This window comes from Streptomyces sp. NPDC085460 (assembly GCF_044541975.1).
Taxonomy (GTDB): domain Bacteria; phylum Actinomycetota; class Actinomycetes; order Streptomycetales; family Streptomycetaceae; genus Streptomyces.
Genome location: NZ_JBITTO010000015.1, coordinates 57,672 through 115,147, shown reverse-complemented (window position 1 = coordinate 115,147; position 57,476 = coordinate 57,672). Strand labels below are relative to the sequence as shown.

The 57,476-nt window shown below is 73.3% G+C and carries 49 protein-coding genes and 2 pseudogenes (2 of these 51 cut by a window edge); 28 read left to right on the top strand and 23 right to left on the bottom strand.

Features of this window, described 5'->3' with window-relative positions; genetic code table 11:
- A protein-coding gene (locus ACIGHB_RS30840) for a DEAD/DEAH box helicase (protein WP_399917643.1) crosses the window boundary here: on the bottom strand, positions 1-2,974 show its 5' portion. 1,673 nt of this gene lie to the left of the window's left edge; 2,974 of the gene's 4,647 nt are visible here — the first part of the coding sequence; it begins with the start codon at positions 2,972-2,974; the stop codon falls past the left edge of the window.
- Between the two features lie 131 nt (positions 2,975-3,105).
- Between ACIGHB_RS30840 and ACIGHB_RS30835 the strand changes: the two genes are divergently transcribed.
- The 3 genes from ACIGHB_RS30835 (at position 3,106) to ACIGHB_RS30825 (ending at position 5,280) form a co-directional block, all read left to right on the top strand.
- A complete protein-coding gene (locus ACIGHB_RS30835; RefSeq protein WP_360319487.1) occupies positions 3,106-3,966 on the top strand; it encodes an AraC family transcriptional regulator in 861 nt (286 codons plus the stop codon).
- A 211-nt stretch (positions 3,967-4,177) separates the two neighbouring features.
- A complete protein-coding gene (locus ACIGHB_RS30830) occupies positions 4,178-4,957 on the top strand; it encodes an AzlC family ABC transporter permease (protein WP_399917641.1) in 780 nt (259 codons plus the stop codon).
- Positions 4,954-5,280, top strand: a complete 327-nt coding sequence (locus ACIGHB_RS30825; protein WP_360319483.1) for an AzlD domain-containing protein — start codon at positions 4,954-4,956, stop codon at positions 5,278-5,280. The genes ACIGHB_RS30830 and ACIGHB_RS30825 overlap by 4 nt, the downstream gene beginning before the upstream one ends.
- A gap of 54 nt (positions 5,281-5,334) precedes the next feature.
- Here the strand turns inward: ACIGHB_RS30825 and ACIGHB_RS30820 are convergent, their stop codons facing one another.
- The gene (locus tag ACIGHB_RS30820) at positions 5,335-6,285 is read right to left on the bottom strand and encodes a hypothetical protein (RefSeq protein WP_399917639.1); all 951 of its coding nucleotides are present in this window, start codon (positions 6,283-6,285) and stop codon (positions 5,335-5,337) included.
- A gap of 79 nt (positions 6,286-6,364) precedes the next feature.
- On the opposite strand from ACIGHB_RS30820, the gene ACIGHB_RS30815 reads away from it, so the two are divergent.
- The 6 genes and pseudogenes from ACIGHB_RS30815 to recX form a co-directional block, all read left to right on the top strand.
- Positions 6,365-6,559 carry a DUF3046 domain-containing protein gene (locus ACIGHB_RS30815; RefSeq protein ID WP_360319479.1) on the top strand — a complete coding sequence of 65 codons (195 nt, stop codon included), beginning with the start codon at positions 6,365-6,367 and terminating at the stop codon, positions 6,557-6,559.
- 255 nt (positions 6,560-6,814) lie between these two features.
- Complete coding sequence (locus ACIGHB_RS30810) at positions 6,815-7,951, top strand: AI-2E family transporter (RefSeq protein ID WP_399917658.1); 1,137 nt, start codon at positions 6,815-6,817, stop codon at positions 7,949-7,951.
- 104 nt (positions 7,952-8,055) lie between these two features.
- Positions 8,056-8,829, top strand: a complete 774-nt coding sequence (locus ACIGHB_RS30805) for an SGNH/GDSL hydrolase family protein (RefSeq protein WP_399917636.1) — start codon at positions 8,056-8,058, stop codon at positions 8,827-8,829.
- Between the two features lie 266 nt (positions 8,830-9,095).
- A complete protein-coding gene (locus ACIGHB_RS30800; RefSeq protein WP_360315189.1) occupies positions 9,096-9,692 on the top strand; it encodes a hypothetical protein in 597 nt (198 codons plus the stop codon).
- Positions 9,693-9,875: 183 nt separating this feature from the next.
- Positions 9,876-10,835, top strand: a pseudogene (gene recA / locus ACIGHB_RS30795) (recombinase RecA); the annotation flags it as partial.
- An 85-nt stretch (positions 10,836-10,920) separates the two neighbouring features.
- Positions 10,921-11,616 (top strand): annotated as a pseudogene (gene recX / locus ACIGHB_RS30790) (recombination regulator RecX); the annotation flags it as partial.
- 49 nt (positions 11,617-11,665) lie between these two features.
- On the opposite strand, the gene ACIGHB_RS30785 reads toward recX, so the two are convergent.
- The 8 genes from ACIGHB_RS30785 to ACIGHB_RS30750 form a co-directional block, all read right to left on the bottom strand.
- On the bottom strand, positions 11,666-12,079 hold the full coding sequence (locus tag ACIGHB_RS30785) for a rhodanese-like domain-containing protein (RefSeq protein ID WP_360315187.1): 414 nt from the start codon (positions 12,077-12,079) through the stop codon (positions 11,666-11,668).
- A complete protein-coding gene (locus ACIGHB_RS30780; protein WP_360315185.1) occupies positions 12,076-12,651 on the bottom strand; it encodes a cysteine dioxygenase in 576 nt (191 codons plus the stop codon). The genes ACIGHB_RS30785 and ACIGHB_RS30780 overlap by 4 nt, the downstream gene beginning before the upstream one ends.
- 175 nt (positions 12,652-12,826) lie before the next feature.
- Positions 12,827-12,898, bottom strand: coding sequence for a putative leader peptide (locus ACIGHB_RS30775; protein ID WP_360315197.1), 72 nt, complete (start codon positions 12,896-12,898; stop codon positions 12,827-12,829).
- 47 nt (positions 12,899-12,945) lie between these two features.
- Positions 12,946-14,724, bottom strand: coding sequence for an FAD-dependent monooxygenase (locus tag ACIGHB_RS30770; RefSeq protein WP_399917633.1), 1,779 nt, complete (start codon positions 14,722-14,724; stop codon positions 12,946-12,948).
- Positions 14,725-15,050: 326 nt separating this feature from the next.
- Positions 15,051-15,941 (bottom strand): amino acid ABC transporter permease, encoded by an 891-nt coding sequence (locus tag ACIGHB_RS30765; protein WP_399917631.1) that lies wholly within the window; start codon positions 15,939-15,941, stop codon positions 15,051-15,053.
- Positions 15,938-16,612 carry an amino acid ABC transporter permease gene (locus ACIGHB_RS30760; RefSeq protein WP_399917629.1) on the bottom strand — a complete coding sequence of 225 codons (675 nt, stop codon included), beginning with the start codon at positions 16,610-16,612 and terminating at the stop codon, positions 15,938-15,940. The genes ACIGHB_RS30765 and ACIGHB_RS30760 overlap by 4 nt, the downstream gene beginning before the upstream one ends.
- Before the next feature lie 119 nt (positions 16,613-16,731).
- Complete coding sequence (locus ACIGHB_RS30755) at positions 16,732-17,553, bottom strand: glutamate ABC transporter substrate-binding protein (RefSeq protein WP_399917627.1); 822 nt, start codon at positions 17,551-17,553, stop codon at positions 16,732-16,734.
- A 53-nt stretch (positions 17,554-17,606) separates the two neighbouring features.
- Positions 17,607-18,392, bottom strand: a complete 786-nt coding sequence (locus ACIGHB_RS30750) for an amino acid ABC transporter ATP-binding protein (protein WP_360315175.1) — start codon at positions 18,390-18,392, stop codon at positions 17,607-17,609.
- Between the two features lie 261 nt (positions 18,393-18,653).
- On the opposite strand from ACIGHB_RS30750, the gene ACIGHB_RS30745 reads away from it, so the two are divergent.
- On the top strand, positions 18,654-19,382 hold the full coding sequence (locus tag ACIGHB_RS30745) for a response regulator transcription factor (protein WP_360315173.1): 729 nt from the start codon (positions 18,654-18,656) through the stop codon (positions 19,380-19,382).
- A gap of 18 nt (positions 19,383-19,400) precedes the next feature.
- Entirely contained in the window at positions 19,401-20,795 is a 1,395-nt protein-coding gene (locus tag ACIGHB_RS30740; protein WP_360315171.1) for a HAMP domain-containing sensor histidine kinase, read from the top strand.
- Positions 20,796-20,992: 197 nt separating this feature from the next.
- Here the strand turns inward: ACIGHB_RS30740 and ACIGHB_RS30735 are convergent, their stop codons facing one another.
- Both ACIGHB_RS30735 and ACIGHB_RS30730 read right to left on the bottom strand, forming a co-directional pair.
- A complete protein-coding gene (locus tag ACIGHB_RS30735; protein WP_399917624.1) occupies positions 20,993-21,991 on the bottom strand; it encodes a TAXI family TRAP transporter solute-binding subunit in 999 nt (332 codons plus the stop codon).
- Between the two features lie 309 nt (positions 21,992-22,300).
- Entirely contained in the window at positions 22,301-22,432 is a 132-nt protein-coding gene (locus ACIGHB_RS30730) for a hypothetical protein (protein ID WP_399917622.1), read from the bottom strand.
- Between the two features lie 363 nt (positions 22,433-22,795).
- Here ACIGHB_RS30730 and ACIGHB_RS30725 point away from each other — a divergent pair, with 363 nt between their 5' ends.
- Both ACIGHB_RS30725 and ACIGHB_RS30720 read left to right on the top strand, forming a co-directional pair.
- A complete protein-coding gene (locus tag ACIGHB_RS30725) occupies positions 22,796-22,933 on the top strand; it encodes a hypothetical protein (RefSeq protein ID WP_360315165.1) in 138 nt (45 codons plus the stop codon).
- Positions 22,934-23,019: 86 nt separating this feature from the next.
- A complete protein-coding gene (locus ACIGHB_RS30720; RefSeq protein WP_399917620.1) occupies positions 23,020-24,306 on the top strand; it encodes a four-carbon acid sugar kinase family protein in 1,287 nt (428 codons plus the stop codon).
- 24 nt (positions 24,307-24,330) lie between these two features.
- Here the strand turns inward: ACIGHB_RS30720 and ACIGHB_RS30715 are convergent, their stop codons facing one another.
- The 5 genes from ACIGHB_RS30715 to ACIGHB_RS30695 all read right to left on the bottom strand — a co-directional run bounded on the left by ACIGHB_RS30715 (position 24,331) and on the right by ACIGHB_RS30695 (position 28,939).
- On the bottom strand, positions 24,331-24,975 hold the full coding sequence (locus ACIGHB_RS30715) for a response regulator (RefSeq protein WP_399917617.1): 645 nt from the start codon (positions 24,973-24,975) through the stop codon (positions 24,331-24,333).
- Positions 24,966-26,141 carry a sensor histidine kinase gene (locus tag ACIGHB_RS30710; RefSeq protein WP_399917615.1) on the bottom strand — a complete coding sequence of 392 codons (1,176 nt, stop codon included), beginning with the start codon at positions 26,139-26,141 and terminating at the stop codon, positions 24,966-24,968. The genes ACIGHB_RS30715 and ACIGHB_RS30710 overlap by 10 nt, the downstream gene beginning before the upstream one ends.
- A 175-nt stretch (positions 26,142-26,316) precedes the next feature.
- Positions 26,317-26,979, bottom strand: coding sequence for a DedA family protein (locus tag ACIGHB_RS30705; RefSeq protein ID WP_399917613.1), 663 nt, complete (start codon positions 26,977-26,979; stop codon positions 26,317-26,319).
- Between the two features lie 139 nt (positions 26,980-27,118).
- On the bottom strand, positions 27,119-27,739 hold the full coding sequence (locus ACIGHB_RS30700; RefSeq protein WP_399917611.1) for a cysteine hydrolase family protein: 621 nt from the start codon (positions 27,737-27,739) through the stop codon (positions 27,119-27,121).
- 156 nt (positions 27,740-27,895) lie between these two features.
- Positions 27,896-28,939, bottom strand: a complete 1,044-nt coding sequence (locus ACIGHB_RS30695) for a GlxA family transcriptional regulator (protein WP_399917609.1) — start codon at positions 28,937-28,939, stop codon at positions 27,896-27,898.
- A 145-nt stretch (positions 28,940-29,084) separates the two neighbouring features.
- On the opposite strand from ACIGHB_RS30695, the gene miaB reads away from it, so the two are divergent.
- Both miaB and ACIGHB_RS30685 read left to right on the top strand, forming a co-directional pair.
- Positions 29,085-30,614, top strand: a complete 1,530-nt coding sequence (gene miaB, locus ACIGHB_RS30690) for a tRNA (N6-isopentenyl adenosine(37)-C2)-methylthiotransferase MiaB (RefSeq protein WP_360315151.1) — start codon at positions 29,085-29,087, stop codon at positions 30,612-30,614.
- A 64-nt stretch (positions 30,615-30,678) separates the two neighbouring features.
- Positions 30,679-31,479 (top strand): class III extradiol dioxygenase subunit B-like domain-containing protein, encoded by an 801-nt coding sequence (locus ACIGHB_RS30685; protein ID WP_360315149.1) that lies wholly within the window; start codon positions 30,679-30,681, stop codon positions 31,477-31,479.
- Between the two features lie 76 nt (positions 31,480-31,555).
- Here ACIGHB_RS30685 and ACIGHB_RS30680 read toward each other — a convergent pair whose 3' ends face one another.
- Both ACIGHB_RS30680 and ACIGHB_RS30675 read right to left on the bottom strand, forming a co-directional pair.
- Entirely contained in the window at positions 31,556-31,870 is a 315-nt protein-coding gene (locus ACIGHB_RS30680) for an antitoxin (RefSeq protein WP_360315147.1), read from the bottom strand.
- A gap of 55 nt (positions 31,871-31,925) precedes the next feature.
- A complete protein-coding gene (locus tag ACIGHB_RS30675; protein WP_399917606.1) occupies positions 31,926-32,378 on the bottom strand; it encodes a hypothetical protein in 453 nt (150 codons plus the stop codon).
- A 170-nt stretch (positions 32,379-32,548) separates the two neighbouring features.
- Here ACIGHB_RS30675 and miaA point away from each other — a divergent pair, with 170 nt between their 5' ends.
- The 6 genes from miaA to hflX all read left to right on the top strand — a co-directional run bounded on the left by miaA (position 32,549) and on the right by hflX (position 40,921).
- Positions 32,549-33,487: a tRNA (adenosine(37)-N6)-dimethylallyltransferase MiaA gene (gene miaA, locus ACIGHB_RS30670; RefSeq protein WP_360315143.1), complete on the top strand. Its 939-nt coding sequence runs from the start codon at positions 32,549-32,551 to the stop codon at positions 33,485-33,487.
- A 108-nt stretch (positions 33,488-33,595) separates the two neighbouring features.
- On the top strand, positions 33,596-34,048 hold the full coding sequence (locus tag ACIGHB_RS30665; RefSeq protein WP_360315195.1) for a hypothetical protein: 453 nt from the start codon (positions 33,596-33,598) through the stop codon (positions 34,046-34,048).
- 203 nt (positions 34,049-34,251) lie between these two features.
- A complete protein-coding gene (gene dapF, locus ACIGHB_RS30660; protein ID WP_399917604.1) occupies positions 34,252-35,127 on the top strand; it encodes a diaminopimelate epimerase in 876 nt (291 codons plus the stop codon).
- A gap of 188 nt (positions 35,128-35,315) precedes the next feature.
- Positions 35,316-37,445 carry a RelA/SpoT family protein gene (locus ACIGHB_RS30655; protein ID WP_399917602.1) on the top strand — a complete coding sequence of 710 codons (2,130 nt, stop codon included), beginning with the start codon at positions 35,316-35,318 and terminating at the stop codon, positions 37,443-37,445.
- A 302-nt stretch (positions 37,446-37,747) separates the two neighbouring features.
- The gene (locus ACIGHB_RS30650) at positions 37,748-39,265 is read left to right on the top strand and encodes a M1 family metallopeptidase (RefSeq protein ID WP_399917600.1); all 1,518 of its coding nucleotides are present in this window, start codon (positions 37,748-37,750) and stop codon (positions 39,263-39,265) included.
- A gap of 144 nt (positions 39,266-39,409) precedes the next feature.
- Positions 39,410-40,921 (top strand): GTPase HflX, encoded by a 1,512-nt coding sequence (gene hflX / locus ACIGHB_RS30645; protein ID WP_360315135.1) that lies wholly within the window; start codon positions 39,410-39,412, stop codon positions 40,919-40,921.
- Positions 40,922-41,012: 91 nt separating this feature from the next.
- Here the strand turns inward: hflX and ACIGHB_RS30640 are convergent, their stop codons facing one another.
- Together ACIGHB_RS30640 and ACIGHB_RS30635 are read right to left on the bottom strand one after the other, a co-directional pair.
- Entirely contained in the window at positions 41,013-42,212 is a 1,200-nt protein-coding gene (locus ACIGHB_RS30640) for a hypothetical protein (protein WP_360315133.1), read from the bottom strand.
- Between the two features lie 96 nt (positions 42,213-42,308).
- Complete coding sequence (locus tag ACIGHB_RS30635) at positions 42,309-43,484, bottom strand: hypothetical protein (RefSeq protein WP_360315131.1); 1,176 nt, start codon at positions 43,482-43,484, stop codon at positions 42,309-42,311.
- A 686-nt stretch (positions 43,485-44,170) separates the two neighbouring features.
- Here ACIGHB_RS30635 and ACIGHB_RS30630 point away from each other — a divergent pair.
- The 5 genes from ACIGHB_RS30630 to ACIGHB_RS30610 all read left to right on the top strand — a co-directional run bounded on the left by ACIGHB_RS30630 (position 44,171) and on the right by ACIGHB_RS30610 (position 52,381).
- A complete protein-coding gene (locus ACIGHB_RS30630; RefSeq protein ID WP_399917597.1) occupies positions 44,171-45,538 on the top strand; it encodes a diaminobutyrate--2-oxoglutarate transaminase family protein in 1,368 nt (455 codons plus the stop codon).
- A gap of 38 nt (positions 45,539-45,576) precedes the next feature.
- A complete protein-coding gene (locus tag ACIGHB_RS30625; protein ID WP_399917595.1) occupies positions 45,577-47,454 on the top strand; it encodes an IucA/IucC family protein in 1,878 nt (625 codons plus the stop codon).
- Between the two features lie 110 nt (positions 47,455-47,564).
- Positions 47,565-48,461 (top strand): GNAT family N-acetyltransferase, encoded by an 897-nt coding sequence (locus tag ACIGHB_RS30620; RefSeq protein WP_399917593.1) that lies wholly within the window; start codon positions 47,565-47,567, stop codon positions 48,459-48,461.
- A 120-nt stretch (positions 48,462-48,581) separates the two neighbouring features.
- Positions 48,582-50,357, top strand: coding sequence for an IucA/IucC family protein (locus ACIGHB_RS30615; RefSeq protein WP_399917655.1), 1,776 nt, complete (start codon positions 48,582-48,584; stop codon positions 50,355-50,357).
- A 50-nt stretch (positions 50,358-50,407) separates the two neighbouring features.
- Positions 50,408-52,381 carry an ATP-dependent DNA helicase gene (locus tag ACIGHB_RS30610; RefSeq protein WP_388882389.1) on the top strand — a complete coding sequence of 658 codons (1,974 nt, stop codon included), beginning with the start codon at positions 50,408-50,410 and terminating at the stop codon, positions 52,379-52,381.
- 135 nt (positions 52,382-52,516) lie between these two features.
- Here ACIGHB_RS30610 and lexA read toward each other — a convergent pair whose 3' ends face one another.
- Positions 52,517-53,305 (bottom strand): transcriptional repressor LexA, encoded by a 789-nt coding sequence (lexA, locus tag ACIGHB_RS30605; RefSeq protein WP_031010805.1) that lies wholly within the window; start codon positions 53,303-53,305, stop codon positions 52,517-52,519.
- Between the two features lie 446 nt (positions 53,306-53,751).
- Here lexA and nrdR point away from each other — a divergent pair, with 446 nt between their 5' ends.
- A complete protein-coding gene (nrdR, locus tag ACIGHB_RS30600; RefSeq protein WP_319008780.1) occupies positions 53,752-54,258 on the top strand; it encodes a transcriptional regulator NrdR in 507 nt (168 codons plus the stop codon).
- Between the two features lie 173 nt (positions 54,259-54,431).
- Positions 54,432-57,329, top strand: coding sequence for a vitamin B12-dependent ribonucleotide reductase (locus ACIGHB_RS30595; protein ID WP_360315120.1), 2,898 nt, complete (start codon positions 54,432-54,434; stop codon positions 57,327-57,329).
- Positions 57,330-57,397: 68 nt separating this feature from the next.
- On the opposite strand, the gene ACIGHB_RS30590 is transcribed toward ACIGHB_RS30595, so the two are convergent.
- On the bottom strand, positions 57,398-57,476 hold the 3' portion of the coding sequence (locus ACIGHB_RS30590; RefSeq protein ID WP_399917590.1) for a TerD family protein. Its footprint extends 449 nt past the window's final position; only the last 79 of its 528 coding nucleotides appear in the window; its start codon lies beyond the right edge, outside the window — the gene reads right to left on this strand; it ends in the stop codon at positions 57,398-57,400.

Here is a 57,476-nt window from a genome sequence, read left to right as displayed (position 1 = left end):
TCGCCCGGCGGGATTGGGCCAGGTCGCGTACCCAGTCCTCCTCGGCGCCGCGCTCGGCCAGCTCGGCGTCGGTCAGCGGGCCGAGGACCCGCAGCAGGTCGGCGACGCCCTCGCGGTCCTTGATCCGCCGCTCCTCGGTGAGCCACTGGAGCTCCCGCTCCAGCTCCGTCAGCACCTCCGGGTCGAGCAGCTCGCGCAGCTCCGCCTGGCCCAGCAGCTCCGCGAGGAGCCGGGAGTCGAGCGACAGCGCGGCCGCCCGGCGCTCGGCGAGCGGGGAGTCGCCCTCGTACAGGAACTGGGCCACGTAGCCGAAGAGCAGGGAGCGGGCGAAGGGGGACGGCTCGGGGGTGGTGACCTCCACGAGACGGACCCGGCGGGCCTCGATGTCACCCATCAGCTCGGTCAGTCCGGGAACGTCGAAGACATCCTGGAGGCATTCGCGGACGGCCTCCAGGACGATCGGGAACGAGCCGAACTCGCTCGCCACCTGGAGCAGCTGCGCGGCCCTCTGACGCTGCTGCCACAGCGGGGTCCGCTTCCCCGGGTTCCGCTTCGGCAGCAGCAGGGCCCGGGCGGCGCACTCGCGGAACCGGGAGGCGAACAGCGCCGAGCCGCCCACCTGGTCGGTCACGATCTGCGCGACCTCGCCCTTGTCGAAGAGCGTGTCCGCCGCGCCGACCGGCGCCTGGTCGGCGTCGTACGCGGTGTCCTGGTGGCGGCCCGGGTCGACCGGTTCGTGGTCCAGCAGGTCGAGCCCCATGTCGAGGCCCATCAGGTCGGCGTCCGGCAGCCGCAGCACGATGCCGTCGTCCGCGTGCATCACCTGCGCGTCCATGCCGTACCGCTCGGTCAGCCGGGCGCCCAGCGCCAGCGCCCACGGCGCGTGGACCTGCGCACCGAACGGGGAGTGGACGACGACCCGCCAGTCGCCCAGCTCGTCACGGAACCGCTCCACCAGGATCGTCCGGTCGTCCGGCACGTGTCCGCACGCCTCGCGCTGCTCCCGCAGATACGCCAGGACGTTGTCGGCCGCCCAGGCGTCCAGGCCCGCCGCGATCAGCCGCAGCCGGGCGTCCTCCTCGCCGAGCGCCCCCAGCTCGCGCAGGAACGCGCCCACCGCGCGGCCCAGTTCGAGCGGCCGGCCCAGCTGGTCGCCCTTCCAGAACGGCAGCCGGCCCGGCACCCCGGGCGCCGGGGACACCAGGACCCGGTCGCGCGTGATGTCCTCGATCCGCCAGGACGTGGTGCCCAGCGTGAAGACGTCCCCGACCCGCGACTCGTACACCATCTCCTCGTCGAGCTCGCCGACCCGGCCGCCGCCCTTCTTCGGGTCCGACCCGGCCAGGAACACCCCGAACAGGCCCCGGTCAGGGATGGTGCCGCCCGAGGTGACCGCCAGCCGCTGCGCGCCGGGGCGGCCGGTGACCGTGCCCGCCACCCGGTCCCACACCACGCGCGGGCGCAGCTCGGCGAAGGCGTCCGAGGGGTAGCGGCCGGCGAGCATGTCCAGCACGCCCGTGAAGGCCGATTCCGGGAGGGAGGCGAAGGGGGCGGCCCGGCGGACCAGCGTCAGCAGGTCGTCGACCTGCCAGGTGTCGAGGGCGACCATCGCGACCAGCTGCTGCGCCAGCACGTCGAGCGGATTCGCCGGGATCCGCAGCGACTCGATCGAGCCCGACCGCATCCGCTCGGTGACCACGGCGGCCTGCACCAGGTCGCCGCGGTACTTCGGGAACACCACACCGGTGGAGACCGCGCCGACCTGGTGCCCCGCGCGGCCCACGCGCTGGAGCCCGGAGGCCACCGAGGGCGGCGACTCGACCTGGACGACCAGGTCCACCGCACCCATGTCGATGCCGAGCTCCAGGCTGGAGGTGGCGACCACGGCGGGCAGCCGGCCCGCCTTCAGGTCCTCCTCGACCTGGGCTCGCTGCTCCTTGGAGACCGAGCCGTGGTGGGCGCGGGCGAGCAGCGGCGGCGCGCCCTTGGCCGCGCCCGACTGGGCCATGATCTCGGCGGGCGGGGAGCCCTCCGGGGCGGGCTCCCCGGTGGCCCGCTCGTAGGCGATCTCGTTGAGCCGGTTGCAGAGGCGCTCGGCGAGGCGCCGGGAGTTGGCGAAGACGATGGTGGAGCGGTGGGCCTGGACGAGATCGGCGATGCGCTCCTCGACGTGCGGCCAGATGGACGGCTTGTCCCCGCCGTCCTTGCCCTCGGAGGCGGGGGAGCCCGCGAGCTCGCCCATGTCCTCCACGGGCACGACGACGGAGAGGTCGAACTCCTTGCCCGACGGCGGCTGCACGATCTCCACCTGGCGGCCGGGCGAGAGGAAGCGGGCCACCTCGTCGACCGGACGGACCGTGGCCGACAGGCCGATCCGGCGCGCCGGGCGGGGAAGCAGCTCGTCGAGCCGCTCCAGGGTGAGGGCCAGGTGCGCGCCGCGCTTGGTGCCGGCGACGGCGTGGACCTCGTCCAGGATGACCGTCTCCACCCCGGCCAGGGCCTCCCGCGTGGCGGAGGTCAGCATCAGGAAGAGCGACTCGGGGGTGGTGATCAGGATGTCCGGCGGTTTGGTGGCGAGCGCGCGGCGCTCGGCGGCCGGGGTGTCGCCAGAGCGGATGCCGACCCGCACGTCGGGCTCGGGCTGCCCGAGCCGGACGGACTCCTGGCGGATGCCGGTCAGCGGCGAGCGGAGATTCCGCTCGACGTCCACCGCGAGCGCCTTCAGCGGGGAGACGTAGAGCACCCGGCAGCGCTTCTTCGGGTCGGCCGGGGCGGGCGCGGACGCCAGCCGGTCCAGGGAGGCGAGGAAGGCGGCCAGGGTCTTGCCCGAGCCGGTCGGTGCCACGACGAGCACGTCGGAGCCCGCCCCGATGGCCCGCCAGGCGCCCTCCTGGGCGGCGGTGGGCGCGGTGAACGCCCCGGTGAACCACCCGCGGGTGGCCGGGGAGAAGTCTTCGAGTGCGGACGTGGCCATGCCCCCCATCGTGCACCCCGGCACCGACAACCGCCCGGACCTGTGGAAAACCCCGCCCCTCGCCGCCGATCCCGTCCTGACCTGTGGACACCCGCTCGGCGTCCCGGCCGGCGTCGGCGCAGAATGGAGGCATGGCGAGGGGCGAGCGGGCACGGTACTGGCAGTACGCCGAGCTGCCGGGGGTCGACCTGCTGCACGCCCACTACATCGAGAAGACGTTCTCCCGGCACACCCACGAGAGCTTCGTCTACGCCGCCATCACCGAGGGCGTCGAGTCGTTCCACTACAAGAACGACCTCGTCCACGCCGGGCCCGGACAGATCGCCCTGGTGAACCCGGACACCCCGCACACCGGCTTCGCGGGCATACCCGAGGGCTGGACCTACCGCACGATCTACCCCGACGCGGAGCTCATCCGCTCCATCGCCGCCGACGTCCTCGCCGTCCGGGGCCCGGTCGGCTTCACCCAGCCCGTCGTCGACGATCCGTACGCCGCCCAGCTCGTCATCGGCGTGCACCGGGCCGCCGAAGAGGGCAACGCGCTCGCCGCGGACAGCCTGCTGCGCCTGGTCACCGCACGGATGCTGCGCAGCCACGGCGGCCGGCTGCGCCCGCTCACGCCCCGCAGCGCGGGAGCCCGGGACGCGGCACGCGCGCGTGCCGTCCTGGAGGAGAGGATGGCCGAGCCGCCCACCCTGGAGCGGCTCGCCGCCGACCTCGGCACCAGCCCGTTCGCCCTGCTGCGCGCCTTCCGCGCCGAGTACGGGATGCCACCGCACACGTGGCTCACCGACGCGCGCGTGCGGCGGGCCCGGCGGCTCCTGGACGGCGGGACACCACCGGCCGAGGCGGCCGTCGCCGTCGGCTTCACGGACCAGCCCCACCTGAACCGGCACTTCACCCGCAGCGTCGGCGTCCCGCCCGGGGCGTACCAGCGGGCCAGGGGCCGGCTGCGCAAGAACGTACAAGACGGGCCGCCGGGCGCTCCGTAACGTCGGGGCCGTGGCAGAACAGACAGCACCCCCCGCCGCGAGGGATATACGTGAGGACCCGCCCACCGGTACGCCGGGGAGCGGCGGAGCCGCGGCTGACAGGGCCGGAGCCCACGGGGCCGGAGCCCACGGGGCCCGCGCCCACGGGGCCCGAGCCGACCGTGCCGCGGTCGACGGGGCCCGAGCCGACCGTGCCGGGGCCGACGGGTCCGTGGTCGGCGGGGCCCGGAAGCCCGACAAGGCCGTGGTCAGGGACGCGCTCGGCGTCGGCGTCGCCGTCGGACTCTCCGGCTTCGCCTTCGGCGTGACCTCGGCGGGCGCAGGACTCACCCTCCTCCAGACCTGCGTACTCAGCCTGCTCGTCTTCACGGGCGCCTCGCAGTTCGCCCTCGTCGGCGCGCTCGCCGGCGGCGGGAACCCGTTCACGGCCGCCGCGGGCGCCTTCTTCCTGGGCACCCGCAACGCCTTCTACGGGCTGCGCCTCTCCCAGCTCCTCGCCCTGCCGAGGGCGGTGAAGCCGGTCGCCGCGCAGTGGGTCATCGACGAGACCACGGCCGTCGCGCTCGCCCAGCCCGACCGCCGCTCCGCCCGGATCGGGTTCACGGTCACCGGGCTCACCCTGTACGTCCTGTGGAACCTCACCACCCTGCTCGGGGCGCTCGGCGCCGAGGCTCTCGGGGACACCGCCGCCTGGGGCCTCGACGCCGCCGGTCCCGCCGTCTTCCTCGCCCTGCTCGCCCCGATGCTGAGGACCACGACCGAGCGGGCCACCGCCGGGATCGCCGTCGTCCTCGGCCTGGGCCTGCTGCCCGTCCTCCCGGCCGGCGTCCCGGTCCTCGTCGCGGCGCTCGCCGCCCCCGCCGTCCTCTGGTTCCAGGGCCGCCGGGCACAGGAACGCGGCAAGGCCACGGACGACGCCCCTCACGACGACGCCCCTCACGACAAGGCCCCCCACGACAAGGCCGCCACGGACTCGGAGGCCGCCCGATGAACGCGCTGAACACCACCCAGGTCTGGATCGCGATCGGCCTCACCGTCGCCGGCTGCTACCTGGTCAAGCTGGCCGGGCTGCTCGTGCCGGCCCAGACGCTGGAGCGGCCGCTGGTGCAGCGGCTCGCCGCGCTCCTCCCGGTCGCCCTGCTCGCGGCGCTCACCGCCCAGCAGACCTTCGCCACGGGCACGGCCCTCGCCCTGGACGCGCGGGCCGCCGGCGTCGGCGCCGCCGCGCTCGCTCTCGTCCTGCGCGCGCCCTTCCTGGTCGTCGTGGGCGCCGCCGTCGCCGTGACCGCGGGGGTACGGGCCCTGGGCGGCTGAACCGCGCGGTCGAGCGCCCCGATCCCGGCCCACGCGCGCGTGGGCCGGCCGGGATCAGTCGTCCAGCGGACGCCCGTACGCCCGCAGGGTGCGGAGGGCCTGGATGGTGACGATCGGCCGCCACTCCAGCTCCGAGCCCGGCGCCCAGGCCCGCCACCGGATCGGCCAGCCGCCGTCCTCGGCCTGCTCGTCCGCGAGAAAGTCCAGCGAGCGGGTCAGCTCCTCGTCGGTGAACCAGCCGCGGGCCAGCGAGTCCGGCACGCGCGCGTAGTCGTGCGGGTAGTGGTGCTCGCCGGGCGCGTACCCGTCGGCCACCGGGTACTCCTCCGGCCGGTCCGGGTCCAGCACGGCGAGCCGCTGGTCGCGCACGAGCCGCCCGAGCCGGTCCGCCGCCGCCTCTGCCCGGGGCCGGTCCGGCGCCGAGTCGAGGAAGGCCACCGCCGCCTGCACCTCGTAGGGGTGGGACTTCTCCAGCGACTCCACCGCCGCCCAGCAGAACTCGGTGGCCCGGAACAGCCAGGCGTGCCAGACCTGGTTGCGGTGGAGCGTGCCGACCACCGGGCCGGTCGACAGCAACTCCCCGGCAGGGTCGTCCGAGACCGGCACGAAGGGTGCCGACGGATAGCCGCGCTGCGAGGGGTGGATCGCCGGCAGCGCGCCCTCGTGCGTGGAGACCGCCGTCAGATAGCGGCAGATCCGCTCCACCCGCAGCCCGCCGCAGCGGCCGATCGAGTCGAGGACCCGCAGCGCGTGGGCGGTGTGCAGCGGCTGGCTGACCGGGCCCCGCAGGTCCGGTTCGAGCCCGTGGCCGTAGCCGCCGTCCTCGTCGAGGTACGCGGTCAGGGCGGCTTCCACCGGGTCCGCGCCGCCGCGCAGGAAGTGGTAGGCGAATCGGCGCTGTTCGAGCACGCGGGCCGTCAGCCAGACGAACCGCTCCGCGCGGGCCAGGGGAGATCCGGGGGCCGCCGGTGGAGCGGGCGGCGAGGAGAGGGGTTTTTCGGCCATGTTCAGACCGTAGGGCGGAACCGCGCGGTGACAAGCCCCGGCGGGCGGGCTGCACTCTTGGGAGCGGGATACTGGGGTCATGCGGTTGACGATTTTCTGGGAGCGGATGGCCGATCACTTCGGCTCCGGGTACGCGGACTCCTTCGCGCGCGACCACGTCCTGTCCGAACTGGGCGGCCGGACCGTGCGCGAGGCGCTGGACGCCGGCTGGGAGGCGAAGGACGTGTGGCGGGTGGTCTGCGCCGCCATGGACGTACCCGCCGACAAGCGCTGAGCGACGTCCGGCGGCGATCCGCCAGGCCCCGGACGGAATGTCAGCCGGGTGCGCGAGACTGACGGGGTGGCCCCGACTGACGACACCGAGAAGACCACCCAGAAGACACCGGCGACGCCCGCCGCGCCGGACGCGGCGCCCGTCGCCGCCCCGAGCGCGGCGCCCGCCGCCGACGCGTCGCCCGGCGTGGCCGCCGCCCCCGGCGGGCAGCCCCCCTCCGGGGGCGCCGTGACCACTGCGGCGGCCGGGGCGCGGATGCCGCGCTGGCTGCCCCGCGCGATGGTCCTCGCGCTCGCCCTCTACGCCTGTTTCCTGCTCGGCGACTGGGCCTTCCACCAGCTCGTCGGCCTGCTCGTCAACATCCTCCTCGCGTTCTTCCTCGCGCTCGCCATCGAACCGGCCGTCGGGCGCATGGCGGCGCGCGGGATGCGCCGGGGGATCGCCACCTTCCTCGTCTTCTTCGGCGTCCTCGCCGTCGGCATCGGCTTCGTCGTGCTGCTCGGCTCGATGCTCGCCGGGCAGATCGTCGACATGGTCGAGAACTTCCCCAAGTACCTCGACTCGGTCATCAACTGGATCAACGAGACCTTCCACACCGAGCTCTCCCGGGTCGAGGTCCAGGACAGCGTGCTCAAGTCGGACTGGCTGCAGAAGTACGTGCAGAACAGCGCCTCCGGGGTCCTCGACGTCTCCGCGACCGTCCTCGGCGGGCTCTTCCGGCTGCTGACGATCTTCCTCTTCGCCTTCTACTTCGCCGCCGACGGGCCCCGCCTCCGCCGGTCGCTCTGCTCCGTCCTGCCGCCCGAGCGCCAGGCCGAGGTGCTGCGCGCCTGGGAAATCGCGGTCGACAAGACCGGCGGCTACCTCTACTCGCGCGGTCTGATGGCCCTCATCTCCGGCGTCGCGCACTTCGTGCTCCTGGAGATCCTGGACGTGCCCTACGCCCCCGCGCTCGCGGTCTGGGTCGGCCTGGTCTCGCAGTTCATCCCGACCATCGGCACCTACCTGGCCGGCGCGCTGCCGATGCTGATCGCCTTCACCGTGAACCCCTGGTACGCGCTGTGGGTGCTCGGCTTCGTCGTGGTCTACCAGCAGTTCGAGAACTACGTCCTCCAGCCGAAGCTCACGTCGAAGACGGTCGACATCCACCCGGCGGTGGCCTTCGGTTCGGTGATCGCGGGCACCGCGCTGCTGGGCGCGGTCGGCGCGCTGATCGCGATCCCGGCCGTGGCGACGCTCCAGGCGTTCCTGGGGGCGTACGTGAAGCGGTACGACGTGACGGACGACCCTCGGGTGCACGGTCACCGGCGGTGCGGCGAGGCCGTCGTGGCACGGCTCCAGAAGGCTCTCCACCACAAGAAGGAGAGCGCGGAGGAGTCCGGGGACGACTGAGCCGGCCGATCGCGCGCAGGCGACGGGCGTCCAGGCCGTCGCCATCCCTCTATACTAAAAAAATTGAATAAGTGGCGAGTGGAGTACGGGAGAGGCGGCCGAGCATGAGCGCGGCGGGATACCGGCGGTACGTGGCACTCGGCGACAGCCAGACCGAGGGCGTCGGGGACGGCGACGACCGGACCGGGCTGCGCGGGTGGGCCGACCGGCTCGCCGAACACCTCGCCCGGACGGAACCCGGCCTCCGGTACGCCAACCTCGCCGTACGCGGCCGCCTGGCCGGCGCGGTGCGCGAGGAGCAGCTCCCCGCGGCCCTCGCGCTCCGGCCCGACCTCGCCACCGTCGTCGCCGGCGTGAACGACCTGCTCCGACCGGGCTTCGACGCCGACGAGACCGCCGGTCACCTGGAAGCCGTCTTCGCGGCCCTGACCGCCCAGGGCGCCCGGGTGGCGACCGTCACCTTCCCCGACGTCGGCCGCATCACCCCGCTGGCGCGCCCCCTCGCGCCCCGCGTCCACGCCCTCAACGACCGGATCCGGGAGGCCGCCCGCCGACACGGTGTGACCGTCGCGGAGACCGCCCACCACGACGTGGTCACCGACCCCCGGCTGTGGAGCGCCGACCGGCTGCACGCCTCGCCGCTCGGGCACGCCCGCATCGCGGCCGCCGTCGCCGAGGCCCTGGCCCTGCCGGGCAGCGACGACGCCTGGACCCGGCCGCTGCCGCCCCGCCCGCTCCCGACGGGCCTGCGCGCCGCCGCGGGAGAGGTCGTCTGGGCGGGATCCTTCCTCGGACCCTGGATCGCGCGCCGCCTGCGCGGCCGCTCCTCCGGTGACGGGCGCGTCGCCAAGCGCCCGGACCTCCTGCCCATCGGGTGAGCGGCCCGGCCCGGGGGAGCGGCACCACGCCCCCGGGACGGTCCGGAGGCGCGACACCCCGCCCCCCGGGGACGGTCCGGGGGCGCGACCCCTGCCCGCTCCGCCGAGAACGCGCCGGCGTGGCCGGGGCCGTACCCCTCCGGTCAACGCGCCGCGTCGGGTTCAGTCGTCTGAAGGTCGTTTCCGGCGATCCGCCGGAAGCCGTCCGATCAGCCTCCTACCGTACGGACTGACCGCGCCGACGCGGTCCGACGAGGAGGAAGCCCGTGCCATCGCCCTGCGACCCCCGCTACGCCCCCGCCGGTGACGTGGACGGCGCGCTCATGGTGATCGACTCCCGGCTCAGGGCCGTCCAGGACGGCAGGACCGGGACCGACCCCGAACAGCAGAAGCTGCTGGACCAGCTCACCGCGTCCCTGGACCTGCAGGGCGTCCACGACCTGCTCGACGGCGCCTGCACGCTCGTCTTCATGTTCATGAAGTGGCTGCGCGGGGTCCACGAGGAGCACGACAAGGACGTCATCGAGTACGTGGTCCCCAGCCTCGTCGCCACACTGCGCATGATGCCCCGCAGCGTCAGCCCCGAGGCGATCCCCACCATGGCCGGCCTGGTGGTCGCGGCGGGCACGGGACTGAGCCCCAGCCTCTGGCGGCGCCAGTACGGGGACTGGACGAAGGAGGAGATGACCGCCCTGGAGGCCACCGCCCTGCTGCTGGCCGAGCACATCAACCGGATCGCCGGTGACCGCGACTTCGCCACCCGCATGATCGGCGAGACGCTCTCCCGCGCCGAGGGGGAGGCGGAGGCGGGGCCGGACGGGGGTCCGGGGCTCGACCCGGGGTGGGACGAGGACGACGAGTAGGGGGTCGCTCCCGTTGTCCGTTCCGGTTGTCCACAGGGAGCGCGTGGCGCGCTTGACACGGAAATCGAACATCCATTCTGATGAAGGTTCCGGCCCTTGGAATCGCGGGCATCTCGGCGAGTTGTCCACAGGTCGGAGAGACGCGGGGGCCCATTGTCAGTGGCAGGGGTTAGCGTCTTTCACATGAAGCGATCGACTCAAGCACCCCGGGTGGAACCCATGGCAGGAACCGACCGCGAGAAGGCGCTCGACGCCGCGCTCGCACAGATTGAACGCCAATTCGGCAAGGGCGCCGTGATGCGCATGGGCGACCGTACCCAGGAGCCGATCGAGGTGATCCCCACCGGCTCGACCGCCCTCGACGTCGCCCTCGGCGTCGGCGGTCTGCCGCGTGGCCGTGTCGTGGAGATCTACGGCCCGGAGTCCTCCGGCAAGACGACCCTGACCCTGCACGCCGTGGCCAACGCGCAGAAGGCCGGCGGACAGGTCGCCTTCGTCGACGCCGAGCACGCCCTCGACCCCGAGTACGCCCGCAAGCTGGGCGTCGACATCGACAACCTCATCCTGTCTCAGCCGGACAACGGCGAGCAGGCCCTTGAGATCGTCGACATGCTGGTCCGCTCCGGCGCCCTCGACCTCATCGTCATCGACTCCGTCGCCGCGCTCGTCCCGCGCGCGGAGATCGAGGGCGAGATGGGCGACTCCCACGTGGGTCTCCAGGCCCGACTGATGAGCCAGGCCCTCCGGAAGATCACCAGCGCCCTCAACCAGTCCAAGACCACCGCGATCTTCATCAACCAGCTCCGCGAGAAGATCGGTGTGATGTTCGGCTCGCCGGAGACCACGACCGGTGGCCGCGCGCTCAAGTTCTACGCCTCGGTGCGCATCGACATCCGCCGCATCGAGACCCTCAAGGACGGCACGGAGGCGGTCGGCAACCGCACCCGCTGCAAGGTCGTGAAGAACAAGGTCGCCCCGCCGTTCAAGCAGGCCGAGTTCGACATCCTCTACGGCCAGGGCATCAGCCGCGAAGGCGGTCTGATCGACATGGGCGTGGAGCACGGCTTCGTCCGCAAGGCCGGTGCCTGGTACACGTACGAGGGCGACCAGCTCGGCCAGGGCAAGGAGAACGCCCGCAACTTCCTGAAGGACAACCCCGACCTCGCCAACGAGATCGAGAGGAAGATCAAGGAGAAGCTCGGCGTCGGCGTCCGGCCCGAGGCGGCGAAGGCCGAGCCGGACACCGAGACGGCGGGCGCGGCGGACCCGGCCGCCACGGACGACGCCAAGGCCGCCCCGGCCACGGCGGTCAAGACCGCCAAGGCGACCAAGGCCACCGCGGCCAAGAGCTGAACCGGTGACCGGTCGCACCGAATGGCCGGGTGACAGCCCCGACTCGTCGAGGGCCGAGAAGGAGCTGTCACCCCAGGATCCGGCTGAGCGGGCGCGGGCGATCTGCCTGCGCCTGCTCACCGGAACCCCCCGCACGCGCAAGCAGCTGGCCGATGCCCTGCGCAAGCGGGGGATCCCCGACGACATCGCCGAGGAGGTCCTCGCCCGCTTCGAGGACGTCGGCCTCATCGACGACGCCGCCTTCGCGGACGCCTGGGTGGAGTCCCGCCACCACGGCAGGGGCCTCGCCCGCCGGGCCCTCGCCCGCGAGCTGCGCACCAAGGGCGTCGACCCCGGCCTCGTGCAGGAGGCCGTCGGTCAGCTGGACTCCGAGCAGGAGGAGGCCACCGCCCGGGAGCTGGTGGCGCGCAAGCTCCGCGCCACCCGCGGTCTCGACCGCGACCGCCGGCTCAGACGGCTCGCCGGCATGCTCGCCCGCAAGGGCTACCCGGAAGGCATGGCCCTGCGGGTGGTCCGCCAGGCACTGGAGGAAGAGGGCGAGTCCACGGACGGCCTGGAGGAGGGCTACTGACCGGCCCTCTGCCCGGAGACGTCGGCGGCTCCCCTGCTCGGGGGCGGTGTCAGGGGGCTGTTCGGCCGGCGGGGAGGAGGACCGGGAGGCCCGCCGCCTTCCATGCCTGGAAGCCGCCGATGAGATCCGTCGCCCGGTGCAGGCCCAGGCGGCGAAGGGACTCCGCGGCCAGCGAGGACGCGTAGCCCTCGTTGCAGAAGACGATCACCCGCAGGTCGTGGCCGGTCGCCCGGGGGGACCGGTGGCTGCCCAGCGGGTCGAGCCGCCACTCCAGTTCGTTGCGCTCCACGACCAGGGCGCCCGGGACCAGTCCGTCCCGTTCGCGCAGGGCCGCGTAGCGGGTGTCGACCAGGAGTGCCGCGCCCGTCTCGTACTCCTCGTGCGCGGTGCGGGCGTCGACCCGGTCGAGGCCGGACCGCACCCGTTCCAGGAGTGCGTCGATGCCGACGTGGTCCTCGCTCACTGCCAGTCCTCCGGACGCTCGACCTGCTCCAGACGGAGGACCGCGCCCGTCCGGCTGAAGCGCCGGATCAGCGGGAGCGGCGGGTAGTAGGCGTGCACCGAGATCGCGTGGGCGTCGGAGGACGAGTTCAGCACCTCGTGGAGGTGGTCGCGGCCGAAGGCGCGGCCGTCGCCCGCGTCCAGCCGGCGGGAGCGGTCGAGGCCCTCGGCCAGCTCCAGGGTCTTCCAGCCGCCCGCCGGGAGGCGGACGGCGAGCGCGTGCTCGGTGAGGCTGCCACGGGCCGTGGCGAAGGCGCCGAAGGACTCGGCGTGGTCGTGCCAGCCGGTGCCGGTGCCGGGCGGCCAGCCGATGAGCCACGCCTCACTGCCACCGGGGCCGTCCAGGCGTACCCAGGTGCGGCCCTCCGGATCGAGCGGCAGGGAGTCGACGAGGGCTTGGTCGGCGGCGGTGCGGCGGGCGAAGTCGAGCAGGTCGGCGGAGGTCGGGGGACCGGGGACCGCCCGGGTGGTGACGGGAGAGGAAACGACGGGAGGGGAAGTGACGGGAGGGGAAGTGACAGAAGTCGCGGGCACGGGTGACCGTCCTGGAGTCGCTGGGGTACGCGCCGCGCCGGGGGACCGGCGGAGAGCCCGCGAGGCACTTGAGGACGCCGAGGCGCCGAGGCCGCCGCTCCGGAAATAGGGATCCGGGGCGGGACGGAGGCGAGGCGGGTGCGGCCGGCGGGCGCGCGAGGGAAGGGAGGCGAGTTCAGAGGGACGGGCGACACACGCAGCCCGCGTAGCGGATCAGGTCCATATGGACCCTCCGCCACAGGCGCACATCGGTGTCGGTCACGTTCCGGAGTACACCACGTGCGCCCTCGTGAATCAATGGACGTCCGCGGTCCGGTCGTGTCCCAGGGACGCGTCCGCGGGTGCCGGGACCTCGGCGGAGACCGCGGCCGGGGGCCGGTTGCCGGTCGACCGACCGCCTTCCGGCGGGGCGTCGGAGCCGTCTGAGTCGTGGGAGCCGTTGGAGTCGTCGGTCGGAACGGTCGTCTCCGGGGCGTTGCCTCGGGCGGCTTCCGCCGCCGCGAGCAGTTCCTCCGGACGTACGCCCGCGAAGGCGGCGACCAGGTGTCCGTCGGGGCGGATCAGCAGGACGGCGTGGGCGGGAGCGCCCGGGTAGGCGTCGGTCACCAGGACCTCGGACTCCACCGGCAGCGCCTCGGCGGCCTCCTCCAGACGGGGCATCAGACCGGCGGTCCGCCAGTGCCGGCGCTCCCACACGCCGGAGCCCGGGGCGACGAGCAGGACCGGGAAGCGGGCCTGTCCGAGGCGGTCCCGGAGCCGTACCGTCGTGTCGTCGGGGGCGGTCACCAGGACGTCCTCGACGGGCGCGCCGAGAGGTGTGCCCACCGGGATCATGCCCTCGCCGAACGGCGCGGCGAGAGGCGAGTGCGGGTACGCCGGGGAGGCGCCGAGCGGCCCCCGGCCCAGGTGGCCGTCGGTCAGCAGGGCGTCGTGGCCGCGCAGCACGCCCGGCAGGTAGGCGCGCAGGCCCCCGCCGCCGCGCAGCACCGGAAGGGCCTGGTCGGCCGCGCGCAGCCGGGCGGCGATCGCCGTGCGGCGCTCGCTCTGGTAGCTGTCGAGGAGCGTGTCCGGGGCGGCGCGGTGCCAGGTGAGGGCGAGTTTCCAGGCCAGGTTGTCGACGTCCCGCAGGCCCTCGTCGAGGCCCTGGGTGCCGATCGCGCCCAGCAGATGGGCCGCGTCCCCGGCGAGCAGCACGCGGTCGACGCGCCAGCGGCGGGCGAGCCGGTGGTGGAGGGTGTGGACACCGGTGTCGAGGAGCTCGTACGGGGGAGTGGTGCCCTCGCACCAGCCGGCCAGGGTCTCGCGGATGCGGGCCACGAGCGCGTCCGGGGTGACGAGTTCGCCGCGCGGAGGCAGGAGCCAGTCGATCCGCCAGACGCCGTCGGGCAGCGCACGGGCGGTGACCTCCTCGCCGACCCCGCGCCACGGCGGCTGACGGTGCAACAAGGACTCGCCGGGCCAGGGGAGTTCGGTGCGGAGGGCGGCGACCGCGTGCCGTTCGACGGCGGTGCGGCCAGGGAAGCGGACGCCGAGGAGCTTGCGGACGGTCGAGCGGGCGCCGTCGCAGCCGACGAGGTGGCTGCCGCGCCACCAGGTGCCGTCCGGGCCGCGGGTGTGCGCGGTGACCCCGGTCCGGTCCTGCTCGACGGCGTCCAGACGGGAGTCGGTGACGAGCCGGACCAGCGGCTCGCGGGCGACGGCGTCGCGCAGACCGCGGGCCAGCGCGTGCTGGGGGATGTGCAGGGGCGCGGCCGGCGCGGCGGGGGCCGCCGGGTCCTCGGACCACTCCTCCGTGCCGCCGAGTCCCAGGTCGAAGGCGACCTGGCGGGTCGGTCGGCGGCGGTGCATCCCGCGCCAGCCGACCCAGCGCAGGCCCTCGTCGCGGACGGTGGCACAGCCGAGCCGTTCGACCAGTCCGGCCGTGTCGGCGCGCAGCACGACGGTCCGCGCCGGCCGCGGGTCCTCCTTGCCGGAGGTCTCGTCGAGGACGACGCTGGGCACGCCCTGCGCGGCGAGCGCGAGGGAGAGCGCGAGGCCGACCGGCCCCGCGCCCACGATGATCACCGGGTCCACGGCGCGGCTCCAAAAGGCCGGAAAGTCATGGGGGCAGCACATCCGAGTGTGGCACGAGCCCGGTGCTTGATCACAGACCGTATGCAACCCAGTCAGGGTGTTTTGCGTCAAGTGACGCCGTGGGAGTGGTGCGGCGGGTCTCGGTCCGGAGCCGTGTCCGGCCGTTCGGAGCGACCTCTCGGGCCCCTTCCGGTCCCACCAGGACCTCCGGCCCCGGCGCTTTCACCGGAGGCAGGCGGTCCGGGGGAAAGCGACGGGGCCGGAAGTGGACGGGCGCGGAACTTGGGGGAAACCGGGCCGGTCGGGGGTGGTGGTCGAGGGGAAGGTCAGACGCTGGCGGAGCCCGCCGCGCCCGCTTCGAGATTCGTGATCGGAGCCACGTCCTTCACGGCGGCCGCCTTGCTGCCCTGGCGCAGCCGCTTCTCAAGGCGGGCGGCGAGGTAGGTGAGGAGGGCGTTGACCACGATGTAGATCAGGGCGATGAAGGTGAAGGCGGCGATCGTGTTGGCGCCGTAGTTGGCCGTGATCTGCCGGTTCTGGCTGAGCAGTTCGCCGAAGCCGAGCATGGCGCCGCCGAGCGCGGTGTCCTTCACGATGACGACGAGCTGGCTGACCAGCGCGGGCAGCATGACCGTGACGGCCTGCGGCAGCAGCACGTACAGCATGGTCTGGCCCTTGCGCATGCCGAGCGCGACGGCCGCGTCGCCCTGGCCCCGGGGGAGCGAGAGGACGCCGGCGCGGACGACCTCGGCGATGACGGACGCGTTGTAGAGGACCAAGCCGGTGACGACCGCGTACAGGGGGCGGAAGTCGGAGCTGACGGGCGTGTAAGCGGCGTACACAGCACTGGCGAACATCATCAGCAGCAGCACCGGGATGGCGCGGAAGAACTCGACGACCGCGCCGACCGGGATGCGTACCCAGCGATGGTCGGAGAGCCGGCCGACGCCCAGGGCCGCGCCGAGCGGCAGCGCGATGAGGATCGAGAGGGCGGCGGCCTTCAGGGTCTCGACCAGGCCGGGCAGGAGGTATGTCGTCCAGACCTGGGAGTCGGTGACGAACGGGCTCCACTTCTCGGCGGCCAGCTGGTTCTTCTCCGCCATGGCGAAGAGCACCCAGTAGGCCACCAGGCCCAGGACGGCGAGGAAGGCGATCGTGTAGAGGACGTTGCGCCGCTTGGCCTTGGGGCCGGGGACGTCGTAGAGGACGGAGCTCATCGCTTCACCGCCAGTCGCTTGGCCGCCCAGCCGAGGACCAGGCCGGTGGGGAGGGTGAGGAGGATGAAGCCGAAGGCGAAGATCCCGAAGATCGTGAAGAGCGCGTCGGCCTCGTTCTCGATCATCGCCTTCATCAGGAACGCGGCCTCGGCGGCGCTGATTGCCGCCGCCACCGTGGTGTTCTTGGTGAGGGCGATGAGGACGTTGGCGAGCGGGGTGATCGCCGCGCGGAACGCCTGGGGGAGGACCACGAGGGTCAGCACCTGGGTGAAGCTCATACCGAGCGCGCGGGCCGCTTCCGCCTGGCCGGAGGGCACCGTGTTGATGCCGGAGCGCAGCGCCTCGCAGACGAAGGTGCCGGTGTACGCGGTGAGGCCGAGGACCGCGAGGCGGAAGCCGATCTCCTCGAAGTCCGCGCCGCCGAGCGTGACCTGGAGCGTCTGGTTGAGGCCGAAGGAGCAGGCCACGATGACCACGGTCAGTGGCGTGTTGCGGACGAGGTTCACGTAGGCGGTGCCGAAGCCGCGCATCAGCGGGACCGGGCTGACCCGCATGGCGACCAGGGCGGTGCCCCAGATCAGCGAGCCGATCGCCGAGTAGAGGGCGAGCTTCGCCGTCACCCAGAAGGCGCCGAGCAGGTCGTACTGCCCGGAATCAAGAAAGTCGAACACGATGCCCCGCGCTCTCCCCTGGTGGTCGGTCGGTGGGACGGCCGGTGCGTCGGCAGCGGCCGATGGTGTCGTGACGGCCGCGCCCGGAAGGGGCGGCCGTCACGACGGTGTGCTGCTCGTCAGCCCGCGATCTTCGGCGCCGGCTCGTTCTTGTAGCCGGACGGGCCGAAGTGCTCCTTCACGAGCTTGTCCCAGGTGCCGTCGGACACCATCTTCTCCAGGGCCTTGTTGATCTTGCCCTTGAGCTCGCTGTCGCCCTTCTTGAGGCCGATGCCGTAGTTCTCGTCGCTCATGGAGAGACCCGCGAGCTTGAACTTGCCCTGGTGCTCCTTCTGCGAGGCGTAGCCCGCGAGGATGGAGGCGTCCGTGGTGAGGGCGTCGACAGCCTTGTTCTCCAGGCCCGTCAGGCACTCCGAGTACCCGCCGAGCTGCTGGAGGTCGGCCTTCGGGGCCAGCTTCTCCTTGACGTTCTGCGCGGAGGTCGAGCCGGTGACCGAGCAGAGCTTCTTGGAGTTGAGGTCCTCGACCTTGGTGATCGAGCTGTCGTCGGCGCGGACCAGCAGGTCCTGGTGGGTCAGGAAGTACGGACCCGCGAAGTCGACCTCCTTCAGGCGCTTCTCGTTGATCGAGTAGCTCGCGACGACGAACTTGACGTCGCCGTTCTTGATGAGGTTCTCGCGCTCGGCCGACGGGGCCTGCTTCCAGTTGATCTTGTCCTCGGCGAAGCCCAGCTCCTTGGCGACGTAACGGGCGACGTCGACGTCGAAGCCGGCGTACGAGCCGTCCGGGGTCTTCAGGCCGAGACCCGGCTGGTCGAACTTGATGCCGATGGTGATCTTGTCGCCGTTGCTGCCGGAGTCCGAGCCGGTGCCGCAGGCGGTGGCGGTCAGGGTGAGGACGACGGCGGCCGCGGCGGCCGCGGAGGCGTTGCGAAGCTTCATGGGTGAACGTCCCTTGGGTAGCGTTGAGTTGCGAAGACTAGGCGTCGACTCGCTCAGTGGTGCAGGATTTTGGAGAGGAAGTCCTTCGCCCGGTCGCTGCGCGGGTTGCTGAAGAACTCCTCGGGGGTGGCCTGTTCGACGATCCTGCCGTCGGCCATGAAGACGACCCGGTCGGCCGCGGAGCGGGCGAAGCCCATCTCGTGCGTCACCACCACCATCGTCATGCCCTCCCGGGCCAGCTGCTGCATGACCTCCAGGACCTCGTTGATCATTTCGGGGTCCAGGGCCGAGGTGGGCTCGTCGAAGAGCATCACCTTCGGGTCCATGGCGAGCGCGCGGGCGATCGCCACACGCTGCTGCTGGCCGCCGGAGAGCTGCGCCGGGTACTTCTCGGCCTGCGCGGCCACGCCCACCCGGTCCAGCAGGGTGCGGGCCTTCGCCTCCGCCGTCTTCTTCTCCGTGCCGCGGACCTTGATCTGACCCAGCATCACGTTCTCGAGCACGGTCTTGTGCGCGAAGAGATTGAAGGACTGGAAGACCATGCCGACGTCGGCCCGCAGCCGGGCCAGCTCCCTGCCCTCCGCGGGCAGCGGCTTCCCGTCGATCGTGATGGTGCCCGCGTCGATCGTCTCCAGGCGGTTGATCGTGCGGCACAGCGTCGACTTGCCGGAACCCGACGGCCCGATGACGACGACGACTTCGCCGCGGCCGATCGTGAGGTCGATGTCCTGCAGCACGTGCAGCGCGCCGAAGTGCTTGTTCACTCCGGACAGGACGACCAGATCCTCCTGGGGCCCGGGGGAGACCTCGTGGTCCTTGGACACTGCCACTCCGCTCATCGGCCTCTTGCTCCGTCCTCCTCGGTTGGGAGGACACTAGAGACACGTCCGGATGACCGTCATCACATCTGAGCGGAAATTGAGGATAACGATAAGGCCACAGGCGGACACCCTGTGTGAAGGTGATCCGCGGCGCCGTACCGGGTGGATAACGGAAGCGGGCGGCCCCCCGGGGGACACTTGACTGTGACGTCGCCGATCGGCGTTCATGAACGTTCATGCCCCGGCCCGGGGCACCCCGGCGAACGAGAGGAGAAGACCATGCGACTGCTGCTCGTCGAGGACGACGACCACGTCGCCGCGGCCCTCTCCGCGATCCTCGCCAAGCACGGCTTCGCCGTCACCCACGCACGCAACGGCGAGGAGGCCCTCCAGGCCGTCCTCCCCACCGCCCAGGGCGAGCGGCCCTCGTACGGCGTGATCCTGCTCGACCTCGGCCTCCCCGACCAGGACGGCTACCAGGTCTGCGCCCGCATCCGGAAGCTCACCGCCACCCCGGTGATCATGGTGACCGCCCGCGGCGACGTGCGCTCCCGGATCCACGGCCTCAATCTCGGCGCCGACGACTACGTCGTCAAGCCCTACGACACCGGCGAACTGCTCGCCCGCATCCACGCCGTCTCCCGGCGCCGCGCCGCCTCGCCCGCCCCGGCCGACGACACCGCGGGCGGTACGGGCTCCGCCGCCGAGGCCGCCGTGCTGCACCTCGGCGCCGTCGCCGTGGAGCTGCCCACCCGCCGCGTCAGCGTCGACGGCGAGCCCGTCGCGCTGACCCGCAAGGAGTTCGACCTGCTCGCCCTCCTCGCCCAGCGGCCCGGGGTCGTCTTCCGCCGCGAACAGATCATCTCCGAGGTCTGGCAGACCAGTTGGGAGGGGACCGGCCGCACCCTGGAGGTGCACGTCGCCTCGCTCCGCTCCAAGCTGCGCATGCCCGCCCTGATCGAGACCGTGCGGGGCGTCGGCTACCGCCTGGTCGCCCCGGCCGCGTAACCCCCCGGCCGCCCGCCCGTGCGCACCCGACTCCTCCCCCTCCTCATCATCCTGATGGCGGGGGTCCTGCTCGCCCTCGGCTTCCCGCTCGCCGCCGCCCTCGCCGCCGCCCAGCAGCAGCGGGTCGTCGTCGACCGCCTCGACGACGCCGCCCGCTTCGCCGCCCTCGCCCAGTTCGTCGGCCCCCCGGCCACCGGAAGCGACGAACGCCGCACCACCCTCAGCGGCGAGCTGGCCAGCTACCACGACGTGTACGACATCCGGGCCGGCGTCTTCTACCGCGACAACCGTGCCATGGCCGCCGCACCCGAGGACTGGATCGTCCCCTACGAGGGCGAGGGCAGACGCGCCTTCAAGGAGGCCCTGCTCGGCCGCCGCAGCCACGACCCGCCGCAGGTCTGGCCCTGGCAGCCGCACGCCCGCCTGGTCATCGCCTCCCCCGTCGTCCGCGACGGGGACGTCGTCGCCGTCGTCGTCACCGACTCGCCGACCGGCGAACTCCGCGCCCGGATCCTCCACGGCTGGCTGGTGATCTTCGCCGGCGAGGCCGCCGCCATGCTCCTCGCCGTCGGCGCCGCCGTACGCCTCACCGGCTGGGTCCTGCGCCCGGTCCGCGTCCTGGACGGCGTCACCCACGACATCGCCACCGGCCGGATGAACTCCCGCGTCGCCGAGGCCGGCGGGCCGCCCGAACTGCGCCGCCTCGCCCGCTCGTTCAACGAGATGGCCGACCACGTCGAGGAATCCCTCGAACAGCAGCGGGCGTTCGTCGCCGACGCCTCCCACCAGCTCCGCAACCCGCTCGCCGCGCTCCTGCTCCGCATCGAGCTGCTCGCCCTCGAACTCCCCGAGGGGAACGAGGAGATCGCCGCCGTACGCACCGAGGGCAAGCGGCTCGCGCGCGTCCTCGACGACCTCCTCGACCTGGCCCTCGCCGAACACGCCGCCGCCGAACTGCGGCTCACCGACGTCGGCGCCCTCACCGCCGAGCGCATCGCCTCCTGGCGGCCGGTCGCCGACGAGAAGGGCGTCCGGCTGGTCGGCGAGTGCGGGGCGGCCACCGGCTGGGCGGACCCCGTGGCCCTGTCCAGCGCGCTCGACGCGGTCGTCGACAACGCGCTCAAGTTCACGCCGGAGGGCGAGCGGGTCACCGTCCGGGTCCTCCCCGGGAAGGACGTGGTGGAGGTCGTCGTCGCCGACCTCGGCCCCGGTCTCACCGAGGAGGAGCTGAGCCGGGTCGGCGACCGCTTCTGGCGCTCCGGACGCCACCAGAACATCAAGGGCTCGGGGCTCGGCCTCTCCATCGCCCGCGTGCTGCTCACCGCCGCCGGCGGCGGCATCGCCTTCGCCCCGAACGAGCCGCACGGGCTGCGGGTGACGGTCACCGTGCCGCGCTACGCACCCGCCGAGTGACGGTACGCGTCGCTGAGTGGGCGTGACGGGGTCGCCGTACCGGTCGGCACGCGGTCGCTACGCGGTCGTCACGTGGTCGCTGAGCGGTCGCCGTACCGGTCGGCACGCGGTCGCTGAGCGGTCGCCGGACCGGTCGTCACGCGGTCAGTACGCGGTCGTCACGCGGTCGCCGTCCGGGGAGGCGGAGCGCGTACGGCTCAGGGCTTGACCGAGCGGTAGTAGCGGCGGGCGCCGTCGTGGAGGGTGAGCGGCTCGGTGTACACGGCGGTCCTGAGGTCCACCAGCTGGGCCGGGTGCACCTGGCGGCCGATGCCGTCCCGGCTGTCGATCACGGAGCGGGTGAACCCCTCCACCAGGTCCGGATCGGTCTCGGCCGTCGTCACCATCAGGTTCGCCACCGCCAGCGTCTCCACCCGCTGCCCGTCCTGGGCGGCCGCGTACGCGTCGGCGGGGATCGTCGCCGAGCGGTAGTGCCGGGTGGACTCGCCCACGTCCCGCAGCGCCTCCACGAGCGCGGCGTCCATCGGAACCAGCCGGACCGGGGTGCGCTCCGACAGCGACTGCACGGCCTGGGTCGGCAGCCCGCCGGACCAGAAGAACGCGTCGAGCTGGCCCTTCTCCAGCATCTCCGGCACCGAGTCGATGCCGACCGGCAGCGCGGTCACGTCCCGGGACGGGGTGAGCCCGGCCGCCGCGAGGACCCGGTCCGCTATCAGCCGCACACCGGACCCGTCCTGGCCGACGCCGACCCGCAGTCCGCTCAGGTCGGCGACGCTCTGGACCGGGGAGCCCTTGCGGACCACGAGCTGTACGTAGTCGTCGTAGAGCCGGGCGCAGCCGCGCAGCCGCTCGAAGCCGGGCCGGCGGTCGCGGATGTACTGCGCCACGGCGTCGGCGGTCGCGACGGTGAAGTCGGCCTCGCCGGAGGCGACCCGGGCCAGGTTCTGCTGGGAGCCCTCGCTGTCCCGCAGGGTGATCGAGACCTCGGGGAGCTCCTTGGCCATGGCCTGCTTGAGCAGCACGCCGTAGCGCTCGTAGACGCCGCTCGGGACGCCGGTGCTGAAGGTGATCGAGCCGCTGGGCGTCGAGGTGCCGAAGGGGGCCAGCCACCACAGCAGCCCCACGCACACCGCGAGCAGCGCGGCCGCGAGCGCGAGGACGCGGCGGCGGGCGGCGCGGGTGAGCGAGGCGAACATGCCTGCGATCCTGCCAGGTGGTCCGCGCCCCTGGCCAGGGCGAGCGGGCGGGGACGGCTGTGATGTGCGCTGTGCCGGGAGCGGGCGGGTGCGGGCGGGTGCGGTGCGTGACGAGGGGTATCGCCCGGTGAGCCCTCTCGTACCGCCCAGTGGGCTCCCCGTCGCTCTGGGTGGCTCCCGGTGGCGGCGAGGCCGCAGGGAGCCACGGAAGGGTCGCCGCTCAGAAGACGGGGGCGGTGGTGGTGCCGTCGCCGAGCTGTCCGTCGGTGTTGCTGCCCGGGGAGTGGGCCTGGCCGGAGGCGCCCCGGCTCAGGACGGCCGGTTGCCCTCGTCGGCGGTCGTGGACGGGTCGAGGGTGAGGGATACGGCGCCGAGCGCGGCGGCCGCCGAAAGCGCGGCGGCGGGGTACGTACGGGTAGGGCCGACGGGGAGGAGGCGCACGCCCCGCCGGCACGAACGCGCCGCCCGCCCGGGACCGCCGGGGACCGCCCGAAACCGCCCCCTGGCCGGGCCGGGCCCACGGTCGGGCGCCCGCCGATCTGCGCGACAAGTGAGACCCCCGGCCGGACGGGGCGGCCACCTTCGCCTTCCGTACGCCGGAACGCGCTCGGCCGAAGTGGTGAGCGGTCCTCCGGAGGTGCGCCGCGCCGTGTGTCCTGTCGTGGCGGCGGGGCCCGTTCGGTTAGCGTCGGAGAGCGCTCGGTGATCTTGAGGGCAGTTCCCCCTGCCCGCCCCTGGCCCTGCCGAGCCGCCAACTCACTTCTGTCCCGCAGGAGTTGGCACATACCCACGCCGGCGGTTCCCGTGTGCCGCCGTACCGGCGCCACCGTCTTCGCCGTCTTCGCCCTCGCCCTCGGGCCGCTGACGGACGCGCCGACCGCCCCGGGGACGCGGGCGGTGAGCGGGAGGTCGCCGCTGGACCGGACGGGCCGCGCGGGGTGAGGGTGGGGGCGGAACACGTACCCCTGGGGCGGACGCACGCACCGCCCCGCCCGCGCTGCCCGTACGACCCGAGGAAGAAGCCGCCGATGCAGCCCGCCCCGCCCGCCCCGCAGCCCGCCCCGCCTGCCACGCAGCCGGTGACCCCGCCCGCCGCGACGCCCGTGACCCCGCCCCGTGTCGCCGTCCTCGCCGACGACCTGACGAGTGCGGCGGACGGGGCGGCGCCCTTCCGCCGGGGCGGGCACCCGGCCCGGATCCTGCTCTCCGGCAGCCCGCTCGCCGGGCACGGGCACGGGCCAGGGTCAGGGCAGAGGCGGGCCGATGAGGAGGCGGGCGCCGATGTCGAGGCCGACGGCGTGCTCGCCGTCGACCTCGGCAGCAGGCTCCTGGACGAGGCCGGGGCCTCGGCCCGCACCCGGGAGGCGGCCCGGGCCCTCTCCGGGGCGGGGCTGCTGCTCAAGACCGTCGACTCGACCCTCCGGGGGCATGTGGCCGCCGAGATCCGCGCCGCGCGGGAGGGCTCGGGGCGGCGGGCGGTCGTGATCGCCCCCGCCTTCCCGGCCGAGGGCCGGACCACCCGGGACGGCGTGCAGTACGTCCGCGGAGTCCGCGTCGACGAGAGCGAGTTCGCCCGCGACCCCGCCCACCCGGTCCGGACCGCCGACCTCGCCCGGATCCTCCCCGAGGCGGTCCTCGTCGACTCGGGCCGTCCGGAGGTCCTGCCCGAACTGCTGCCTCGCGGAGGCGTGTTCGTCTGCTCCGCCGCCACCGACGCGGACCTGGACCGGATCGTCGCCGCCGTCCCCGACCACCGGGCCGTCCTCTGGGTCGGCTCCCCGGGCCTGGCCGCCGCCCTCGCCCGCCGTCACACCCGCCCCGGCGGCGACTCCGACGCAGCAGAGGAACTCCCCTCCGCTGTCCGGCCCTTGGTCGCCGTCGGCAGCGCCAACCCCGCCACCCGCAGACAACTCGCGCTGCTCGCCGGCGAGCGGGGCGCGGTGGCGGCCGTCACCGCCGGGCCGTTGGAAGCGGCCCCCGACGCCGTTCTGCGGATCCTCCACACGCCGCACGAACGACGGGCGGACCCGGCGGAGTTGACCCGCGAGCTCGCCGCGTCCGTGGCGGCCCTGGCCGCCCGCGCGCCCTTCGACGGACTCGTGCTCACCGGCGGCGAGACCGCCGAGGCCGTCCTGCGCGCCCTCGGCGCGCACGGCGTCGACCTCCACGACGAGCCCGAACCCGGCATCGCCCGCGGCACCCTCGCGGGGCCCGGCGCCGCCGCCCGTATCCCGGTCGTCATCAAGGCGGGCGGTTTCGGCGACGACCGCGCCCTCCTCCGCCTCCACGCCCTGCTCACCCGACACCCCGGCTGACGGCCGGCGCGGGCGAGCCGGAGGTCACGCCTCCAGATACCGCAGCACCGCGAGGATCCGGGGGCTGTGGCCCTCGGTCCCGCGCAGCTCCAGCTTGTCGAAGACGGCGTTGAGGTGCTTCTCCACCGCGCTCAGGGACAGGTGCAGCCGCCGCGCGATCGCCGTGTTCGTGTACCCCTCCGCGAGCACCTGGAGCACCTCGCGCTCGCGCGGGGTCAGCCGGGCCAGCGGATCGGCGTGCGCGCTGCGGACCACCAGCTGCCGTACGACCTCCGGGTCGATAGCCGCCCCGCCCGCGTGGATCCGCTCCAGCGCGTCCAGGAACTCCTCGACCTGCGCCACACGGTCCTTCAGCAGATAGCCGACCCGCTCCGCGCCGGACGCGAGCAGCCGGGCCGCGTAGCTCCGCTCGACGTGCTGCGACAGGACCAGGACGCCCGTCCCCGGCAGCCGTTCGCGGATCTCGACCGCGGCCCGCAGCCCCTCGTCGGTGTGGGTCGGCGGCATCCGGATGTCCACGACGACCACGTCCGGGCGGCGCTCCTCCGCCTCGGCGACCAGCGTCACCGCGTCGCCGAACGCCCCGACGACCTCGTGCCCCTCCTCCGCGAGCAGACGGGCCAGGCCCTCCCGCAGCAGGGTCGAGTCCTCGGCCAGGATCACACGCACGGCAGCTCCGCGACGATGGTGGTGGGTCCCCCGAGGGGGCTGTCGATCCGCAGGACGCCGTCGAGCGCGGCGACCCGCCCGCGCAGCCCGGTCAGGCCGCTGCCCGCCGGATCCGCGCCGCCCCGGCCATCGTCCTCGATCCGCACGGTCAGCGGGGAACCGGGTGCCCCCGCGACCCGCACCGTGACGGCCGAGGCGGCCGCGTGCTTGGCCGCGTTGGTGACCGCCTCGGAGACGACGAAGTACGCGGCCGTCTCCACGGGGCGGGGCAGCGGCCCCGTCACCTCGTACGCGATCCGCAGCGGCAGCGCGCACCGCTGGGCGACCCCGCCGAGCGCCTCCTCGAGCCCGAGGCTGTCCAGCGCCGACGGGTAGACCCGCCAGGCCACCTCGCGGAGTTCGGCCAGCACCTCCGCCGCCTCCCGGTGCGCCTGGTCGAGCAGCCCGGCCGCCCGCTCCGGGTCCCGCGCGCCACCCCGGCGCGCCCGCCCGATGAGCATCGCGAGCGCCACGAGCCGCTGCTGCACGCCGTCGTGGAGGTCCCGCTCGATCCGCCGCCGCTCCACGTCCACCGCCCGCACGACGGCCGCCCGGCTCACCGCGAGCTCGTCGATCCGGCGCCGCAGCAGCTCCCGCTCCGACGGCCCGAAGCGCTCCCCGGCCAGCCGGGCGTCGAGCGCGGCCAGCGCGGAGAGCCCCTGGAGGCAGAGGAACAACAGGACACCCCCGAGGACGAGTTGGGTCAGCAGCTCCGCCGTCCCGATCGTCCCGCGTACCACCCCGCCGGCCAGCAGCGCCGCGAGCACCAGACCGAAGCCGAGCAGCGCCAGGACGACCCCGCACACGAGCCCCGACCAGGAACGCGCCGCCAGGTACCGGACCGCGTCCGCGTCCCCGCGCCCGTCCTCGCCCTCGTACCCCTCGGGAAAGCGGTCGCCGAAGAGGCGGGTCCGCCGCCTCCGCTCCAGCGCCCCGAGCCGCCGGGCACCGGAACCGAGGAGCCGGAGGGCGTACGACCGCGTGCGCGGCCACAACAGGAAGGCACCGAGCGGCACCCCAGCGAGGACCAGGTACGCCAGTCCGACCGGCGCCGTCAGGCATCCGGCGAGCACCCCCGCGGCCCGCCGGACCCGCTCCTCGACTCCCGCACTCCCGACCCCCTGCACGGTGTCCACCCTAGGGCGTGTCTGACCATTCCCGTCGGGTCCGGCCCGCCCGGCACGCACGCTCGCCGCACGGCCGAAACGCCCGAGTAGCTCCGCTACAAGGGCGCCCCGGCCGCACGCCGATCGCACGCACCGGACGACCCGGCCTGATCCGACGCCAATGGTCAGACACGCCCTAGGACCGCCGGTGACGGGCCTCTGCCCCGCGGCTCCGGAGCCGTACCGTCAGCCAGGTCGCGCCGGCCGCGAGGACCAGGGCGACGACGGCCTTGGAGGCCACGCCCACGTACGCCTCGACCAGCTCCCAGCGGTCGCCGAGGGCGTAACCGGCGAGGACGAGGACGCTGTTCCAGACGAGGCTGCCCACGGTGGTGAGCAGGAGGAAGAGGGGGACGGGCATCCGCTCCACCCCGGCGGGCACCGAGATCAGACTGCGGAAGATCGGCACCATCCGCCCCAGGAGCACCGCCTTCGTGCCGTGCCGCCGGAACCACGCCTCCGTCCGCTCCAGGTCCGCGACCTTCACCAGCGGCAGCCGCGCCCACAGCGCGTGCATCCGCTCCCGCCCGAAGAGCGCCCCGATCCCGTACAGGGCGAGCGCGCCCACCACCGAGCCGAGCGTCGTCCAGACCAGGGCGGCGGAGAGGCTCAGCACGCCCTGCCCGGCGGCGAAGCCGGTCAGCGGCAGGATCACCTCGCTCGGCAGCGGCGGGAACAGGTTCTCCAGGGCGATGGCGAGCCCCGCGCCCGGCCCGCCGAGCGTGTCGACGAGGCCGGCCGCCCAGCCGGCGATGCCGCCGGCGGGTTCCTGCGCGAGAGCGGTCGGGAACGGCGTCATGAGCCCTCCAGGTCTCGGAAGAGGCCGCCCGGCGGACCCGCAGGACGACTCTCCAAGGCTAGAAACCGCAGTTCGCGGCCGGTATGCGCGTTCCCGCCCGGTCCCCCTGCGGAAAACCGCAGGGGGGTGGGCGCGGCGATCAGACCGTCAGATCCGCCGCCGTCGGCACGACGACCGCGAAGACGTCGGTCAGGCCGGTCAGCGCGGCCCGCTTCAGCTCGGCGGCGGGCACGACCGTGCCGTCCGGCGCGGTGAGCGCCCGGGTCGCGGTGGCCTCGGCCACCACGGTCGGCCGGTAGCCCAGGTTGAACGCGGCCTGGGCCGTGTAGTTCACGCACATGTGGGTCATGAAGCCGGCCAGCACCAGGTCCTTCCCGCTGCCCGCCGCGAAGCCGAGGCCCGTGAGGACCTTCTCCAGGTCGGTGGCGTGGAAGGCGTTCGGGAAGTTCTTCACCACGACGTGCTCGCCCTCGGCCGGGGCCACCTCGTCGCTGAGCGCGCCGATCGGCGCGCTGATGTCGTACGGGGACCCCTCGCCGCTGTCGTGCTGGATGTGGACGACGGGGGCGCCCGCCTCCCGGGCCCGGGCGAGGAGCCGCGCCGCCTCGGCGACGGCCTCCTCCGCGCCCTCCAGGGCCATCACGCCGGACCGGTAGGTGTTCTGGATGTCGATGAGGACCAGGGCCGCCTCGGAGAGCCGGGCCGGCTCGTCGGACAGCCCGGAGAGGGAACGCAGGGGGGTGGAGGGAGTGGTGCTCATTTCTTGACCTTTCATGAGGAAACGGGCGAGGGATGGGCGCGGCGAAGCGGCCCGCCCCGCGGAGAGGAACTTCGGAGAGGGATGAAGCTTCGGAGAGGAATGGAGCTTCGGAGAGGTGAGGAGCTTCGGGGAGGTGAGGAGCGGCGGGGGACCGGGTCAGCCCGCGCCCGTGCGGAACCGGCGGCGATAGGCCGCCGGCGTGGTCGCGAGCTGCCGGCGGAAGGCCCGGTGCAGGGTCTCCACCGAGCCGAGGCCCGCCCGCGCGGCCACGTCGGCGAGCGGCGCGTCCGAGGTCTCCAGATGGCGCCGGGCCACCTCGATCCGTGCCGCCTCCACGTACGCGGCGGGGCTCGACCCCGTCTCCTGCGCGAAGACCCGGGCGAAGTGCCGCTCGCTGAGACACATCCGGCCGGCGAGCCGCTCCGCGGACAGGTCCTCGTCGAGGTGGTCCGCGATCCAGAGCCGCAGCTCGTCGATGTCCCGCCGGCCGGCCGCCGGGCGGCTCAGCGGCACCGAGAACTGGCTCTGGCCGCCCTGCCGCTTCAGGTACATCACGAGCTGCCGGGCCACCGCGAGCGCGGTCTCCTCGCCCAGGTCCTCCGCCACCAGGGCGAGGGAGAGGTCGAGGCAGGCGCTGATCCCGGCGCCCGTCCAGAGCCTGCCCCGGTCCGTCCGTACGAAGATCGGATCGGGGTCGACGGCGACCTCGGGGTGGTCGGCGGCCAGCTGCGCGGCCGTCGACCAGTGCGTCGTCGCGGTCTTCCCGTCGAGGAGACCGGCCGCCGCCAGGACGTGCGCGCCGACGCAGACCGACGCCACGCGGCGGGCGTGCGGGGCGGTCTCCCGCACCCACCGCACCACCTCCGGGTCGAGCCGGGCCGCGACCCCGCCGCCGGGAGCCGGATCCACCGCCCCCGGCACCAGCAGGGTGTCCACGTCCGCGCCGACCTGGTCGAAGCCGAGGTCCGCGACGAGCCGCACCCCCGCGGAGGTCCGCACCTCCCCGGCGCCCCGGGGCGCGGCCAGCCGCACCCGGTAGCGGGCATGGCCGCCCGCCTCCCGGTTGGCCAGCGCGAAGACCTCGGCCGGCCCGGTGACGTCGAGCAGGTCCACGTCGGGGAAGACGGCGACGACGACCCGGTGGACGGGGTGCTCCCCGCCCTGGCCTCCGGCCGCCGCCTCGCTCCGTGTATCGGACATGCCCCCACCTTCGCCCGCCCCGCCCCATGACGGCAATGACGATTCCCTGTCACATCCGGACACGGACGCGGCGGACCGCCCCACCGCGGACGGAGCACCCGGCTTCCGGCCGGGAGCCCACCGGGGACCGCCTACTCTTGGATGCATGACCAGCAGCAGCGACCGGAGTCTCACAGTGGGCATCGAAGGACCGAAGACCTACGACATTCGCACCTACGGGTGCCAGATGAACGTCCACGACTCCGAGCGGCTCTCCGGTCTGCTGGAAGAGGCGGGTTACGTCCGCGCCCCCAAGGAGGCCGACGGCGCCGACGTCGTCGTCTTCAACACCTGCGCGGTCCGCGAGAACGCCGACAACAAGCTGTACGGCAACCTCGGCCACCTCGCTCCCATGAAGACCGCGCGCCCCGGCATGCAGATCGCCGTCGGCGGCTGCCTCGCCCAGAAGGACCGCGACACCATCGTCCAGCGCGCCCCCTGGGTCGACGTGGTCTTCGGCACCCACAACATCGGCAAGCTGCCCGTCCTCCTGGAGCGCGCCCGCGTCCAGCAGGAGGCGCAGGTCGAGATCGCCGAGTCGCTGGAGGCGTTCCCCTCCACGCTGCCGACCCGCCGCGAGTCGGCGTACGCGGCCTGGGTCTCGATCTCGGTCGGCTGCAACAACACCTGCACCTTCTGCATCGTCCCGGCGCTGCGCGGCAAGGAGGAGGACCGCCGCCCCGGCGACATCCTCGCCGAGATCGAGGCGCTGGTCGCCGAGGGCGTCTCCGAGATCACCCTGCTCGGCCAGAACGTGAACGCGTACGGCTCCGACCTCGGCGACCGCGAGGCGTTCAGCAAGCTGCTCCGCGCCTGCGGCACCATCGAGGGCCTGGAGCGGGTCCGCTTCACCTCCCCGCACCCGCGCGACTTCACCGACGACGTCATCGCCGCCATGGCCGAGACGCCGAACGTGATGCCGCAGCTGCACATGCCGCTCCAGTCCGGCTCGGACCCGATCCTCAAGGCCATGCGCCGCTCCTACCGCCAGGAGCGCTTCCTCGGGATCATCGAGAAGGTGCGCGCCGCGATCCCGCACGCCGCCATCTCCACCGACATCATCGTGGGCTTCCCCGGCGAGACCGAGGAGGACTTCGAGCAGACCATGCACGTGGTCCGCGAGGCGCGCTTCGCCAACGCCTTCACCTTCCAGTACTCCAAGCGCCCCGGGACCCCGGCCGCCGAGATGGACGGCCAGATCCCCAAGGCGGTCGTGCAGGCCCGCTACGAGCGCCTGGTCGCCCTCCAGGAGGAGATCTCCTGGGACGAGAACAAGAAGCAGGTCGGCCGCACCCTCGACGTCATGGTCGCCGAGGGCGAGGGGCGCAAGGACGGCGCCACCCACCGTCTCTCCGGCCGCGCGCCCGACAACCGGCTCGTGCACTTCACCAAGCCCGACGAGGACGTCCGCCCCGGCGACGTGGTGACCGTCGAGATCACCTACGCCGCCCCGCACCACCTCCTCGCCGAGGGCCCGACCACCGCCGTCCGCCGCACCCGCGCGGGCGACGCCTGGGAGAAGCGCACCGCCGCTGCCGCCGCCAAGCCGGCCGGCGTCCTCCTCGGCCTCCCCAAGATCGGCGTCCCGGAGCCCCTCCCGACCGCCGACGTCCCGGCCTGCGGGGCGGCGCACTGACGAGGGCGGACTGACGAGGGCGCACTGACGAGGGCGGACTGACACGGGCAGTAGGCTGCGGATCATGCTTGTCGCCGCAGCCGTGTGTCCCTGCCCGCCGCTCCTCGTGCCCGAGGTCGCGAGCGGCGCCGCTCCCGAGCTGGAGGCCGTGCGGACGCACTGCGCGGACGCCCTCGGGGTGCTCGCCGCCGCCCGGCCCGACCGGCTCCTCGTCGTCGGGCCGACCCCTACGGGCGCCGCCCAGGGCACCTTCCCGGCCGGTTCCACCGGCTCCTTCGCCGGATTCGGCGTGGACCTGACCGTACGGCTCGGCGAGGGCGCCGGTGGCCGCCCGCTGCCGGCCTCGCTCGCCGTCGGCGCCTGGCTCCTCTCCCGTACCGACCGGGCCGACATCCGGGCCGACGAAGGGGCCGACCGGGCCGACAACCGGGCCGAGCGGGCCGACGACGGTAGCGAACGGGCCGACGCGGCCGACCGTGCGGACGTGCCGGTCGAGGGGTTCGGGATCGACGAGCGGGCCACGGCCGAGGAGTGCGCCGAGACCGGCCGGAGGCTCGCCGCCTCGGGCGAACGGGTCGCGCTGCTCGTCCTGGGCGACGGCAGCGCCTGCCGGACGGTGAAGGCCCCCGGCTACCTCGACGAGCGCGCCGCCGGCTTCGACGCCGAGGCCGCGCGGGTCCTGGGCTCCGCCGACGTGCCCGGAGTCCTCGCGCTCGACGCCGGCCTCGCGTACGAACTGAAGGCGGCGGGACGCGCCCCCTGGCAGGTCCTCGCGGGCGCGGCCGAGGGCGCCGGGCTGACCGGGCGGCTGCTGCACGAGGACGCCCCGTACGGCGTCGAGTACCTGGTCGCCGTCTGGTCGTAGCGGACGCCCGAGAACGCCGGACGGGCGGTGGTCGTGGAGGGTGTCCTCCACGACCACCGCCCGTCCGTGCGTGACCTCAGGAGGCCGGCGGCGCGGGAGGCGTCGGAGGCGTCGGAGGCGGGGGAGTGCCGTCGCCGGGAGTACCGGCGCCGGGCGTGCCGTCGGCGCCCGGCTTGCCGTCCTCCCTGTGCCCGATCCGGTCGATGGCATCCTTCGCCTTGCCGGTACCGGACTGGATCTTCTCGCTGTACTTGCCCTTGGTCTTCTCGTCGACCATCTTCGCGGCCTTGTCCAGGCCGTGGTCGATCTTGTCCCCGTGCTGCTGCGCGAGGTCCGAGACCTTGTCCTTGGCCGGGCCCAGCTTGGCCTTCAGTGAATCCAGGAGACCCATGCGGCACCTCTCCGTGTCCGTGTTCTGACCGTTCTGGCCGTTCTGCCTGCTCTGCCTACCTGTGGGCGGCTTCGCCGGTCCCGCTCTCCGTGTGCGAGGCCGGGTCCGCCTCGGGGTCCGTACCCGAGTCCGGGTCCGCCTCCCCACCCGATCCCACCTCAGGACTCGCGTCCGCGGCGGTCTCGGCCGACTGCTGTCGCGGAATCTCCACGACCTCCACGGCCTCCACGCCCTCCTCGGCCTCCACGCCCTCGACGGCCGACTCCGTCTCGGACTCCCCAACGGACTCGGGGGCGGAATCCGAAGCGGTCTCGGGGGCGGAGTCGCGAGCGGCCTCGGGGGCGGTCACTCCCGCGACGGGCACCCGGGTCACCGGACCGTCGTCCGCGTCGGCCTCCACCGCCGCGGCCGGCGCGTCGGCCTCCGCCACCGGGGACTCCGGGGAGACCTCGGCCACGTCCTCCGCCGTTCCCTTCTTCTTCCGGCGAAACATTGCGAAAACGCCCATATTCACTCCATAGCGTACTCGTCAGGGGGTGCCGCGCGGGGGACCGACGGCCGGAACCCGGCCGGAACACCAGGGGAACCCGGCCGGAACCACGCACGGGCAACGAACCCCTCACCCGCTTGTCACGTCGCTCGTTCGGGGACGCCCCGGGGGTTTGCGAGACTGGGACGGTGAGAAGCGCAGCTCCCGCACCGCGGGTCATCGCCGTCGTCGGCCCCACGGCGGCCGGAAAGTCCGATCTGGGTGTGTTCCTGGCTCAGCAGCTCGGCGGCGAGGTCGTCAACGCCGACTCGATGCAGCTCTACCGCGGGATGGACATCGGCACCGCCAAACTGACGCCGGAGGAGCGCGGCGGCGTCCCCCACCACCTCCTCGACATCTGGGACGTCACCGAGGCCGCCAGCGTCGCCGAGTACCAGCGCCTCGCCCGCGCCGAGATCGACCGGCTGCTCGCCGAGGGCCGCACTCCCGTCCTGGTCGGCGGCTCCGGCCTGTACGTACGCGGCGCCGTGGACGCCCTGGAGTTCCCCGGCACCGACCCCGAGGTCCGGGCCCGGCTGGAGGCCGAGCTCGACGAGCGCGGTTCCGGCGTCCTGCACGCCCGGCTCGCCGCCGCCGACCCCGAGGCGGCCCGCGCGATCCTCCCGAGCAACGGCCGCAGGATCGTCCGCGCCCTGGAGGTCATCGAGATCACAGGGAAGCCCTTCACCGCCAACCTGCCCGGTCACGAGTCGGTCTACGACACGGTCCAGATCGGCGTCGACGTGGCCCGCCCCGAACTCGACGAGCGCATCACCACGCGCGTGGACCGCATGTGGGAGGCCGGACTCGTGGACGAGGTCCGCGCCCTGGAGGCGCGCGGCCTGCGCGAGGGGCGTACGGCCTCCCGCGCGCTCGGCTACCAGCAGGTGCTCGCGGCGCTCGCGGGGGAGTGCACCGAGGACGAGGCGCGCGCCGAGACCGTGCGCGCCACCAAGCGCTTCGCCCGCCGCCAGGACTCCTGGTTCCGCCGCGACCCGCGCGTCCACTGGCTCAGCGGCGCCGCCGATCACCGCGGGGAACTCCCGCGGGAGGCGCTGTCGTTGGTCGAACGAGCGGTTACAGCCTGATCACGTGATGGCATCGGGACGCCCTGCCCGTCATTTCAGCGGTCGTGAGCGTGCCATCATCGAGCATCGATCGACCAAGTGGAGTCCGAGTTGGGAGGGCGCGTGGCGATGGAGGCCGGCCCTCGTGACAGAGAACAGCACGAGTCGGTCCCCGGGGATGCCCCGGGGCTGACGCCCGACGGACCCGACGACGCCGTGGGCTCCGCGGTCGAGATCGACGCGGGTGAGGTCGAGGTCGAGCTGCGCCCGCGGCGCCTGCTGAGGATCTGGCAGCTCGCCCCGATCGTGGGACTCGCCGCCGTGGGCTCCCTGATGTTCGCCTTCCCCCTGGCCTTCGGCTCGGGCGACGGCGGAGCGGTCGTCGCGATGCTCGGCCTGCTCATCAGCTTCTGCGCGGCCGGCTGGGGCATGATGGCCGCCCGCAAGGTCGGCTACACCTGGCCGGGGCTGCCGCAGCGCGGCTCCGGCGAGCGGCCGGACTGGCGGGTGCTCGCCCTGTACGTGACCACCATCGCGGCCCTCGTCGCGCTCGCCGTCTGGCGCGTCGCCCGCCTCCGCTGACGTCGCTGGGGCTCCTGGGCCTGCTGGACCCGTTGGACCTGCTGGGGCCCCTGGGCCCGCTCGGCCCGCTGGACCCGCTGGGCCCCTCGGGTTCCGTACGCCCCACCGGCCGGCCCTGTGGACAACTCCGGCGCGGACGTCTCCCCGGACCGCCCTGTGGACAACCGGAACGGGTGTCCGGGCGGCACCGTACAGTTGATCTCGTGACCAGCACGCAGACCACACCGCTCCGCTACCTCAAGGGCCACGGCACCGAGAACGACTTCGTGATCGTCCCCGACGCGGAGAACGAGATCGACCTGCCCCCCGCCCTCGTCGCCCGGCTCTGCGACCGCCGCGCCGGTCTCGGCGGCGACGGCGTGCTGCACGTCGTGCGCAGCGCCGCCCACCCCGAGGCCCGCGCCATGGCCGGCGAGGCCGAATGGTTCATGGACTACCGGAACGCCGACGGCTCCGTGGCCGAGATGTGCGGCAACGGCGTCCGGGTCTTCGCCCGCTACCTGGAGCACGCGGGACACGTCGGCGCCGGCGAGGTCGCCGTCGCCACCCGCGGCGGGGTCAAGCGCGTCCACCTCGACAAGGACGGCTCCGTCACCGTCTCCATGGGCCGCGCCGCCCTCCCCGAGGCGGGCGTCACGGTCGCCGTCGACGGCCGCAGCTGGCCCGCGCGGAACGTGAACATGGGCAACCCCCACGCGGTCGCCTTCGTCGAGGACCTCGCGCACGCGGGCACGCTGCACGACGAGCCGCCGTACGAGCCCGCGTCGGTCTACCCGGACGGGGTCAACATCGAGTTCGTCGTGGACCGGGGCCCCCGCCACGTCGCCATGCGGGTCCACGAGCGCGGCGCCTCCGAGACCCGCTCCTGCGGCACCGGTGCCTGCGCCGTCGCCGTCGCCGCCGCCCGCCGCGACGGCGCGGACCCCGCCGAGACCGGCGCCCCGGTCACGTACACCGTCGACGTCCTCGGCGGCACCCTCGTCATCACCGAGCACCCCGACGGGGAGATCGAGATGACGGGCCCGGCCGTCATCGTCGCCGAGGGCACCCTGGAACCCTCCTGGCTCGCCCAGGGCTGAGCCGCCACGCGGCGGGAGCGGCGCGAAATCGAAACAGTCAACGACTCTCGTGTCGCTCGAATGGGTGATCCGATTCACGCTGGGCGAGAGCGTGACTGCACCGCGTGGTGGGGTCGGTAGCATCAAGCACCGGCCCCCCGGGCTCTCCCCGCCCGTCCACCGCCGGTCGACGTCGCCGGAGGTGCCCCATGAGCGCAGAGGCCACGAACCCCGTGAGCGCGGTTGACGCCGCGGCCACCGACACGGGCGTCCGCAGGCGCGGACGCGCCCGGCTGGATCTGCGGAGGCTCGGCCGGGCCGCCCTGCTCGGCGCCACCGCGGGACCCACCCCGCGCGACCGGCTGCCCGACGCCATCAGCCACGTCGCCGAGGCGCACCGGGCCCACCATCCCGAGGCCGACCTGTCCGTGCTGCGCCGGGCGTACGTGCTCGCCGAGTCCTCGCACCGGGGACAGTTCCGCAAGAGCGGCGAGCCGTACATCACCCATCCGCTCGCCGTCACCCTGATCCTCGCGGAGCTCGGCGCCGAGACCACCACCCTGACCGCCTCCCTCCTCCACGACACCGTCGAGGACACCGAAGTGACGCTCGATCAGGTACGCCGTGAGTTCGGCGACGAGGTCGCGTACCTCGTCGACGGCGTCACCAAGGTGGAGAAGATCGACTACGGCGCCGCCGCCGAGCCCGAGACCTTCCGCAAGATGCTCCTCGCCACCGGCGACGACGTCCGCGTCATGTCGATCAAACTCGCCGACCGGCTCCACAACATGCGCACGCTCGGCGTGATGCGCCCCGAGAAACAGGCCCGGATCGCCAAGGTCACCCGGGACGTCCTCATCCCCCTCGCCGAACGGCTCGGCGTCCAGGCCCTCAAGACCGAACTGGAAGACCTGGTCTTCGCGATCCTCCACCCCGAGGAGTACGAGACCACCCGCGCGCTCATCGCCGACGCCACCGGCTCCGGCTCCCCCGACGCGCTCGCCGACGTCGCCGAACAGGTCGGCGCCGTCCTGCGCGCGGCGGACATCGCCGCCGAAGTCCTCGTCCGCCCACGCCACTTCGTCTCCGTCCACCGCGTCCGCCTCAAGCGTGGCGAGCTGCGCGGCTGCGACTTCGGGCGACTGCTCGTCCTCGTCGCCGAGGACGCCGACTGCTACGCCGTCCTCGGTGAACTCCACACCTGCTTCACGCCGCTGATCTCGGAGTTCAAGGACTTCATCGCGGCCCCCAAGTTCAACCTGTACCAGTCGCTGCACACCGCGATCGCCGCGCCCGACGGAGGCGTCGCTGAAGTCCTCATCCGCACCCACCGCATGCACAAGGTCGCCGAGGCCGGAGTCGTCGCCCTCGGCAGCCCCTACGGCACCGCCGAGCCCTCCGAGAGCGACGGCCCCGCCGAGGACGGCGAGCGCACCGACCCCACCCGGCCCGGCTGGCTCGCCCGCCTCCTCGACTGGCAGGAGTCCGCCCCCGACCCCGACACCTTCTGGAGCTCGCTCCGCGCCGACCTCGCCGAGGACCGCGAGATCACCGTCTTCCGGGCCGACGGCGGGACCCTGGGGCTCCCCGCCGGCGCCACCTGCGTCGACGCCGCCTACGCCCAGCACGGCTACGCCGCCCACGCCTGCCTCGGCGCCCGCGTCAACGGCCGGCTCGCCCCGCTGAGCACGGTGCTCTCCGACGGTGACACCGTGCAGCTCCTCCTCGCCCAGGACAGCGGCTCCGGACCCTCCCCGGCCTGGCTCGACCACGCCCGTACCCCCGCCGCCCGGATCGCCATCACCGGCTGGCTCCAGGCACATCCGGACGCCGCCGCCCAGCCCGCCGCCGCCCCCCGCGCGCCGCTCAGCGTGGCCGCCGACCGCAGCTCCGGCGCGGAGCTCCACGCCGACGTCGACGGCCCGCCCGCCCCGGTGCGCCCGGCCGGCTGCTGCACGCCCGTGCCCCCCGACACGATCACCGGGTTCCGGGTCCGGGGCGGCGCCGTCACCGCCCACCGCACCGGCTGTCCCGCCGTGGCCGTCATGCACCGGCTCGGCCGGGCCGCCGTCCCCGTCCGCTGGGGCGACGCCGCCCACTGCCGGGTCACCCTCGTCGCCGAATCCTTCGGCCGCCCCGGCCTGCTCGCCGACCTCACCGAGGCCATCGCCACGGCCGGCGCGGAGGTCGTCTCCGCCACGGTCGAGCCACCGAGCGAGCAACGGGTCCGCCACACGTACACCCTGCAACTCGCCGACGCCGCCGAACTCCCCCACCTGATGCGCGCCATGCGCGCCGTCCCCGGCGTCTACGACGTAGCCCGAACCCACCGCCTCTGACCCAACCGTCCTCGCTCTCCCCCCACCGGCCCCCTCCACCGCCCGCCCCTGCGCGCCCTCGGCCCGCACCCGCCGCCCGGCCCCGTACGCCCCCGGCCTGTGCCCATACCCGGCCCCGTACGCCCTCCGGCCCGCGTCCGCGCCCGCCGCCCGAGCCCGGCCTCGTACGCCCTCCGACCCGCGCCCGCGCCGCCTCCGCACGCACTCCCGCCCCGCGCGCCCCCCTCCGGGTGACACCTTCGGGTGGTGGGCGCGCGCGTCGGGCGGGGGAGGGGGGTGGGGTGCTGGTAGCCCTGGGGGCCATGGCGCACACTTCCCCGCCCCTCCCGCCGGCCCCCACCGCCGCCGGCGGCACCGCGCGCCGGCCGGTCCGCCGGCCCTGGCTCCGGTCCGCCGTCCTCGTCGCCGCCTCCGCCGGCCTGATCGCCGCCGCGCTGCCGGCCCCGGCACCGCTCGGCATCGGCGACCCGCTCTTCCCGCACCTCGGCAACCCCGGCTACGACGTCCTCGCGTACGACATCGCCCTCACCTACTCCGGCGTGAACACCGAACCGCTCGCCGCCGTCACCCGCGTCGACGCCCTCGCCACCACCGACCTCGACCGGCTCCACCTCGACTTCACCCACGGCACGGTCTCCGCCGTCACCGTCGACGGCCTCCCCGCCGCCCACGAGACCAGCGGCGAGGACCTGGTCGTCACCCCGGCCGCCCCCATCGACGCCGGCGAAACCGTCACCGTCACCGTCCGCCACACCAGCGACCCGCGCGGCCCCGCCGCAAGCGGCGGCTGGGTCCGCACCTCCGACGGACTCGCCATGGCCAACCAGGCCGACGCCGCCCACCGGGTCTTCCCCTCCAACGACCACCCCTCCGACAAGGCCGCCTTCACCTTCCGGATCACCGCCCCGCGCGAGCTCACCGCCGTCGCCAACGGCCTCCCCGCAGGCCGCGCCGACCACGGCGCCACCACCACCTGGACCTACCGCACCCGCCACCCCATGGCCACCGAGCTCGCCCAGGTCTCCATCGGCCGCTCCACCGTCCTGCACCGCACCGGCCCCCGCTCCCTCCCGATCCGGGACGTCGTCCGCACCGAGGACCGCGAGACCCTGGAGCCCTGGCTGCGCCGGACCCCCGGCCACCTGGAGTGGATGGAGGGCAAGGTCGGCCCGTACCCCTTCGAGACGTACGGCGTGCTGGTCGCCGACGCCACCACCGGCTTCGAGCTGGAGACCCAGACCCTCTCCCTCTTCGAACGCCGCCTCTTCACCGACCCCCGCTTCCCCGAGTGGTACGTGGACGCGGTCATGGTCCACGAACTCGCCCACCAGTGGTTCGGCGACAGCGTCTCCCCGCACCGGTGGTCCGACCTCTGGCTCAACGAGGGCCACGCCAGCTGGTACGAGGCGCTGTACGCCGACGAGAAGCACGGCCGTTCCCTGGAGCAGCGGATGAAGGCCGCGTACGCCGCCTCCGACGGCTGGCGCGCGAACGGCGGGCCGCCCGCCGAGCCGCGCCCGCCCACGCCCGGCACCAAGCTCAGCCTCTTCCGGCCCGTCGTCTACGACGGCAGCGCACTCGTCCTCTACGCCCTCCGGCACGAGATCGGCACCGACGCCTTCGACCGGCTGCAACGCCGCTGGGTCGCCGGACACCGCGACGGCACCGCCTCCACCGCCGACTTCACGGCCCTGGCCGAACAGGTCTCCGGACGCGAGCTCGACGCCTTCTTCACCGGCTGGCTGTACGGCGAGAAGACCCCGCCCATGCCCGGCCACCCGGACTGGCGCAGCGCCCCGCCCGCCGCCCCGGACCGCTGAGGAAAGCCGGGGAAACCCGGGTGACGGGCGCGGGGCGGCCGTGTCACCATTTTCGGGTCGGCGACGCGGCCGCGCCCCGAGGGAATCTTCCCGGGCCGCCGCACGTTGTACCGATGCCACCGTTCCGACCGACGTAAGGATCCAATGACCTCCTCTTCTTCCCCTTCCCAGGACGAGCAGAGCTTCGCGGACGAGCAGAGCTTCACGCAGTCGCGCCGCACCGAGAGCCTTCGGGCCGATGCCCTGATGGAAGAGGACGTCGCCTGGAGCCACGAGATCGACGGAGAGCGGGACGGCGACCAGTTCGACCGCTCCGAGCGCGCCGCGCTGCGCCGTGTCGTCGGCCTCTCCACCGAGCTCGAGGACGTCACCGAGGTCGAGTACCGACAGCTGCGCCTGGAGCGCGTCGTGCTCGTCGGCGTCTGGACCTCGGGGACCGTCGGGGACGCCGAGAACTCCCTCGCGGAGCTCGCCGCCCTCGCCGAGACGGCGGGCGCCCTCGTCCTCGACGGCGTCATCCAGCGCCGCGACAAGCCCGACCCGGCCACCTTCATCGGTTCCGGCAAGGCCCAGGAGCTCCGGGACATCGTCGTCGAGACCGGCGCCGACACCGTCGTCTGCGACGGCGAGCTCAGCCCTGGCCAGCTCATCGCCCTCGAAGACGTCGTCAAGGTCAAGGTGGTCGACCGGACCGCCCTGATCCTCGACATCTTCGCCCAGCACGCCAAGTCCCGAGAGGGCAAGGCGCAGGTCGCCCTCGCGCAGATGCAGTACATGCTGCCGCGCCTGCGCGGCTGGGGTCAGTCGCTCTCCCGGCAGATGGGTGGCGGCGGCGGTGGCGGCATGGCCACCCGTGGTCCCGGTGAGACCAAGATCGAGACCGACCGGCGCCGTATCCGCGAGAAGATGGCGAAGATGCGCCGGGAGATCGCGGAGATGAAGACCGGCCGCGACATCAAGCGGCAGGAGCGCCGCCGCAACAAGGTGCCGTCGGTCGCCATCGCCGGCTACACCAACGCCGGCAAGTCCTCCCTGCTCAACCGCCTCACGGGCGCCGGCGTCCTGGTGGAGAACGCGCTGTTCGCCACCCTCGACCCGACCGTCCGCCGGGCCGAGACGCCGTCCGGCCGGGTGTACACCCTGGCCGACACCGTCGGCTTCGTCCGGCACCTGCCGCACCACCTGGTCGAGGCGTTCCGCTCCACCATGGAGGAGGTCGCCGACGCCGACCTCATCCTGCACGTGGTGGACGGCTCGCACCCCGCCCCGGAGGAGCAGCTGGCCGCCGTGCGCGAGGTCTTCCGCGACGTCGGCGCGGTGAACGTGCCGGAGATCGTGATCGTCAACAAGGCCGACGCGGCCGACCCGCTGGTCCTCCAGCGGCTGCTCCGCGTCGAGAAGCACTCCATGGCCGTCTCCGCCCGCTCGGGCGAGGGCATCGAGGAGCTGCTCGCCCTGATCGACCGCGAGCTGCCGCGCCCCGAGGTGGAGATCGAGGTCCTCCTGCCGTACACGCAGGGCGGTCTCGTCTCCCGTGTCCACGCCGAGGGCGAGATGCTCTCCGAGGAGCACACCAACGAGGGCACCCTGGTCAAGGCCCGGGTGCACGAGGAACTGGCGGCGGCACTCGCGCCGTACGTGCCCGCCGCGCACTGAGCACGGACCGTACGAGGGCGCCGGCCCCCACCCCTTGATCAGGGTGGGGGCCGGCGCCCTCGTCACGTTCTGCGCGCTCCGCGCGAGCGCGTCAGCGGGCGAACTTCTTGCTGACCATGTCGTACGCGGCCTTGGCACCCCGGCCGAGCTGCGGACCGGCCAGCCAGCCGTTGCCCCGCGCCGGGCCGATCGAGGTGTTCGACACCAGCGCCGTCTTCCCGCCCGGCAGCGCCCGGAACCAGCCGCCGCCCGACGAGCCCGCCGTCATCGTGCAGCCGATCCGGTACATCACCGGCGTCGCCGGCGCCACCGTGAGCCGAGAGGCCCCGGTCAGGCACTTGTGCATGATCACACCGTTGTACGGGGCCGCCTGCGGGTAGCCCCAGGCCCCCACGGTCCCGGCCCGGGCCGGCGCCGGGGCCGAGAAGTCGACCGGCAGCGCCGCGCCGACGGTCTCCTCCAGCGACTTGCCGCCGCGCTGCGGCTGCACGTGCAGAACGGCGTAGTCGTACGGCCACGCCTGGTCCGTGCCACCGCGCTGGATCCACTCGCCCGAGGTCACCGCCCAGTCCGCCCAGTACTGGCCGTACGGGTAGACCTCGTGCGACTGCGCGCCGCGCAGCGCGGCCGGCGACTTGCCCAGGTCGTTGAAGGCGGGGACGAAGGTGATGTTGCGGTACCAGCCGCCGCGCTTCCCGGCGTGCACACAGTGCCCGGCCGTCCAGACCAGGTTCGACCTTCCGGGCCGGCGCGGGTCCTTCACGATCGTGCCCGAGCAGACCATCGACCCCTGCGGGGAATCGAAGAAGATCTTGCCGACCGGGGCGGCGTTGCGGTGGTACGGCGTCTTCTCCCGCTGCGCCGTCACCGGACGCGGCACCGGATCGGAGCCGGAGGCCCCGGCCTGCGCGGTGATCGTCGGGTCCGGGCTCTTCGCCGACTGCATGCGCGCCGGGTCCCACAGGTCCTCGATGACCGGGTTGACGAAGTCCTCGGCCTCGCGCAGCCAGCTGGCGGTGTCCCAGTCCTTCCACCCGCCCCGCTTCCACGCGTCGACGTCGACGCCGTGCTTCTTCAGCTTGTCGGCCAGCTCCCCGGCGAGCCCGCCCGCGTCGGCCCCGGTCCCGTCGGCCCCGGTCCCGCCGTCGCCCGCCTCGGCCGGAGCGGAGCTGCTCGCCCCGTCGGCCGGCTTGTCCTGGGCCTGCGTTCCGCCGGGCCCGCAGGCCGTGACGGTCAGCGCGAGCACCGTCGCCACGCCGAGGGCGCCGGGTATGAGTCGTACAGAGCGCATGTGGTGATGTCCCCCTGGAAGGTGTCCTGAGCGAGCGGAGGGAGGCGGGACCGAGCGGTCCCGCCTCCCTCCGCTCACACGCCGTGGTGCACCGGCCTACTGGCCGGCGTACTTCTTGCTGACCTCGTCGAAGATCGCCTTGGCCTCCGGGCCGAGACGCGGTCCCGCCAGCCAGCCGGCCGTCGACGGGCCGATCGAGGTGTTCGACACCAGCGCCGGCTGCCCGTCCTTGCCGGCGGCGACCCAGCCGCCACCCGACGAACCGGCCGTCATCGTGCAGCCGATGCGGTACATGGTGGGCTGCTCCGCCTTCAGCGACAGCCGGCCCGGCTTGTCCGCGCACTGGAACATCTTCTGGCCGTCGAAGGGCGGCGCCGCCGGGTAGCCGGTCGCGGTCATGTCCGCGATCTTCGGCACCGCCGGGGCGTTGAAGTCGACCGGCAGGGCCGTACCGACGGTCTCCTCCAGCGACTTGCCGGACGAGCCCTTCTCCGGGGTCACCTGGATGACCGCGAAGTCGTACGGGGCGCCCGCGCCGCCGGTGGACGCGCCCTGGGCGATCCACTCGTCGGAGGTCTTCACCCAGTCCGCCCACCACACGCCGTACGGCGCGATCTGCTCGCGCGTGGCCTTCTCCAGGGCGGAGGTCTCCATCGCGTCGTCGTTGTAGGAGGGGACGAAGGCGATGTTGCGGTACCAGCCGCCCTGCTTGCCCTTGTGGACGCAGTGACCGGCGGTCCACACGAGGTTGGACTTGCCCGGGTGGGCCGGGTCCTTCACGACCGTCGCCGAGCAGACCATGGAACCGTCGGGCCCGTCGAAGAACACCTTGCCGGACGCGGGCGAGTTGGCGTGGTACTTCGCCGGGACGGCCTTCGCCTTCACCGGGTCGGGCGTCGGGTCGGTGACGCCCTCGTCGCCCGAGATGTCCTCCTCCTCGACCGGGCGCTCGGGACGCTCGGCGTCCCTCATCCGGTCCGGGTCCCAGAGGTCCTCGATGATCGGGTTGACGAAGTCCTTCGCCTCACGGAGCCACTTGTCCTTGTCCCAGTTCCTCCACTCGCCGTCGCGCCACTTGTCGATGTCGATCCCGTGGTCCTTCAGCCGCTGCTTCAGGTCCTCCGGAATCTTGATCTTGTCGACCGGGTTCTCGTTCACCGGCGCGCTGGGCTTGTCTCCCGCGTTCTCCTCGCTCGGGCCGCAGGCCGTCGCGGTGAGCGTCAGCGCCGCGACGGCGGACGCCGCCATCAGCAGCGGACGAATCGATCGCATCTCGTGATCCCCCTGGGACTACGTCAACTGGTGCATGTCTGAGCTTCGGTCGCACTCGTGTCCGGGTGGACACGGGAACGACGGCCCCCACTATGCCGGTGCCGGAGGGGACGGTACGCGCCCCGCCCGCGGTTCCGGAGCCGGTACCGCCGTTGCCATGCCGTGATCCGCGACACGCCAAGGATCTTGCCTCCGGCCCGTGTTCCCCGGCAGTTCCCGTCGTTGGTACGTACGGGGGACACAACGACACCGCCCGGAACGGCCTTTGGGCGCGGTCCGGCGGCCCACCGATGTGCAACGCAACTGTTATCGCGGGAGGACACCGAGCCGTGGCCGTCACCGAATCAGCGCCAGCCACCGCCCCCACCCGCCCCCCGACCCAACCCCCACCCCAGGACCCGACCCCGAAGACACCCCGGCCTCCGACTGCGGAGGCGACCCGTACTCCGACCCTGGGGGCGTCACCGGCCCAGGCCCCGGAGACATCCGCGACCGTGGGGCCGGCCACGCTCGCGGGGGCGGCGCCCGCCCCGGAGACGCCTTCGGCCGTGGGGCCGGCCCCGCTTCGGGAGGCGACCTCACCCGTCGGGGCCGCGGCCCCGCACGCGGAGGCGGCCACCGGAGACCAGAGGGCGGCGGGGGAGGCGAGGAAGCCCGCGGCCTCGACCCGGCGCGGATACGGCACCGTGGCCGGCGGCGGCTACGAGGCCATTCTGCGGCGGCAGGCCCAGCGCGAGTCCAGCGCCCGTACCTACGCCCGCTCACTGCCGATCGTCCCGGTCCGCGCCCGCGGCCTGACCATCGAGGGCGCCGACGGCCGCCGCTACCTCGACTGCCTCTCCGGCGCCGGCACCCTCGCCCTGGGCCACAACCACCCGGTCGTCCTCGAAGCCATCCACCGGGTCCTCGACTCCGGAGCCCCCCTCCACGTCCTCGACCTCGCGACCCCCGTCAAGGACGCGTTCACCTCCGAACTCTTCGCCACCCTCCCCCCGGACCTCGCCGCCGACGCCCGCATCCAGTTCTGCGGCCCCGCCGGGACCGACGCCGTCGAGGCCGCCCTGAAGCTGGTCCGCACCGCCACCGGCCGCAGCGGCCTGTTCGCCTTCACCGGCGCCTACCACGGCATGACCACCGGCGCCCTCGCCGCCTCCGGCGGCGCCGAGGACGTCCGCGTCACCCGCCTCCCGTACCCCCAGTCCTATCGCTGCCCCTACGGCGTCGGCGGGGACCGCGGCGCCGAACTCTCCGCCCGCTGGACCGAGACCCTCCTCGACGACCCCAAGAGCGGCGTCACCACCCCCGCCGGGATGATCGTCGAGGCCGTCCAGGGCGAAGGCGGCGTCCTCCCCGCCCCCGACGCCTGGATGCGCCGCATGCGGGCCATCACCGCCCGGCACTCCATCCCCCTCGTCGTCGACGAGGTCCAGACCGGCGTCGGCCGCACCGGCGCCTTCTGGGCCGTCGAGCACAGCGGAGTCGTCCCCGACGTGATGGTTCTCTCCAAGGCCATCGGCGGCTCCCTCCCCCTCGCCGTCGTCGTGTACCGCTCCGGGCTCGACGCCTGGGAGCCCGGTGCCCACGCCGGCACCTTCCGCGGCAACCAGCTCGCCATGGCCGCCGGCACCGCCACGCTCGCGTACGTCCGCGAGAACCGGCTCGCCGACCGGGCCGTCACCCTCGGCGCCCGGATGCTCGGCCGGCTCCAGGGCCTCCAGGCCGCCCACCCCTGCGTCGGCGACGTACGCGGCCGCGGCCTCATGCTCGGCGTCGAGCTCGTCGACCCCGGAGCCGCCGCACCCGACGACCTCGCCCCGCCCGCCGCCCCGGCGCTCGCCCGCGCCGTCCGGCGCGAATGCCTGGCCCGCGGCCTCATCGTCGAACTCGGCGGCCGGCACTCCGCCGTCGTACGCCTCCTCCCTCCGCTCACCCTCACCGACGAGCAGGCCACCGCGGTCCTGGACCGCTTCGCCGACGCCCTCGCCGCCGCCGAGCGGGCCCACGTCCCGCGGCCGCCGGCCCCCCACCGGCCCGTCCCCGGCCCGTCCCACTGACCCGGACCGCCCCCGGCCCCCTCTCCAAGGAAACCCGCGTGAACGCCACCCCCACCTCCCAGGTGCCCGAGACCGAGACCCACCGCGACGCCGAGGAGCGCACGGTCCCGCGCCAGCACACCGGCCCCGACGCCCTCCGGCCGGCCCACGCCGGAGCCGCTCCCGCCGTGAGCCCGCACCGACCCGACGCCACGGCCGCCGACCCGCTCGACGACCCCGACCCCCAGCGGGCCGCCGACACCGCCGCCATCGAGAACCTCCTCCGCTGCTGGGTCAGGGAGAAGAACCTCCCCGCCCCCGCCACGGCCACCCTCCGCGTCCCCCTCGACGCCAGCGGCACCGCCCTCCTCGTCCCCGTCCGCTATTGGTCGCCCACCGGCTGGCACCGCTTCGGCACCCCCACCCTGGAGGGCCTCCCCTCCAGCGGCCCGGCCGTCGACGCCGTCACCCTCGCCGCCCTCCTCAGCCGCGAGACCGGCCGCGCCGAGGCCACCGAACTCGTCGGCCGCGTCGCCGACTCCGCCCGCCGCACCGCCGACTTCCTCACCGCCCGCCGCCGCGACCCCCGGCCCCACCCCGACGCCGACCTTTTCCTCGCCGCCGAACAGTCCCTCCTCCTCGGCCACCCGCTCCACCCCACCCCCAAGAGCCGCGAAGGACTCTCCGAGGCCGAGGCCCGCCTCTACTCGCCCGAACTCCACGGCTCCTTCCCCCTCCACTGGTTCGCCGTCGACCACTCCCTCCTCGTCTCCGACTCCGCCTGGACCGAACAGGGCCGCCCCGTCACCGCCGAACAGCTCGCCACCGGCCTCGCCGAAGGACTCGCCCATCCCACCGGTACCTCCCCCCTGCCCCTGCACCCCTGGCAGGCCCGCGAACTCCTCCACCGCCCCGACGTCCGCGCCCTCGTCGACCAGGGCCTCCTCCACGACCTGGGCCCGCACGGCAGCCACTGGCACCCCACCTCCTCCGTCCGCACCGTCCACCGCCCCGGCGCCCGTGCCATGCTCAAGCTCTCCCTCGGCCTGCGCATCACCAACTCCCGCCGCGAGAACCTTCGCAAGGAACTCCACCGCGGCGTCGAGGTCCACCGCCTCCTGCGCACCGGCCTCGTCGACGACTGGCAGGCCGCCCACCCCGGCTTCGACATCGTCCGCGACCCCGCCTGGCTGGCCGTCGACGCCCCCGACGGCACCCCCGTGCCCGGACTCGACCTGATGATCCGGCACAACCCCTTCGGCCCCGGCGACGACGCCGTCTGCCTCGCGGCCCTCACCGCCCCCCGCCCCCGGCCCGGCACCACCGGCATGGGATCCCGTCTCGCCGACCTCATCGGCCACCTCTCCGCCCGCACCGGCCGCCCCGCCGCCGCCGTCTCCGCCGAGTGGTTCCTCCGCTACCTCGACCACGTCGTCCGCCCCGTCCTCTGGCTCGACGGCCACGCCGGCATCGCCCTGGAAGCCCACCAGCAGAACACCCTCGTCCTCCTCGACGCCGACGGCTGGCCCACCGGCGGCCGCTACCGCGACAACCAGGGCTACTACTTCCGCGAGTCCCACCGGGCCGAGCTGGAGAGCCGCCTCCCCGGCATCGGCACCCACAGCGACACCTTCGTCTCCGACCAGGTCACCGACGAGCGCTTCGCCTACTACCTCGGCATCAACAACGTGCTCGGCCTGATCGGAGCCTTCGGCGCCCAGCACCTCGCCGACGAGCGGATCCTGCTCGCCGCCTTCCGCTCCTTCCTCACCTCCGCCACCGGCCTCGGCTCCCCCCTCCCGCACCGCCTCCTCGAAGCGGCCACCCTCCGCAGCAAGGCCAACCTCCTCACCCGCCTCCACGGCCTCGACGAACTCGTCGGCCCCGTGGACACCCAGTCCGTCTACGTCACCATCACCAACCCCCTCCGCGCCTGACCCCCCTGGCGGCCCACCACCGGCCCACCACCAGCCGTCTCGGCCCCGTCCGCCGGCGCACCCCCGACCACCCACCGCGGGGACGCCCACGAACCATGGAAGACCCGCCCATGTCCATACATCCGGACCACAGACACGACGTCGGCACCCCAGCAGCCGACCACCCACCGGCCGAACCGACGGGCGACGACACCCTCGACCTCCGCGTCGACGACCTCGTCGCCCTCCTCACCGCAGCCCGGCCCACCACAGTCCCCACCACAGTCCCCGCAACCGGCCCCGGAGCCGACCCCACCACCGGCGCCGGCCCCGGAACCGACCCCACCACCGGCATCGGCCCCGACCCGAAGCCCGGCCCCGCAACCGGCCCGAGCCCGAGCCCGAGCCCGAGCGCGGTCCGTGGCACCGATGCCGCCGTCGAGGGCCGCCTCGACGGCGACCTGCTCGATGCCGTCGCCTCCTGGGCGCCGGTGCCCACCCGCTTCGGCAGCTTCCGCCTGGTCCCCGTCCGTCCGAGCCGCGACCTGCCCCTCCTCACCCGGTGGATGAACGACCCCGCCGTCGACGCCTTCTGGGAACTCGCCGGACCCGAGACCGTCACCGCCGACCACGTCCGCGCCCAGCTCGAAGGCGACGGCCGCAGCGTCCCCTGCCTCGGCGTGCTCGACTCCACCCCGATGAGCTACTTCGAGATCTACCGCGCCGACCTCGACCCGGTCGCCCGCGCCTACCCGGCCCGCCCGCACGACACGGGGATCCATCTCCTCCTCGGAGGCACCAGGGACCGCGGCCGAGGAGTCGGCACCACCCTCCTTCGGGCCGTGGCCGATCTCGTCCTCGACCACCGTCCCCGCTGCACCCGCGTCGTCGCCGAACCCGACATCCGCAACACCCCCTCCGTCTCGGCCTTCCTCAGCGCCGGCTTCCGCTACGCCGCGGAGATCGACCTGCCCGACAAACGAGCCGCGCTCATGATCCGTGACCGGGCCCTCCGTCACGTTCTGTGAACACCCTCTGTCTTTGATACACCGCTCGACCCACACCGGTTCCCACTTCGAGGAGTCTTTGTGACGCCGTCCCCAGCACCCCACGACTCCGCACGACCCGCGGCGGCACCCGCCCCCGAGCTGCTCGCGCCCCCCGAGCTGCTCGCGCCCCCCGAGCTCAACCCCGCCGCCTGGACCCGCGCCTCCGCCCGCACCCTCGCGAAGGCCCTCGGCGAGTTCGCCTACGAGGAGATCATCGAACCCGTCCCTACCGACGGTGACACCCCCGGCCGGTACGCCCTCACCCTCGACGACGGCAGCACCCTCGCGTTCACCGCCCGCCGGGGCGCCTACGGCAGCTGGCGCGTCTCACCCGACACCGTCACCCACGACGACCGGACGCTCACCGACCCCCTCGTCCTGCTCGTCGGCGCCCGCCGCCTCCTCGGCCTCGACGGCGCCACCCTCGGCCACCTCATCCGCGAGCTCTCCACCACCCTCACCGCCGATGCCCGCCTCGACCACACCGCGCTCACCGCCGACCGCCTCGCCGACCTCGCGTACGCCGACCTCGAAGGCCACCAGACGGGGCACCCGTGGCTCGTCCTCAACAAGGGCCGCATCGGCTTCTCCGCGGGCGACGCGGCCCACTGGGCCCCCGAAGCCCGCCGCGCCACCCGCCTCCCGTGGATCGCGGTCAGCAACCGCCTCGCCGCCTACCGCGGCGTTCCGGGACTCGACACCCCCGACCGCCTCTACGCCCGCGAGCTCGACCCGCCCGTCCGGGAGGCGTTCCGCGCCGAGCTCACCGCCCGCGGCCTCGACCCCGACGCGTACCTGCTGCTCCCCGTCCACCCCTGGCAGTGGGACGAGATCCTGCTCCCGCTCTACGCCCCCGCCATCGCCTCCGGTGCCATCGTCCCGCTCCCCGCCGACGGCGACCTCCGTCTGCCGCAGCAGTCCATCCGTACCTTCCTCAACACCAGCCGCCCCGACCGGCACACCGTCAAACTCCCGCTCTCCGTCCTCAACACCCTCGTCTGGCGCGGCCTCCCCACCGAGCGCACCCTCGCCGCCCCCGCCGTCACCGCCTGGGTCCACGGCCTGCGCGACGCCGACCCCTTCCTCCACGACGACTGCGGCGTGATCCTCCTCGGCGAGGTCGCCTCCGTCACCGTCGAGCACCCCCTGTACGACCGGCTGCCCGAAGTCCCGTACCAGTACAAGGAACTTCTCGGCGCGATCTGGCGCGAGCCGCTCCGTCTGCCGCCGGGGCAACGCGCCCGCACCCTCGCCGCCCTGCTCCACACCGACCCCGACGGCCGCGCCTTCGTCGCCGCCCTCGTCGAGCGCTCCGGCCTGGCCCCCGCCGTCTGGCTGCGGCGCCTCTTCGCCGCGCTGCTGCCTCCCCTGCTCCACTTCCTCTACCGCTACGGCACCGTCTTCTCCCCGCACGGCGAGAACGCGATCGTCGTCTACGACGAGCAGGACGTCCCCGTCCGCCTGGCGATCAAGGACTTCGTCGACGACGTCAACATCAGCGCCCATCCGATCCCCGAGCACGACACGATGCCCGAGGACGTCCGCGCCGTCCTCCTCAGCGAGGAGCCCGGCTTCCTCACCCAGTTCATCCATTCGGGGCTCTTCGTCGGCGTCTTCCGCTACCTCGCCCCGCTGTGCGAGGAACAACTCGACGTACCCGAGGCGGACTTCTGGGCCCTCGTCCGCGCCGAGATCCTCCGCCACCAGGAGCGCTTCCCCGAGCTGAAGGACCGGTTCGAGCTCTTCGACCTGCTCACCCCGCGGATCGAACGGCTCTGCCTCAACCGCAACCGGCTGCACATGGACGGCTACCGGGACCGCTCCGAACGCCCGCACGCCGCCGTCCACGGCACCGTCCCGAACCCCCTCGCGTGATCCGCGGGAGTGCCCCCGCTGTCAGCGGCGCCCCGTAGGCTGGGAACGCTATGACGAAGCCATCCCTCCCCGACCTCCTCCACGCCGCCGTCGCCGCAGTCGGCGGTACGGAGCGGCCCGGCCAGGTCACCATGGCCGAGGCCGTGGCCGAGGCCATCGACGACAATTCCCACCTGCTCGTCCAGGCGGGCACCGGCACAGGAAAGTCGCTCGGCTACCTCGTGCCGGCGCTCGCGCACGGGGAGAGGGTGGTGGTGGCCACGGCCACCCTGGCGCTCCAGCGCCAGCTCGTCGAGCGCGACCTGCCCCGGACGGTCGACGCGCTGCACCCGCAGCTGCGCCGCCGCCCCCAGTTCGCCATGCTCAAGGGCCGGTCGAACTACCTGTGCCTGCACCGACTCCACGAGGGTGTCCCGCAGGACGAGGAGGACGGCCTCTTCGACGCCTTCGAAGCGGCCGCTCCCACCAGCAAGCTCGGCCAGGACCTGCTCCGGCTGCGCGACTGGGCGGACGAGACGGAGACCGGTGACCGGGACGACCTGACTCCCGGCGTCTCCGACCGGGCCTGGGCCCAGATCTCCGTCTCCTCCCGGGAATGTCTCGGCGCGAGCAAGTGCGCGTACGGGGCGGAGTGCTTCGCCGAGTCGGCCCGCGAGCGCGCCAAGCTCGCCGACGTCGTGGTCACCAACCACGCGCTCCTCGCGATCGACGCGATCGAAGGCGCTCCCGTGCTGCCCCAGCACGAGGTACTGATCGTGGACGAGGCCCACGAGCTGGTCTCCCGGGTCACCGGTGTCGCCACAGGAGAGCTCACCCCGGGCCAGGTGAACCGGGCGGTGCGCCGGGCCGCCAAGCTCGTGGACGAGAAGGTCGCCGACCAGCTCCAGACCGCCGCGGAGGGTTTCGAGCGGGTCATGGAGCTGGCGCTCCCGGGCCGCCTGGAGGAGATCCCGGAGGATCTGGCGTACGCGCTGATGGCGCTGCGTGACGCGGCACGCGCCGTGATCACCGCGCTGGGGAACACCCGGGACCGCTCGGTGCAGGACGAGGACGCGGTCCGCAAGCAGGCGATGGCCTCGGTCGAGACCGTGCACGGTGTCGCGGAGCGGATCACCCAGGGCTCCGAGTGGGACGTGGTCTGGTACGAGCGGCACGACCGCTTCGGCGCCTCGCTGCGGGTCGCGCCGCTCTCGGTCTCCGGGCTGCTGCGGGAGAAGCTCTTCAACGACCGCTCCGTCGTCCTCGCCTCGGCCACGCTCAAGCTCGGCGGCGACTTCAACGGGGTGGGCGCCTCACTGGGCCTCGCGCCCGAGGGGATCACCGGGGACGACCTGCCGGTCTGGAAGGGCATCGACGTCGGCTCCCCGTTCGACTACCCCAAGCAGGGCATCATGTACGTCGCCAAGCACCTGGCCAAGCCGGCCAGGGACGGCGACCGCGGCGACATGCTCGACGAACTCACCGAACTGATCCAGGCGGCCGGCGGCCGCACCCTGGGCCTCTTCTCCTCGATGCGGGCGGCACAGCTGGCGGCCGAGGAGCTGCGGACCCGGATCCCCGAGTTCCCGATCCTGCTCCAGGGCGAGGACACCCTGGGCGAGCTCATCAAGAACTTCGCCGCGGACCCGCGGACCTGCCTCTTCGGCACGCTGTCGCTCTGGCAGGGCGTGGACGTGCCGGGCGCCAGTTGTCAGCTGGTGGTCATGGACAAGATCCCCTTCCCGCGCCCCGACGATCCGCTGATGAGCGCCCGCCAGAAGGCGGTCGAGGAAGCCGGGGGAAACGGCTTCATGGCGGTGGCGGCGACGCACGCGGCACTGCTGATGGCCCAGGGCGCGGGCCGGCTGGTCCGGGCGACGGGCGACCGGGGCGTCGTGGCCGTACTGGACCAGCGGCTCGCCACCGCGCGGTACGGCAGCTACCTCAAGGCGTCCATGCCCGACTTCTGGTACACGACCGACCGCAATCAGGTACGCAAGTCGCTGGCCGCGATCGACGCGGTGGCGAAGGCGGACAGCGCCTGAGCTCAGGGGGCGCGGACGTACGTCCGGCCCCGGCGGAAGCCGGGGCCGGACGCGAGCCAGGAGAGTGGGACGTACAGCGGGCCCCGGAACCGGCGCAGGGGGTCCCGGGGCCCGGTCGAAGCCGGCGGGGTGGGGTCACACCCGCCGCAGCACGGCGACCACCTTGCCGAGGATCGTGGCCTCGTCACCGGGGATGGGCTGGTACGCGGCGTTGTGCGGCAGCAGCCAGACGTGGCCGTCCTCGCGCTTGAAGCGCTTCACCGTGGCCTCGCCGTCGAGCATGGCGGCGACGATGTCGCCGTTCTCCGCGACGGGCTGGCGCCGGACGGTGACCCAGTCGCCGTCACAGATGGCGGCTTCGATCATGGAGTCGCCGACGACCTTGAGGACGAAGAGCTCGCCGTCGCCGACCAGCTGCCGGGGAAGCGGGAAGACGTCCTCGACGGACTCCTCGGCCAGGATGGGGCCACCGGCCGCGATCCGGCCGACCAGGGGCACGTACGACGCGGCGGGCTTGCCGGTGGTGTCGGTGGGCTGGGTGCTGGGCTGGTCCGAGCCACGGACCTCGTACGCCCGGGGGCGGTGCGGGTCGCGGCGGAGGAAGCCCTTGCGCTCCAGCGCCATCAGCTGGTGCGCCACCGACGACGTGCTGGAGAGGCCCACCGCCTGACCGATCTCGCGCATCGACGGCGGGTAGCCGCGCCGCTGAACCGAGTCGCGGATGACTTCGATGACCCGGCGCTGGCGGTCGGTGAGGCCGGAGCTGTCGGCCCTGATGCCTGGCGGCCTTCCGGGGAGGGCTCGGGCGGGACGCCCGGGCTCCTCGCCGTTCATGGCTGTGTCGTTCATGGCGTGCACCGGCTCGAGTCGGCCCTGGGAGCGGTCCTGGGCGGTGATGGTGGCGCTGTCTGCGGTGGTGGTCACGTCGTCGGCCCCTCTCGAATGGTCTCCCTGGCTGGCACAACGGTAGTAGCTTTCGAAAGGTTGCGCCAAACACACGTTCGAGTGAAAATCCGCAGATTGCCTTACGCGTGTGCGAGTGGGGGTGTATGGGAGTGGGTCCCCGGAGGCCGGGCCCGCCCTTACGGTAGCCTTCGCCGCTGGGCTTTCCGCCCCCGGCGCGCCCTCCCAGTCTCCCATCCGAGGGACTCCGAGGGGCAGGGACGCGGCCCTGAGGGCCCCGCGACACGCGGGGGTGTCACAACGGGCTCAACCCAAGATCTAGTGGTTGGATGGCATCGGCCACCCAGGGATAGTGGTCCCCGGTCTGCCGGGCCACTGTCCATCGCCTATGCTGGTGGTCGCTTCGAGGGCCTTGACGGGCCGCGCGAGGCTGTTCAGTCGTGCCGTGAGGAAGAGGGTCGTAACCAATGCACTGCCCCTTCTGCAGGCACCCCGACAGCCGGGTCGTGGACAGTCGCACCACCGATGACGGCACGTCGATCCGACGCCGCCGCCAGTGCACGGACTGCGCCCGCCGTTTCACCACGGTGGAGACCTGTTCGCTCATGGTGGTCAAGCGCTCCGGCGTCACCGAGCCCTTCAGCCGCACCAAGGTCATCTCCGGCGTCCGCAAGGCGTGCCAGGGGCGGCCGGTCACCGAGGACGCCCTGGCCAAGCTCGGCCAGCGGGTCGAGGAGGCGGTGCGCGCCACCGGCAGCGCCGAGCTGACCACCCACGACGTGGGCCTGGCCATCCTCGGGCCGCTGCAGGAGCTCGACCTCGTCGCGTACCTGCGCTTCGCCTCCGTCTACAAGGCGTTCGAGGGGCTCGAAGACTTCGAGGCCGCCATCGCGGAACTCCGCGTGCGGCCTCCCGCTGAGAACGGTGGGACCGGCGCCCCCGAGGTGCCCGTTCCCGCCGGCGCCGCCGACTGACGGCGATCCGGGCCCGCGCGGCCCGGCGACCGGCCGCCGTGCGGCCGTGAAGACCTGCCCCGGGTGACCCGTGTGCTGCCCGTGGGTCAAGCAGTACAGAACGTAGTACAGAAGACGGTGCTCTGGGATTATCTGGGCGCCAAAGGGTGTTTTGCCCGTATATGGGAGGCGGCATGACAGAGACGGCGAGCGGCCCGGCACGTGGTTCCCGCACCAAGGGAGCCAAGGCGGCGAGCAAGGGCCTGCGGATCGAGCGCATCCACACCACCCCCGGCGTGCATCCGTACGACGAGGTGAACTGGGAGCGCCGTGACGTCGTCATGACCAACTGGCGCGACGGCTCGATCAACTTCGAGCAGCGCGGCGTCGAGTTCCCCGACTTCTGGTCGGTGAACGCGGTCAACATCGTCACCAGCAAGTACTTCCGCGGGGCCGTCGGCACCCCGCAGCGCGAGACCGGTCTGAAGCAGCTCATCGACCGCATCGTGAAGACCTACACGAAGGCCGGCGAGGACTACGGCTACTTCGCCTCGCCCGCCGACGCGGAGATCTTCGAGCACGAGCTCACGTACGCCCTCCTCCACCAGATCTTCAGCTTCAACTCGCCGGTCTGGTTCAACGTCGGCACGCCGCAGCCCCAGCAGGTCTCCGCCTGCTTCATCCTCTCCGTCGACGACTCCATGGAGTCGATCCTCGACTGGTACAAGGAAGAGGGCATGATCTTCAAGGGCGGCTCCGGTGCCGGCCTGAACCTCTCCCGCATCCGCTCCTCCAAGGAGCTGCTCTCCTCCGGCGGCAACGCCTCCGGCCCGGTCTCCTTCATGCGGGGCGCCGACGCCTCCGCCGGAACGATCAAGTCCGGTGGCGCCACCCGCCGTGCCGCGAAGATGGTCATCCTCGACGTCGACCACCCCGACATCGAGAACTTCATCGAGACCAAGGTCAAGGAGGAGGAGAAGATCCGCGCCCTCCGTGACGCGGGCTTCGACATGGACCTGGGCGGCGACGACATCACGTCCGTCCAGTACCAGAACGCCAACAACTCCGTCCGCGTGAACGACGAGTTCATGAAGGCCGTGGAGTCCGGCGGGAAGTTCGGCCTGCGGGCCCGCATGACCGGCGAGGTCATCGAGGAGGTCGACGCCAAGTCGCTCTTCCGCAAGATGGCCGAGGCCGCGTGGGCCTGCGCCGACCCGGGCATCCAGTACGACGACACGATCAACCGCTGGCACACCTGCCCCGAGTCCGGCCGCATCAACGGCTCGAACCCGTGCAGCGAGTACATGCACCTGGACAACACGTCCTGCAACCTCGCCTCGCTGAACCTCATGAAGTTCCTCAAGGACGACGGCAAGGGCAACCAGTCCTTCGACGTCGAGCGCTTCGCCAAGGTCGTCGAGCTCGTCATCACCGCGATGGACATCTCCATCTGCTTCGCCGACTTCCCGACCCAGAAGATCGGCGAGAACACCCGCGCCTTCCGCCAGCTCGGCATCGGCTACGCCAACCTCGGCGCCCTGCTGATGGCGACCGGCCACGCGTACGACTCCGAGGGCGGCCGTGCCCTCGCCGGCGCCATCACCTCCCTGATGACCGGCACCTCGTACAAGCGCTCCGCCGAGCTCGCCGCGGTCGTCGGCGCCTACGACGGCTACGCCCGCAACGCGGAGCCGCACCAGCGCGTCATGAAGCAGCACGCCGACGCCAACGACAAGGCCGTCCGCATCGACGACCTGGACACCCCGATCTGGGCCGCCGCCACGGAGGCGTGGCAGGACGTCGTCCGCCTCGGCGCCAAGAACGGCTTCCGCAACGCCCAGGCATCGGTCATCGCCCCCACCGGCACCATCGGCCTCGCGATGTCCTGCGACACCACCGGCCTCGAGCCCGACCTCGCCCTGGTCAAGTTCAAGAAGCTCGTCGGCGGCGGCTCGATGCAGATCGTCAACGGCACCGTTCCGCAGGCCCTGCGCCGCCTGGGCTACCAGGAGGAGCAGATCGAGGCGATCGTCGCCCACATCGCCGAGAACGGCAATGTGATCGACGCCCCGGGCCTGAAGACCGAGCACTACGAGGTCTTCGACTGCGCCATGGGCGAGCGTTCCATCTCCGCGATGGGTCACGTCCGCATGATGGCCGCCATCCAGCCGTGGATCTCCGGCGCCCTCTCCAAGACCGTGAACCTGCCGGAGACGGCCACGGTCGAGGACGTCGAGGAGGTCTACTTCGAGGCGTGGAAGATGGGCGTCAAGGCGCTCGCGATCTACCGCGACAACTGCAAGGTCGGCCAGCCGCTCTCCGCCAAGAAGAAGGAGGACGAGAAGGCCGAGGTGACCGCGAAGACCGAGGCGACGATCCGCGAGGCCGTCGAGAAGGTCGTCGAGTACCGCCCGGTCCGCAAGCGCCTGCCCAAGGGCCGTCCGGGGATCACCACCTCCTTCACCGTCGGTGGCGCCGAGGGCTACATGACCGCCAACTCCTACCCGGACGACGGTCTCGGCGAGGTCTTCCTGAAGATGTCGAAGCAGGGCTCGACCCTCGCGGGCATGATGGACGCCTTCTCCATCGCGGTCTCCGTCGGTCTGCAGTACGGCGTCCCGCTGGAGACGTACGTCTCGAAGTTCACGAACATGCGCTTCGAGCCGGCCGGCATGACCGACGACCCGGACGTGCGGATGGCGCAGTCGATCGTCGACTACATCTTCCGCCGCCTGGCGCTGGACTTCCTGCCCTTCGAGACCCGCTCCGCGCTCGGCATCCACTCCGCGGAGGAGCGCCAGCGTCACCTGGAGACCGGCTCCTACGAGCAGTCCGTCGACGATGTCGAGCTGGACGTCGAGGGTCTGGCCCAGTCCGCCCCGCGCGCCCAGGAGCTGAAGGCCGTCGCCGCCCCGGCGGTGAAGGTCGAGGTCCCGGCCCCGCAGCAGGCCCACACCTCCGCCGAGCTCGTGGAGATGCAGCTGGGCATCAGCGCCGACGCCCCGCTCTGCTTCTCCTGCGGCACGAAGATGCAGCGGGCCGGCTCCTGCTACATCTGCGAGGGCTGCGGCTCCACCAGCGGCTGCAGCTGATCGAGGCTGAGACGAAGGGGACCGACCGTGGGTCGGTCCCCTTCGGCGTGCGCCGGGTCCGTCGTGGGTCAGGCGCCGGCTGAGCCCATGAGGGATCCGAAGGTCCCGGGGTCCGTGTCGAAGGTGCGCTGCAGGGGCCGGAGGGTC

Coding starts and splice junctions, on each gene's coding strand:
- ACIGHB_RS30835 (WP_360319487.1), top strand. CDS start 3,106: ATGGCGAGGGGCGAGCGGGCACGGTACTGGCAGTACGCCGAGCTGCCG.
- ACIGHB_RS30825 (WP_360319483.1), top strand. CDS start 4,954: ATGAACGCGCTGAACACCACCCAGGTCTGGATCGCGATCGGCCTCACC.
- ACIGHB_RS30820 (WP_399917639.1), bottom strand. CDS start 6,285: ATGGCCGAAAAACCCCTCTCCTCGCCGCCCGCTCCACCGGCGGCCCCC.
- ACIGHB_RS30815 (WP_360319479.1), top strand. CDS start 6,365: ATGCGGTTGACGATTTTCTGGGAGCGGATGGCCGATCACTTCGGCTCC.
- ACIGHB_RS30810 (WP_399917658.1), top strand. CDS start 6,815: ATGCCGCGCTGGCTGCCCCGCGCGATGGTCCTCGCGCTCGCCCTCTAC.
- ACIGHB_RS30805 (WP_399917636.1), top strand. CDS start 8,056: ATGAGCGCGGCGGGATACCGGCGGTACGTGGCACTCGGCGACAGCCAG.
- ACIGHB_RS30765 (WP_399917631.1), bottom strand. CDS start 15,941: ATGAGCTCCGTCCTCTACGACGTCCCCGGCCCCAAGGCCAAGCGGCGC.
- ACIGHB_RS30755 (WP_399917627.1), bottom strand. CDS start 17,553: ATGAAGCTTCGCAACGCCTCCGCGGCCGCCGCGGCCGCCGTCGTCCTC.
- ACIGHB_RS30750 (WP_360315175.1), bottom strand. CDS start 18,392: ATGAGCGGAGTGGCAGTGTCCAAGGACCACGAGGTCTCCCCCGGGCCC.
- ACIGHB_RS30745 (WP_360315173.1), top strand. CDS start 18,654: ATGCGACTGCTGCTCGTCGAGGACGACGACCACGTCGCCGCGGCCCTC.
- ACIGHB_RS30735 (WP_399917624.1), bottom strand. CDS start 21,991: ATGTTCGCCTCGCTCACCCGCGCCGCCCGCCGCCGCGTCCTCGCGCTC.
- ACIGHB_RS30720 (WP_399917620.1), top strand. CDS start 23,020: ATGCAGCCCGCCCCGCCCGCCCCGCAGCCCGCCCCGCCTGCCACGCAG.
- ACIGHB_RS30705 (WP_399917613.1), bottom strand. CDS start 26,979: ATGACGCCGTTCCCGACCGCTCTCGCGCAGGAACCCGCCGGCGGCATC.
- ACIGHB_RS30700 (WP_399917611.1), bottom strand. CDS start 27,739: ATGAGCACCACTCCCTCCACCCCCCTGCGTTCCCTCTCCGGGCTGTCC.
- ACIGHB_RS30695 (WP_399917609.1), bottom strand. CDS start 28,939: ATGTCCGATACACGGAGCGAGGCGGCGGCCGGAGGCCAGGGCGGGGAG.
- miaB (WP_360315151.1), top strand. CDS start 29,085: ATGACCAGCAGCAGCGACCGGAGTCTCACAGTGGGCATCGAAGGACCG.
- ACIGHB_RS30685 (WP_360315149.1), top strand. CDS start 30,679: ATGCTTGTCGCCGCAGCCGTGTGTCCCTGCCCGCCGCTCCTCGTGCCC.
- ACIGHB_RS30680 (WP_360315147.1), bottom strand. CDS start 31,870: ATGGGTCTCCTGGATTCACTGAAGGCCAAGCTGGGCCCGGCCAAGGAC.
- ACIGHB_RS30675 (WP_399917606.1), bottom strand. CDS start 32,378: ATGGGCGTTTTCGCAATGTTTCGCCGGAAGAAGAAGGGAACGGCGGAG.
- ACIGHB_RS30665 (WP_360315195.1), top strand. CDS start 33,596: ATGGAGGCCGGCCCTCGTGACAGAGAACAGCACGAGTCGGTCCCCGGG.
- ACIGHB_RS30655 (WP_399917602.1), top strand. CDS start 35,316: ATGAGCGCAGAGGCCACGAACCCCGTGAGCGCGGTTGACGCCGCGGCC.
- ACIGHB_RS30650 (WP_399917600.1), top strand. CDS start 37,748: ATGGCGCACACTTCCCCGCCCCTCCCGCCGGCCCCCACCGCCGCCGGC.
- hflX (WP_360315135.1), top strand. CDS start 39,410: ATGACCTCCTCTTCTTCCCCTTCCCAGGACGAGCAGAGCTTCGCGGAC.
- ACIGHB_RS30640 (WP_360315133.1), bottom strand. CDS start 42,212: ATGCGCTCTGTACGACTCATACCCGGCGCCCTCGGCGTGGCGACGGTG.
- ACIGHB_RS30635 (WP_360315131.1), bottom strand. CDS start 43,484: ATGCGATCGATTCGTCCGCTGCTGATGGCGGCGTCCGCCGTCGCGGCG.
- ACIGHB_RS30620 (WP_399917593.1), top strand. CDS start 47,565: ATGTCCATACATCCGGACCACAGACACGACGTCGGCACCCCAGCAGCC.
- ACIGHB_RS30610 (WP_388882389.1), top strand. CDS start 50,408: ATGACGAAGCCATCCCTCCCCGACCTCCTCCACGCCGCCGTCGCCGCA.
- nrdR (WP_319008780.1), top strand. CDS start 53,752: ATGCACTGCCCCTTCTGCAGGCACCCCGACAGCCGGGTCGTGGACAGT.
- ACIGHB_RS30595 (WP_360315120.1), top strand. CDS start 54,432: ATGACAGAGACGGCGAGCGGCCCGGCACGTGGTTCCCGCACCAAGGGA.